This is a genomic window from Xenorhabdus sp. PR6a, assembly GCF_028599065.1.
Lineage (GTDB): Bacteria > Pseudomonadota > Gammaproteobacteria > Enterobacterales > Enterobacteriaceae > Xenorhabdus > Xenorhabdus doucetiae.
This window is the reverse complement of record NZ_JAQRFJ010000012.1, coordinates 1-57,671: the sequence shown is the minus strand read 5'-3', so window position 1 is coordinate 57,671 and position 57,671 is coordinate 1. Positions and strand designations below refer to the sequence as shown.

Below are 57,671 nucleotides of genomic sequence, written 5' to 3'. Positions count from 1 at the left end.
CCACGTGTGATGGATACCCGCATCGTGCCACCGGGCAGCGATAAGCTGCCTGATAACGTCGAGTGCCACACCGGCAGCCTGAATCAACAGTGGCTGATGGAGGCTGATTTAATTGTTGTCAGCCCCGGCGTTGCACTGGCAACGCCTGAATTGCAGGCGGCGGCAGAGGCGGGTATTGAAATTGTCGGCGATATTGAGCTGTTTTGCCGTGAAGCCACTGCGCCGATTGTGGCCATTACGGGGTCAAATGGTAAAAGCACCGTGACTACGTTGGTTGGCGAAATGGCGAAAGTAGCGGGCTGGCAGGTCGGCGTGGGGGGCAATATTGGTGTCCCTGCGCTGGCGTTGCTGAAACAGCCTTGTCAGCTTTATGTGCTGGAATTGTCCAGCTTCCAACTTGAAACCACACATAGTTTGCAAGCAGTGGCGGCGACGGTACTGAATGTGACTGAAGACCACATGGTTCGCTATCCGCAAGGATTGCCACAGTATCGTACAGCGAAGTTGCGCATTTATGATCAGGCAAAAGTTTGCGTAGTTAATGAACAGGATGCCCTGACATTTCCAGAAACAGGCAAAGATAGCCGTTGTATCAGCTTTGGTGTGGATAGCGGTGATTATCAGCTTGATAGTGAACATCAACAACTGTTGGTCAATCAACAGCCTGTGTTGGGAATACAGGAGATGCAGTTGTCAGGGCTTCATAACTACACCAACGGATTAGCCGCGTTAGCACTGGCAGATGCGGTAGGTATTCCCCGGACAGACAGCCTTCAGGCTTTACGCACCTGTGCCGGGCTGGAACACCGTTTTCAGGTCATTCACATGAGGAAGGGGGTTCGTTGGGTGAACGACTCCAAGGCAACGAATGTTGGCAGCACCCAAGCGGCACTCAGTGGATTAAAACTGGCAGGAACACTCTATCTTCTATTGGGCGGAGACGGGAAAGCGGCGGACTTTACCCCATTGAAACCCTATATATCGGGGGATCGTCTCCGCCTTTACTGTTTTGGCCGTGATGGGGAACAGTTAGCCCAATTGCGCCCTGACATTTCAACACTGACAGAAACAATGGAACAGGCGATAAAAGAAATTGCACCCAAGCTGGTTTCTGGCGACATGGTATTACTGTCACCCGCTTGTGCGAGCTTCGATCAGTTCAACAGCTTTGAACATCGTGGTCATGAATTTGCCCGTTTGGCAGAGGAGTTAGGCTAATGACCCTTCCAGGCCTTGGTAAATTTAAAATTTGGTTGGCGGGAAATGTGGACACTGATGCCACAAATACCGTTATGTATGATCGTACCCTGGTCTGGATGATATTAGGGTTGGCTGTGATTGGCTTTATCATGGTAACGTCAGCATCAATGCCCGTTGGTCAGCGTCTTGCCCAGGATCCCTTTATCTTTGCCCGCCGTGATGCCATTTACTTGTCGCTGTGCTTTTTCTTATCCCTTATTACGCTGCGTATTCCGATGGACTTCTGGCTGCGTTATAGCAACGTCATGTTATTAGTAACCATCATGATGCTGGTTGTCGTGCTGTTTGTGGGGAGTTCAGTCAATGGCGCCTCACGTTGGGTCGCGATTGGCCCACTACGTGTTCAACCGGCAGAATTGTCGAAATTGTCACTCTTTTGTTATCTCTCAAGCTATCTGGTCAGAAAAGTTGAGGAAGTAAGAAACAATTTCTGGGGATTTTGCAAACCGATGGGGGTCATGATTGCATTAGCGATTCTGTTGCTGGCGCAGCCCGATTTGGGAACCGTGATCGTGTTGTTTGTGACAACCTTGGCTTTGCTGTTTATGGCGGGCGCAAAATTGTGGCAATTCCTTGCCATTATTGGCTGCGGAATCTTTGCCGTGTGCGTCCTGATTGTGGCTGAACCTTACCGCATACGCAGGGTCACCTCGTTCCTCAATCCGTGGGAAGATCCTTTTGGTAGCGGTTATCAGTTAACTCAATCACTGATGGCATTTGGCCGCGGCAACTTCTTTGGGCAGGGACTGGGGAATTCCGTCCAGAAACTTGAATATTTGCCGGAAGCCCATACTGACTTTATTTTCTCCATTCTGGCCGAAGAGCTGGGGTATTTCGGTGTGGTTTTCGTGTTGGCAATGGTATTCTTCGTCGCTTTCCGCGCAATGATGATCGGCCGCCGGGCGCTGCAACTTAATCAACGGTTTTCTGGTTTTTTGGCGTGTGCAATCGGCGTATGGTTCAGCTTTCAGGCCTTCATCAACGTTGGCGCGGCGGCAGGTATGCTGCCAACGAAGGGATTGACATTACCTTTAGTCAGCTACGGTGGTTCGAGTTTGATCGTGATGTCAACGGCCATCGTCATGTTATTGCGAATTGATTATGAAGTCCGTCTGGCAAAAGCACAGGCGTTTGTAAGGAGCCCTAAATGAGTGGCAAAAATCGGCGCTTAATGGTGATGGCAGGGGGGACGGGCGGTCATGTATTTCCCGGACTGGCCGTTGCCCACCATTTAAAAAAGCAAGGGTGGGATATTCGCTGGTTGGGAACGGCGGATCGTATGGAAGCGGATTTAGTGCCGAAACATGGCATTGAGATTGAATTTATTCAGATTTCAGGTTTGCGGGGCAAGGGAATCAAAGCACTGTTCACTGCCCCCATCAGAATTTTTAAAGCTATTCGTCAGGCAAAAGCGATTATGCGCCACTATCAGCCAGATGTTGTGCTGGGTATGGGGGGCTATGTCTCTGGGCCGGGTGGAATCGCGGCCTGGTTGTGCGGTATTCCGGTTGTACTGCATGAGCAAAATGGCATTGCGGGACTCACTAATCGTTGGTTAGCCAAAATTGCCAAAACGGTTTTACAGGCATTTCCGGGCGCCTTCCCGACAGCGCCGGTTGTTGGCAACCCCGTCAGAGAAGACGTATTGGCATTGCCGGAACCCATGCTGCGTTTGGCTGGGCGTGAAGGGCCGATTCGAGTGCTTGTGGTTGGCGGCAGTCAGGGAGCAAGGGTGCTGAACCAAACGATGCCAGCGGTGGCGGCTCGCTTGGGCGATAAAATCACCTTATGGCATCAGGCAGGAAAGGGAGCCAGAGAAGAAACGCAGAAAAAATATGAAAATTCCGTTCAGTCTGAATTCAAAGTAACTGAATTTATTGACGATATGGCGCAGGCTTATGCGTGGGCAGATATTGTCATCTGCCGTTCTGGTGCACTCACGGTCAGTGAAGTTTCCGCCGCAGGTTTACCGGCGATTTTTATTCCTTTCCAGCATAAAGATCGTCAGCAATATTGGAATGCCTTGCCTTTGGAAAAAGCAGGCGCCGCAAAGATACTTGAACAGCCCGAATTTACGGTTGATGCAGTCGTCGAGTTATTAACACAGTGGCAACGCCCACAATTGCTGGAAATGGCAAGAAAAGCCCGCTCAGTCGCCATTATCAATGCCACTGAGCGTGTCGCCGCAGCGTTGAGCGACGCAGTAGAAAATTATTCAGGCCGTTCCAAGTAGAACGGTGATGTAAACATAACGAGTGAAGATTAAAACGTGAATACACAACAGTTGGCGAAATTAAGAGCTTCAGTGCCTGAAATGAGAAAAGTCAGGCATATCCACTTTGTTGGCATTGGGGGTGCTGGCATGGGTGGTATCGCCGAAGTGTTGGCTAATGAAGGTTATCAGATAAGTGGTTCTGATCTGGCACCCAATTCTGTCACACAACAGCTGATCGCATTGGGAGCAACAATTTATTTTAATCACCGTCCAGAAAATGTGCGGGATGCCAGCGTCGTTGTGGCATCTACGGCTATTTCAGCGGAAAACCCAGAAATAGTGGCTGCGCGTGAAGCGAGAATTCCGGTCATCCGTCGTGCGGAAATGCTGGCAGAGCTGATGCGTTACCGCCACGGTATTGCGATTGCGGGAACGCATGGAAAAACCACAACGACGGCAATGATTACAGGCATTTATGCGCAGGCGGGTCTTGATCCCACGTTTGTGAATGGCGGGTTGGTGAAAGCAGCAGGCACTCATGCTCGTTTAGGTAGCAGCCGCTATTTGATCGCAGAAGCCGATGAAAGTGATGCGTCATTCTTGCATTTGCAGCCCATGATGGCGGTTGTCACCAATATTGAAGCCGACCACATGGATACCTATCAGGGGGATTTCGAAAACCTGAAACAAACATTCGTTAACTTCCTGCATAACCTGCCCTTTTATGGACGTGCTGTGATGTGTATTGACGATCCTGTTGTGAAAGCGCTGATCCCTCGGATTGGGCGTTATATCACGACTTATGGTTTCAGTGAGGAAGCCGATGTCCGTATTACCCATTATGAACAAAAAGGGGCCCAGGGATTTTTCACCGTCAGCCGATCTGATTTGCCTGATCTGCATGTGGTACTCAATGCCCCCGGACGCCACAATGCGCTGAATGCAGCGGCGGCGGTCGCTAGTGCGACAGAAGAAGGTATTGATGATACTGCGATTCTTGCATCGCTGGCAGAGTTTCAGGGAACGGGACGCCGCTTCGATTTTCTGGGGGATTTTCCTCTCAAACATATCAATGGCAAACAAGGTAGCGTGATGTTGGTCGATGATTATGGTCATCATCCAACAGAAGTTGACGCCACGATTAAAGCTGCACGAGCAGGTTGGGGGGATAAACGTATTGTTATGGTATTCCAGCCACACCGTTATACAAGAACTCGTGATTTATATGATGATTTTGCCAATGTCTTGAGTCAGGTAGACGTTCTATTAATGTTGGATGTGTATGCCGCAGGTGAAACGCCGATCCCAGGCGCGGACAGCCGTTCTTTATGCCGTACTATCCGCAGTCGTGGCAAATTGGATCCGATTTTTGTATCAGATGCTGATCAAATTTCAGTCGCTCTGTCACAGGTGATAGAAAACAACGACTTAGTCTTGGTACAGGGTGCCGGTAATATCGGTAAAATAGCGCGCAATTTGGCTGAAACAAAATTACAGCCATCTTTTTATGAGGGAGAACATCATGGTTGATAAAATTGCTGTTCTGTTGGGCGGAACGTCTGCTGAACGAGAAGTTTCATTGCAATCAGGACATGCGGTTGTGGCGGGTCTGAAGGAAGCGGGAATTAATGCTTATTCAGTTGATACAAAAGACTTTGATGTGACTAAACTCAAAGAAGAAGGATTTAATAAAGTCTTTATCGCACTGCATGGTCGCGGCGGTGAAGATGGTACGTTGCAGGGCTTGCTGGAGTTTTTGCAAATTCCTTATACCGGCAGCGGAGTGATGGCATCTGCCTTGTCAATGGATAAATTGCGTACAAAACAGTTATGGCAGGGAGCAAAACTGCCTGTTTCACCTTATGTCGTCATTAATTCTCAAAAATTTGAACAAGTTAATGATTTTCAACTCAAAGAGTATGTTCAAGAGTTAGGTCTACCATTAATGGTCAAACCGAATCTGGAAGGCTCCAGTGTTGGGATGACCAAGGTAAATGAATATGCTGAATTGCGTGGCGCATTGGCGCTGGCATTTAAATACGATACTGATGTGTTGGTTGAAAAATGGCTGTTTGGCCCCGAATATACTGTAGGATTTTTGGGGAATGAAGCACTTCCTTCTATCCGTATTCAGGCTCCGGACGTGTTTTATGATTACGATGCGAAATATATTTCCAACCAAACGCAATATTTTTGTCCAAGTGGCTTGAGTGAGGAAAAAGAGCAAGCGCTGTTAGATATCGCATCAAAGGCCTATAAGGCGTTGGGATGCCGCGGTTGGGGGCGGGTCGATATCATGGATGATGGTAATGGTAACTTCTACTTGTTGGAGGTTAACACATCCCCTGGCATGACTAGCCATAGTCTTGTACCCATTGCTGCGCGTCAGGCTGGACTCAGTTTTTCTCAACTCGTCGCGAGAATTTTGGAGTTGGCTGGTTAATATGTCGCAGGCAGCCTGGAATAGCCGGGAGCGGGGGAATGAAGCCCAGGGATATCGTCCCAGTAACGGTTACTATCTGGCAGGGATTCTCTTCTTCTTGATGGTGGTTGGCACCATCATATGGGGAGGCTGGATGACACTGGACTGGATGAAAGATCCTAACCGATTGCCGCTCTCAAAGCTGGTGTTGACGGGTGAACGCCATTACACCACAAATGATGATGTAAGGCAGGCTATTTTGTCCTTGGGATCTCCTGAAACATTTATGACTCAGGATGTCAATGTCATTCAGGAAAAGATTGAACAATTGCCATGGATTCGGCAAGTCACTGTACGTAAACAATGGCCTGATGAACTTAAAATACATCTGGTAGAATACGTGCCTTATGCGCGCTGGAATGATACCCAACTATTAGATGCTGAAGGGCGGGTATTCAGCTTACCTATGGAGCGTAGTGCACATGGGCAATATCCGATGTTATATGGGCCAGAAGGCACAGAAAAAGACGTATTGAGTGAATATCACAAGATGGCGGATTTTCTTAAAAAAAACCAGATAAAACTAAAAGCAGTGATTATGACAGCACGTCGTTCCTGGCAACTCATATTGGATAACGATATCCGTTTAGAGCTAGGAAATCGAGTTGAAACAGAACGAATGAGACGTTTTATTGAACTTTATCCTGTATTGCTGAAAAACACTGAAAAACGTGTGGCTTATGTTGACTTACGTTATGACAGCGGTGCGGCGGTAGGTTGGGCTCCTTTATTAACTGATACGCCGGTTTTAATGAACGGGCAAGAAAACAAACAGTGACGGATAATAATACAGAGACAGGCAGAATAGCGATGATCAAATCAACGGACAGAAAATTGGTAGTTGGCCTTGAAATCGGTACAGCAAAGGTATCTGCCCTGGTTGGTGAAATTCTGCCCGATGGTATGGTTAATATTATCGGAGTAGGAAGTTGCCCATCCCGCGGCATGGACAAAGGCGGTGTCAACGATCTTGAATCGGTCGTCAAATGCGTACAGCGTGCTATTGATCAGGCTGAACTCATGGCGGATTGCCAGATTTCGTCAGTCTATCTGGCACTTTCCGGCAAACATATTAGTTGCCAGAACGAAATAGGCATGGTGCCGGTTTCAGAAGAAGAAGTCACACAAGATGATGTAGACAGTGTTGTCCATACCGCGAAGTCAGTTCGTGTTCGTGATGAACACCGTATTTTGCATGTGATCCCACAGGAATACGCAATTGACTATCAAGAGGGGATCAAAAATCCGGTTGGACTCTCAGGTGTGCGTATGCAGGCGAAAGTCCACTTGATTACCTGCCATAACGACATGGCGAAAAATATTGTAAAAGCTGTCGAACGTTGTGGTTTGAAAGTTGATCAACTTATTTTTGCAGGACTGGCTGCAAGTTATGCTGTGTTAACCGAAGATGAACGTGAATTGGGGGTCTGTGTCGTTGATATCGGCGGCGGGACGATGGATATCGCTGTATATACCGGAGGCGCATTGCGTCATACCAAGGTTATTCCTTATGCGGGCAATGTCGTCACCAGTGATATCGCCTACGCGTTTGGGACTCCCCCAAGTGATGCTGAAACCATCAAGGTTCGTCATGGCTGCGCATTGGGTTCGATAGTGAGTAAGGATGAAAATGTAGAAGTTCCAAGTGTGGGAGGGCGTCCTCCTCGTAGCTTGCAACGCCAGACACTGGCTGAAGTTATCGAACCCCGTTATACCGAACTGCTGAATTTAGTGAATGATGAGATTTTACGATTGCAGGAGCAATTGCGACAGCAGGGAGTGAAACACCACCTGGCGGCAGGGATTGTCCTGACAGGGGGAGGAGCCCAGATTGATGGTCTGGCCGAGTGTGCTCAACGGGTATTCCATACCCAGGTTCGCATTGGCCGTCCTCTGAACATCACTGGACTGACAGATTATGTGCAGGAGCCTTGCTACTCAACAGCAGTTGGGCTTCTGCATTATGGCAAAGAATCCCACCTTGGCGGAGACTCTGATGCCGATAAAAGAACGTCAGTGAGCGGCTGGTTTAAGAGAATCAGCAACTGGCTGAAAAAAGAATTTTGATTTTTTATACAGAAGCCGCGACAACCATGTCGCTGGCCTCGATATAAAGGCATAAAACGGAGAGAAATTATGTTTGAACCACTGGAATTAACCAATGACGCGGTGATTAAAGTCATCGGCGTCGGCGGCGGCGGCGGTAATGCTGTGGAGCACATGGTGCGTGAGCGTATTGAAGGCGTTGACTTCTTTGCGGTTAACACGGATGCTCAGGCACTGCGTAAGTCGGCTGTTGGTCAGACTATCCAGATTGGCAACGGCATTACAAAAGGATTAGGCGCAGGTGCAAACCCTGAGGTTGGCCGTACTGCCGCGGAAGAAGACCGTGAATCACTGCGTACCGCACTGGAAGGTGCAGACATGGTATTTATTGCCGCAGGGATGGGGGGAGGTACGGGAACGGGTGCAGCACCTGTTGTGGCTGAAATTGCCAAAGAACTTGGCGTTCTGACCGTTGCTGTTGTCACTAAGCCATTTAATTTCGAAGGTAAAAAACGGATGGCCTTCGCGGAACAAGGGATCACTGAACTGTCCAAACATGTGGACTCATTGATCACGATTCCGAATGACAAGTTATTGAAAGTCCTGGGACGCGGCATTTCCCTGTTGGATGCCTTCGGTGCAGCCAACGATGTTCTGAAAGGCGCAGTTCAGGGGATTGCTGAACTGATTACTCGCCCTGGTCTTATGAACGTTGACTTCGCTGACGTTCGTACCGTGATGTCAGAAATGGGTTATGCCATGATGGGATCAGGTATCGCTCAAGGTGAAGATCGTGCGGAAGAAGCAGCAGAAATGGCGATTTCCAGCCCATTGCTGGAAGATATTGATCTTTCTGGTGCGCGCGGCGTTCTGGTTAATATTACTGCGGGCTTTGACCTGCGTTTGGATGAATTTGAAACGGTTGGTAATACAATTCGTGCATTTGCTTCTGATAATGCTACGGTGGTTATCGGTACGTCACTGGATCCAGAAATGAATGATGAGCTGCGGGTGACCGTTGTGGCAACCGGTATTGGCATGGACAAACGTCCAGAGATTACGCTGGTAACCAATAACAAGGCGCCTCAGACAAACACGATTGATCGCCGTTATCAGCAGATGCCGGGCGGAATCTCTTCATTGTCTGATGAGAGCAAAACAGCAGCAAAAGTTGTCAATGATCAAAATGCACATCCAAGCAAAGAGCCAGATTATCTGGACATTCCTGCCTTTTTGCGTAAGCAGGCTGATTGATTGCTAAAAAATTGGCTTCTCCGCTTTTTGTGCTACACTATCCTGCCAGTCATACCTTATAGTGATTGGCGGGATAAGTAACATTGCGAGATATAAATGATGATCAAACAAAGGACACTAAAACGTATTGTTCAAGCGACCGGCGTCGGTTTGCACACCGGTAAAAAAGTCACGCTGACAATGCGTCCAGCGCCGGCTAATACCGGGGTCATCTATCGTCGTACTGACTTGAATCCTCCGGTTGATTTTCCGGCGAATGCCAAATCCGTGCGTGATACTATGCTCTGTACTTGTCTGGTGAATGAGCATAATGTGCGTATTTCAACCGTCGAGCATTTGAATGCAGCGCTGGCAGGATTAGGGATCGATAATATTGTTATTGAAGTCGATGCACCAGAAATCCCGATTATGGATGGCAGCGCCAGCCCGTTTGTTTTCCTGTTATTGGATGCGGGGATTGAAGAGCTGAATGTCGCGAAGAAATTCGTGCGCATGAAAGAAAGCGTTCGTGTGGAAGACGGTGATAAATGGGCTGAATTGGCACCTTATCATGGTTTCAGTCTGGATTTTACCATTGATTTTAATCACCCTGCGATTGATGCCAGCTCACAACGTTATAGTCTGGATTTTTCAGCAGATGCATTTGTTCGCCAGATTAGTCGTGCGCGTACTTTTGGATTTATGCGTGATATTGAGTACTTACAATCCAAAGGCTTGTGCCTTGGAGGCAGCTTTGATTGCGCGATTGTCGTTGATGACTACCGTGTACTCAATGAAGATGGCTTGCGTTTTGAAGATGAATTCGTTCGTCATAAGATGCTGGACGCCATCGGCGATCTGTTCATGTGTGGCTATAATATTATTGGCGCCTTTACTGCGTTCAAATCAGGCCATGCACTGAACAACAAATTGCTGCAAACCGTCTTAGCGCATGAAAGCGCCTGGGAATTTGTCACATTTGAAGATGAAGCTGAAATGCCATTGGCTTTCCGTGCTCCATCACTGGTATTGGCATGATACACCCGTGGGTGATGTTATCTATTACGCTCCTATCGCTGAGCTTTTTCATTCAGCGTTAGCGTTTCTTTTTGGCTGTACTGGTACCCTCTCCGGCCAGCGCAGCCAACCGCTCCAGTTTCCTTTTCAATTTTTCAGGACTGTTTTCGGCCAGCATCATTAATGTTTTTGCACTTTCATAAGTGAGCTGACGCTTTGGTAATTCCTGATTATCATTACTGAATACTTTTGTTGACGATGTTGAGAAGCCTTGTTCATTATTATCACTCTTAACCATTAATGATGGGTTAATCCTGATGTCGATTGAGGATAAAGATGGTAGAATTTCGCTTCTCAATGTAGACAGCAAAACAGGAATTTCATACCGGAGCCGAGTCATCCAACTGGCATTTCCTGCTTCCAGTACCAGAATTTGTTTGCGATAATTGGCAACTCTGCACCACGGGTGCAATTGTGCAGGAAGCAAACTGAGAACAGCACGGTTGAGTTTCAATAATGCGATGGTATGTTGTTGAATGACTTGAAGTGGGCTTTTTCCGACAGTTGCCGCATCTTCAAACAGCTTATCCAGTGATTGTGGGCGGCTATCTCGCATAATAGAGGCAGTTCCAGTATTTATTAATGAAGGATTAATGAGTATTTTAAATCTTTGGCGACAATTTGGTAGGCGTTATTTTTGGTCTCACCTTTTGCTGGGCATGGTTGCCACAGGAATCGGTGCCCCTACTGTTTTCGCTGGAGTGGCAGAAAATCTGCATCATACCAATACTTCTTCTGCCCAAGGAAGCCGTACTCAAGCACTTTCTTCTTTTGAACACCTATTTAAATTACATTTGCTGCAATTAAAAAGTGTCCAGCGTCAACCCGCTAATTATTTAAATTACTGGCAGCAACATGCCGTTCGTAATGTGATCCGTCAACTTTCTTTTGTTTTTTCGGTTGCAGAGCCCGTCAGGAACGAAGGCGCAAACGAAAGTCATCGGGTTTCTTCCCCATCCATGCAACAACTGATGCTGGATACGTTGCATGCCATACTGACACAAGCACCAGCACCCTTTGGAGAAATTATCCCGGATATTGCGGTGGTGGTTTTTGTGCTTCCTGATATCCATACTCCGGCTCTCTGGGTCGCCAAAGTTCAGGGAATTAGGGCTGGGCCAACGAACGCTTAATCATTTATTTTTGCTTTAATACTGCTGTCTTATTCATTCTAAGTTGAATATACCCGATAAACTTCAAGTTGCAGCTCACAAAATAAATGCCTCTTGAAGTGTGACGAGTATAGTTGAATAAGGCAATTTTGAAGAATGATTGATTGGCTACAACCATAGCCCTGTCTGAGATGCACTAATTATGCTGATTAAATTACTAACAAAAATTTTTGGTAGCCGTAATGACCGTACCTTGCGCCGTTTGCGCAAAATGGTTGATGTGATCAACCACATGGAACCGGATTTTGAAAAACTCTCTGATGAAGAGCTGAAAGCGAAAACGGCGCAATTTCATGCCCGTTTAAAAGAGGGGGAGTCACTGGATAAAATTCTGCCAGAAGCGTTTGCCACTGTGCGTGAGGCCAGTAAACGTGTATTTGGTATGCGTCACTTTGATGTGCAGTTACTGGGCGGGATGGTATTGAATGAACGCTGTATCGCAGAGATGCGCACAGGTGAAGGTAAAACACTGACCGCAACATTGCCGGCTTATCTGAACGCGTTAAGTGGGAAAGGTGTTCATGTCGTTACTGTGAATGATTATCTGGCACAGCGCGATGCGGAAAATAACCGTCCACTGTTTGAATTCCTTGGCTTGAGTGTCGGCATTAACTTACCGGGTATGCCAGCACCGGCAAAGCGTGAAGCCTATGCTGCGGATATCACTTACGGTACTAATAATGAATTTGGTTTTGACTATCTGCGTGACAATATGGCATTTAGTCCAGAAGAACGTGTTCAACGCAAGCTGCACTATGCGCTGGTGGATGAGGTTGACTCTATTCTGATCGATGAAGCGCGTACCCCATTGATTATTTCAGGGCCGGCGGAAGACAGTTCTGAGCTTTATATCAAAGTAGATAAGCTGATCCCGAATCTGGTTCGTCAGGAAAAAGAGGATTCGGATACCTTCCAGGGAGAAGGGCATTTCTCTGTTGATGAAAAATCACGTCAAGTCAACTTGACAGAGCGTGGTCTGGTACTGATTGAAGAGTTATTGGTGGATGCCAAATTGATGGATGAAGGCGAATCCTTGTATTCACCGACCAATATCATGCTGATGCACCATGTGACCGCCGCTTTGCGTGCCCATGCCCTGTTTACCCGTGATGTTGATTATATTGTTAAAGACGGTGAAGTTATCATCGTTGATGAACATACCGGGCGTACCATGCAAGGGCGCCGTTGGTCCGATGGCCTGCACCAAGCCGTGGAAGCTAAAGAAGGTGTCGAAATTCAGAATGAAAACCAGACACTGGCTTCAATCACCTTCCAGAACTATTTCCGTTTATACGAAAAACTGGCAGGGATGACGGGCACAGCCGACACGGAAGCCTTTGAATTCAGTTCCATTTATAAACTAGATACCATCGTCATTCCAACCAATCGTCCCATGATCCGCGAGGACTTATCGGATCTGGTCTACATGACAGAAGCGGAAAAAATTGAGGCGATTATTGAAGATATCAAAGAGCGGACAAGCGCTGGCCAGCCTGTTTTGGTGGGGACCATCTCGATTGAGAAATCAGAACTTGTGTCCAAGGCATTGACTAAAGCTGGCATTAACCACAACGTACTGAACGCAAAATTCCATGCTATGGAAGCTGACATCATCGCGCAGGCGGGTCAGTCTGGCACCGTGACGATTGCAACCAACATGGCGGGACGTGGTACAGATATCATGTTGGGAGGAAGCTGGCAGGCGGAAATCGCTAAACTGGAAGAACCAACTGACGCGCAAATCGAGAAAATCAAGGCCGAGTGGCAAGAGCGCCATGACGCAGTGTTGGCAGCGGGCGGCTTACATATTGTCGGTACAGAGCGTCATGAATCACGCCGTATTGATAACCAGTTACGTGGTCGTGCGGGACGTCAGGGGGATGCGGGATCTTCACGCTTTTACCTCTCAATGGAAGACGCCTTGATGCGCATTTTTGCTTCCGATCGTGTGACGGGCATGATGCGTAAACTGGGTATGCAGCCGGGAGAAGCAATTGAACACCCGTGGGTGACTAAAGCGATTGCTAATGCCCAACGTAAAGTTGAGAGCCGTAACTTTGATATCCGTAAACAATTACTTGAATATGATGATGTTGCGAACGATCAGCGCCGCGCGATTTATGCTCAACGTAACGACTTGCTGGATGTCAGCGATGTCAGCGAAACCATCACCAGTATCCGCGAAGATGTCTTCAAGGTCACTATTGATGCTTATATTCCACCGCAATCATTGGAAGAAATGTGGGATGTTGAAGGCTTACAGGAGCGTTTAGTCAACGAGTTTGATTTGGATCTGCCGATTAAAGAGTGGCTGGATAAAGAGCCTCAATTACACGAAGAAACGTTGCGTGAACGTATTCTTGAAAAAGCGATCGAAATCTATCAGCAGAAAGAAGAGATCGTCGGTGCAGAAATGATGCGTAGTTTTGAAAAAGGCATCATGTTGCAAACCTTGGACACATTGTGGAAAGAGCATTTGGCGGCAATGGATTACCTGCGCCAAGGCATTCATCTGCGCGGTTATGCACAGAAAGATCCAAAACAGGAATACAAGCGTGAATCTTTTGCCATGTTTGCCAACATGCTGGAATCACTGAAATATGAAGTGATCAGTACTTTGAGCAAAGTCCAGGTTAGAATGCCGGAAGAAGTCGAGGCGCTTGAGCAACAGCGTCGTGAAGAGGCTGAACGTTTGGCAAGACAGCAACATTTGAGCCATGAAGTTGAACAAGGTGCGTTGATGTCACAAGCAGAAGCTCAAATGTCAACGGGAGAGCGTAAAGTTGGACGCAATGATCCTTGCCCATGTGGTTCTGGCAAAAAATATAAGCATTGCCATGGTCGCTTATAAGTAAAGTGAGTCACGCCAATAATGAGTAAATAATCAGTAGTGTCAATGCATTGACAGCTCCAGCCACCATTGGCACTGCTTGATTGAATACAAATTTGCGGCTTAAACAGATTCTAATGTAATCTGCAAGAGATAGTCACTCACCTTGAGTAATAACTGCAAGAAAAACGATTATGGAAAAAAAACATCTGCATATTGCAGCAGGTATCATTAGAAATAGCGATAATAAAATTTTTATCACTCAGCGTAGCATTGATTCACATATGGGCGGCTTTTGGGAGTTCCCCGGAGGAAAACTTGAACAGGGAGAAACACCTGAACAAGCATTGATTCGAGAATTAAAGGAAGAAGTTGGGATCACGGTAATGCACTGTGAGTTAATTGACACCATCAAACATGATTTTCCTGATAGAAGTATCTCGCTTGATTTTTTTCTGGTTGATAAATGGAAAGACGAGCCATTTGGTAAAGAAGGACAACCTTCCCGTTGGGTTTTACAATCAGAGTTAGTTGCTGATGAATTTCCTCCGGCAAACCGTAGCATTGTAAATTTTCTGACCCAAAATGGTTCCTGTTAAAACGTCTTGAATATATGCACCGTTTTGATCATTCCATATACCGCGGCGCCAAATAAGCGCCGCTATAATATCCGTTATATAATATGACCAATATTATTTAGGCTCTTCGCTCCAGTTATCATTTTCTGAACTGTCGCTTTGGCTTGGTATTATTTTTTCCTCATTGGCCCATTCACCCAAATCGATTAACTGGCAACGTTTGCTGCAAAATGGGCGATATGGGCTAATTTCTCCCCATATTACTGTGTTGCCGCACGTTGGACATTCGACAATCAATACTTCAGACATATTACTTTCTCCCACTTAATTTGAAGGCCACACCTTCCCCCCTCACGTTGCAGCGTTGTTAGCCGAGCTCACTATTCAACAGAGAAATCAACAGGGAAATCCAGTGACTTCGTTCATGGAATGAGCCATGCCACGGAAAAGCGTTCCCATGCTGTCGTGCTGCAACTTAAAATTTATTGGGTATATGTTAACAGCAGGCCAATTCAAATGACAAATGGGCAGGCACAACACCATGCTCACTATCCATTGGTAAGAAACGGATGGCGAAACGTGTTTTATAGCCGGAGATTTGTGGGTAAACCAATGCACTTGGCACAACGTCCAATTTTAATCTCAGCAAATCGGCCTCATCTGCATTCCCTTGATAAAATCCATTGTGGCTGACTTTAGGGGTGAAGATGGCAGAATGGCGTATAAGTTCCAGAATGCTTTCCAAGGCTTGCTGTAATGGATGAAGGCTATCTAGCCAGGTTTTGATGGATTCATCCCTGACGGATTGAGGTAAATGCAGCCACAGATGCAATGTTGGTAAGTCAAAACTACAACATCCTCCCGGGATGCTAAGTCGTTGGCGTACCATGCTAATCATACGATCTTCTTTAATATACTGACTAAGACGAGGGGCTTGGTTTAAGGCAATACTGCGTTCTTTAAGCTGCTCGGTCAAACGATGAATCATCGCGGTATCAGCATTTGGTGCGCTGACCCATTGTTTTAATTTTGTCTGCTGGCGATCCAGCTCTTTCAATAGCTCAGAACGAACTTCACCGCGTTCTAGGATCTCAATTAATTCGGCAATGGTGCGGAAAAACGCGAGACTATTTGCCTGAGAATTCAGGTGACGATGTTTTCCCAACTGTTGCAGTGAAGACTCAATCCTCAGCCATGAACGCATTTTTTCATTGAGTGGATGTTCAAAAATAATCGTAGAAGTTGCATCACTCATTACGGTTTTCCTGTCTGACTGATTGTGCTTGTTTTAAATACTGTTGATGTAATTCGGCCACACGAGGGGGAATGTCCTGTTCATTATTGTGGTTAACGATGACATCATCTGCCTTTTCCAGTCTGTCCTGACGGCTGGCCTGTGCAGCCAGAATATTTTCGACTTGCTCACGGCTCACGCCATCACGAGCCATTGTTCGGTTAATCTGTAATTCAGTTGGGACATCGACAACTAAAATACGATCTGCCAAGTGCATTAAGTTGTTTTCAATGAGTAGAGGAACCACCCATATGGCGTAGGGGGCTGTCACTTGGTTCAATTGCCGCTGTGTTTCTCTTTGGATCAGGGGATGTAACAGGGCATTGAGCCACTGTTTTTCTTCCGGGGCAGCAAAAATTTTTTGGCGTAACATGGTGCGATTAAGGCTGCCATCGGGTAATAATATGTCGGACCCAAAGTGCTCTGTGATTGCTTGTAATGCGGGGGTGCCAGATGCGACAGCTTCTCTGGCAATAATATCTGCATCAACAAGCGGGACACCCAGGGATGAAAATACATTAGAGATAGTCGTTTTACCGCTACCGATTCCACCTGTAAGTGCAACAATATAAGTCATTCTATCCCTTTAAATATCTCTGATAGCATAACCAAATTGTAACCCAAGGGAAGCTGATGGGCTATAAACAAACACCTACAATTCCTGTTATTGCGGCCTTAAGAGAAAATAGCGAAACATGTAAATATCTTGTTACGTTAATATTGCGCCTAATTGAAAAATAGGCAGGTACATCGCCAGTAATAATAAACCAACAATCAAAGCCATTATCAGCATCAACAAAGGCTCCAGGAATTGAACCAAACTATCAGCAAGGTTGATTGATTTTTCTTGATACCATTGTGCAAGATTGAATAGAAATAATTCTAATTCTCCTGACTCTTCACCTATCGTGACAAATTGTTGGCATAGTGAAGGGAAATAGGCTGTTTGTTTTAATGCCTCACTCATTGAAATGCCTTGTTGAATTTGCTTGTGCAGGCTTTTCACGCCAGCAATAAAAACAGGATGCTGAGTTGCATTTAGAGCACATTCAAGCCCTGTCATGAGTGTCAATCCCGCTTTTTGTGTCATAAACAGGATATGAAATATTTGATTGGTCTGTTGATAAATAGTGAGTTGCTTAAAAATGGGAAGTCTCAGAAAAAGCATTTTTTCTTTTACTTTAAAAATGGGAAAACGGTGGCGTAGCCATAGGTAACTCATTAACGATATCAGTATTATTAACAGGAGTAATATCCCATGATGGATCAATAAATCAGAAGTGGATAGAACCCACTGAGTTAACAGAGGCAGAGTGGCATTTAACGAAGAATAGACTTGTCGAAATTCTGGCAGAACGAAAATCAACATCAAAATAATCACCAAAAGGCTCACACAAGCAACTATCAAGGGATAGTGATACGCTTTCTGAATTTTCTTCTTCAACGTATTCTGCTGTTCCAATCGATTAATGATTAATTGGCAGCAATTTTCAAGCTGACCAGTTTGCTCGCCTACTGCGATAAGTTGGCAGAACAAGGGAGAAAATAACTTTGGGTACTGTTCCAGCGTTGCGGAAAATGATTCTCCCTGACGAATTTTCTGAATCATGTCCGCCAAGACACATCGCCAGAGAGCATGTTTACACTCTTGTAAGAGAATAGACAGTCCCTTGAGTAAAGGGATGCCTGACGTCAGTAATGTGCTTAACTGATGAATAAAATGTAGGCAATATGCCATTTCCTTTTTGCTGTAATAAATGATTTTTTTACATTTAATAGTATAGGGTTGAAGATCGAGATGGCTGAGGTGCTGGAACACACTTCTTTTGCTGTGACCAATACACTCTCCTTTTATCGCTTTGCCGTTCTGGTTAATTGCCTGCCATTGGTAAATATATTCTATTTTCATACGGTTTCATGGCCTGTAATCTGGTAAATCTCTTCAAGAGTCGTTATTCCTTTCTCCACCAATGTCAGCCCCGCTGAAAAAAGCGTTGCATTCTGCTGAGAAGCAAGTAAATGTGAAAAGCTGGTGTTAGAACACTCAGACAGAGTTTGCTGGAGTTCAGGTTTGACTTCGAGAAATTCATAGATGGCAGCTCTGCCGTAGTAGCCAGAAAAACAGTGATCACAACCTACGGCATGCCATTTTTTTATTGAGAGCGGTTGTTTTATAGAACCCGATCTGGCAGAGACAGCTTCCTTTGTTGAGTAAATATTCTCTGAATGAACAGTATCAGGGATCACGGTAGGGATATTGTCTTGTTGTCGGCAATGGGGGCAGAGCTTACGCACCAGCCGTTGTGCGATGATTAATTTCACACATGAGGCTGTGGTATAGCCAGAGATCCCCAGATTACGCAGACGAGATAACGTATCAATAGTGGAATTGGTATGCAGTGTTGATAAAACCAAGTGCCCTGTTTGTGCTGCTTTCATTGATATTTCGGCGGTTTCGTTGTCACGGATCTCACCAACCATAATAATATCGGGATCTTGCCGTAATAATGCCCTGAGAACTTTAGCAAAATCGAGACCAATCTTGTTATTAACCGGTGTTTGGTTGATGCCATCCAAGGGAATTTCAACAGGATCTTCGACGCTACAAATATTCTTTTTAGCCTGGTTTAAATATTGCAGACAGCTATACAATGTGACCGTTTTCCCGCTGCCGGTTGGTCCCGTTACTAAAATCATTCCTTGTGGTAAATGGAGTTTCTGTTTTAAAAGTTGTAATTGTGATTCAGGCAAACCTAATTGTTCTAAGGATAATTGGTGTATGGTATTTAAAATACGCAGGACTATTTTTTCTCCATGTAGTGTAGGGAGTGTTGATATCCGTATCGCATAACTGTTTTTGTTGTCACTCCAGTCAAATTGCCCATCTTGTGGCTGACGTTTTTCAGCAATGTTGAGTTTTGCCATGATTTTTAAGCGGGCAGGAATACCGGTATTCATTTGAGGAGGAGGTGCCTGCATGGAATGCAATGCACCATCAACTCGAATACGTATCTGATAGCCACGTTGAGAAGGCTCAAGGTGAATATCTGAAGCCCTTTTTTGTATTGCAGTTAAGATCGTCTGGTTAATTAGCTGAATAACCGGAGTGTCTATTTCCTCATCATGGAGATCATTTGTTTGCATTAGATTATGATGACGGGAATGATTGCTATCAAGGTGCTCTATGCGATACGGTTCCTCTTCATCACTTTCTGAACAGTAATTCTTTGCTGATATTAATGAATTTTCTTGTGTCAGCATGGATTCTATTTTTGCTTGTGGCCAAATATCGACATTAACGATTAAACCTGAAATAAATCTCAGTGCAGCAATAAAATCCTCATTAGGTGATTGGCTACAGGCAATGGTGATCGTGTGGAGATCTTTTTTTATAATAATCGCCTGATGCCGTTGGCATAGTTCTTTTATTTCTTTTTCCATCAAGAGATGATCCTTATTTATCATGATCTTTATTCCTTTGATATTGGTGTGACTTAATAATTTCTCTTCAATTTAAAGCTGATTAGCTGTGAAAAGTGATGCTTAAAATTTCAAAGTTTCCTGACATTTTATTTTTAACGATTCATTTTCAGACTCACAAATCGCTTTCCATTGGGTAAGGCCAGTTTTCGTATCTTGGCTGGGTCTCAATGTGGCATGAAGTCCATTGAGATTCTGTTGTCCCAATACTGTTATTTCTCCCTCTTTCACTGAGATGGTGTTGATATAACGGCTATTGTGACCTGATGGAATCGAGGGATGGCCAGAGTGGCAATCTTTGTAATTTTCAGCTTCGAAGCGACACAGTTCCACACCGGATTTATAAGGCACAATAGCTTGTAGCATATCGGTTAATGCCGCTTTTTGGATATATCCCTGATAACTGGGAATGGCAATGGCACCGAGAATAGATACGATAGCCATAACAACCATCACTTCAATTAATGTAAATCCTTGTTGTTTCATTTTTTCTCCTTTATGCGTATTTGGACAGTTTGCTAGGTTCAATAGCAGATATCCCCTTCATCTTTTCAGTTGCAAACTATTGGGTCTGACTGTGGGTGCCAATAAGCATGAAGAAAAATAAGAGAAATAAAATATCGTTAGTAAAATTTATGAAGCCGACTCGAAAAAATAACCTTATGTTGCATTTTTTTGCAAAAATTTTTCGAGTTCACTCATAAATAAAAAAACGTCAGAAATATTGGCTGGCTGATTGAAGGTGCTAACATGCTAAGCTGTTACACTTTAAGGGGGAGTAAAAGAATGAAGCTACATGAAGGATGGATTGAGGGAGTAAAAAAAGTTATTTCTCCACATTGTGATCTTCGCCCAGAGGGAGAGATGCCATCATTATTGGTCATTCATAATATCAGCTTACCTCCCGGTAAGTTTGGTGGCCCTTATATTGATCAATTATTTATGGGAACACTGGACCCTAAAGATGATCCTTTTTTTGATGAGATCAAGCACTTGTGTGTTTCTGCTCACTGCTTAATTCGGCGTGATGGAGAGATTGTGCAATATGTTCCTTTTAATAAAAGAGCTTGGCATGCTGGCGTTTCTTGCTACTGTGATCGTGATACATGTAATGATTTTTCGATAGGCATCGAACTGGAAGGCACAGATTATGAGGAGTTTACTGAAATTCAGTACACTAAATTAACCGAAGTTACTGAGCTACTTATTAGTCAATATCCTGATATTCTTAACAATATTACCGGGCACAGTGATATCGCGCCAGGCAGGAAAACTGATCCTGGGCCTTATTTTTACTGGGAACATTACCGTCAATTATTGAAGGAGCGAGTTGGATGACTCTCTTTATTCTATTATTAATACTGGCATGGGAACGTGTTTTTAAGTTGGGAGATCACTGGCAACTGGGACGCTATTTAGCACCGTTTTTTGTCAGACTCAGGTCACATTCACTATGGGGCAGTCTGGGTATGACCTTGCTGGTCGCCTTATTAACGTGGAAACTGATTGATATTTTCAGCGCTGTTGCTTTTGGCATTCCCGCCATTGTGCTAGGTATTATTATCAGTTTGTTATGTATTGGTGCAGGTGGGCTGCGTCATGATTACCGTGGATATCTCCAGGCTGTGCGTCAAGCTGATCTTGAACAGCAGAATAACTATCTTGCCCGTCTGACGAGGATTCAGGGAATGTTACCTGATACCACAAAAGAGGAGCGGTTGCGCGAGATACAGAATTCATTGATCTGGACAAATTTTCGTTATTATCTTGCTCCTATTTTTTGGTTGGCTGTGTTGGGTAAATGGGGGCCGGCTATTTTGATGGGGTATGGCTGCCTTAGCGCTTACCAAGGGTGGTTGGCACAGCATGCCACCGCAGTGCAGAGAGCACAATCGGGCGTTGATGGCATATTGCATTGGCTGGATTGGCTTCCGGCACGTTTGGCGGGTATTACCTATGCTTTATTAGGGCATGGTGAGAAAGCTTTACCCGCTTGGATTGCATCACTTACTGATTTTCGCTCATCGCAATACAAGGTAGTTAGCCAATTGGCACAATTCGCCTTAAGTAAAGAACCTCATCTTAATCCGGTAGAAACGCCTGTTGCTGCGGTAACATTAGCAAAAAAGGCGACTTTTACGATTGTGATTATTGTTGCATTGTTAACGATTTATGGCGCATTAGTTTAACAATGAAAGGATCGGGAGCTGGTGTTAGCAATCATCTGTTCCCTATCTTTGTTATTTTATTTACACATGATTGTGCAGAATAATTTCAGTTTTTCATTTGTTGATTATTGTTGAATAATATATTTTCTTTTTTTATCTTTATGTTATTTCGTTATTCCGAGTGTTGGGTGTTGTTAGTTATTTTGTTAATATAATGGGGTTTTATTATATAAGTAAAATTTTTTATTAAGTTATCACTGAACGTTTTTTATTTTAAGTGATATTTTGACATTCTGTGGAAATGTACTAATTTAAAGATAAGGAAGTTATCATTTTTATTTGAGGGTAAAATTATGAAAGATTATAATGTGCAATATTATTATTGTGATGATGAGGTTATTACAATTAAAAATTATACTGAACATTCATTTAAACTAATAGAGGCAAAATTGAATTCAGGGTATTGGAACAAGTACCCGCAACATCTTATTCCTTCTCAAAAAAAGTAACATGTTGTTGGGGTAAGTATGTTTTTAAGGGAGTATCAGGAAAGATAAAGTATAAATTCATCGATAAATTTGATGGCAAGATTCATTTTCCACAATATATAGATATAAATTTTGGTTCACCTTATATTGGTCAACCTGTTTGTAATGTTTATTGTTATTTACAGTATGGTGATCAACAATACCCACTTGGGAAATACGATCTATTGTATTCTATGAATTTTCCAATATCTGGTGTGTTCAAGGCTATAATTATATTGGCGCCACCAGGTACTACTGATATGGATAATTTTCCTGATTTGCCAGAGTATAATGAATAATAAAGTAATAGTTATTTAGAACAGAAAATTGATATTTACTTTAGTTTCCCATTTTCTATCTTTGATAAAAATCATTGTGAAGTTTCATTTTATGGGCTACCTGAATTTGGATTTTAGAGTTTATAATAATTCCGGATATTTTCCCGATCTTACACTTGTAATGGCAAAAAAAGATACTAATTTTGATGATATTCCTGATTTGCCATTATATACGGGGCAATAATTTTTAGATTATATATAAATAATTATCATTAAAATTTATGATTAACATTGTATTTTTAACAGTTAGAGCATGAAGATTGAACTTATCATTAACATTAATAAACTACAATTTATGAGTGGCTAATTCCCGGTTATGGCAATGAAATGCTGTTATCGGGAATTTTTTTATGGCGTTAATAAGCAGCTTTCATCTTGAAAGCTGTAACTTGAAGTTGATGGGGGTTATATTTTTAAAATGGTTACTGATTGATTTTTCTCATCTATGCGTTATACGAACGTTAAATACCATCAGATTGCCCGCCTAAAAAGTACTCTCCGGTTATAATTTTCTGATAAAATTTAAAATAGTTTGTTAAAATTTGCAGATTTTTATGATTTAGCTCAAGGTCTTTATAGACAGCTAGTGAATACTTTGTTACTTTAAGACCCTGTACTCTAAATTGGTATTACCAATTGACTTTGGCCCATTAGCCAGAGTTTAGTGACTGACGCTTAGTTGAGTAGAGTATATAGCCCGAAGCAACATTGACTCATTGAATGGCTTACAGCAGATATGGCCTATAGCAAGATTCGCCAACCAAAGTTATCAGATGTGATTGAGCAGCGTCTTGAACAGCTCATTCTCGAAGGCTCGCTACGCCCGGGAGAAAAACTGCTGCCTGAGCGTGAGCTGGCAAAGCAGTTTGAAGTATCACGTCCTTCATTGCGCGAAGCCATTCAAAAATTGGAAGCCAAAGGCTTTCTTTTCCGTCGTCAAGGGGGAGGAACTTTCGTACAGAACAATCTGTGGCAGAGTTTCAGCGACCCGCTTGCCCAACTTATTGCAGAAAATCAAGAATCCCAGTTCGATCTCCTTGAAGCACGCCATGCATTAGAGGGGATTGCGGCTTATTATGCCGCCCTTAGGGGAACCGATGAGGATTTCAAACGCATTGAGCAAAGCCATCTCGCGATTCAAGTCGCACAGCAAAGTGGTGATGTGAATGCGGAATCTGATGCTGTCCTGCAATATCAGCTTGTTGTCACGGAAGCTGCCCATAACGTGGTATTGCTGCATTTATTGCGTTGTATGATCCCTATGTTAGAACAAAATATCAGGCGCAATTTTGATGTCATCTATACCCGTAAAGAAATGCTGGCGGCCGTCAGTGACCATAGGGCTGAGATTTTTCACTCTATCATGGCGAGAGAACCGGAAAAAGCCCGTGAGGCTTCGCATCGCCATTTGGCCTTTATTGAAGAAGTTTTATTGGATCTGACTCGTGAACATACTCGACGTGAGCGTTCATTGAGGCGGCTCCAGCAACATCAGGAATAAGAGCCTGTCCCTTGGGGCGTCATAGACAAATCAAATTCCCGAATGGGAGAGGTTCTAAACTTGACTGTACAGATCCTGACTGCTGCGTTTGTACAGTTCGTCGACTCTTTATCCAAGAGTTTTAGCGGCAATATACAGCAGGGCCTATCTTCCGGTCATAACAAGCAATTTCGTCAAAAGGTATGACCAGAAGATAGGCTCCAATAACCATTAGAAATAGATAACAGATAAGGAATACACCATGTCAGATATTTTGAAAAATGACGTGGATCCGATCGAAACTCGCGATTGGTTACAGGCGATCGAATCGGTCATCCGTGAAGAAGGTATTGAGCGTGCTCAGTTCCTGATTGATCAGGTATTGAATGAAGCTCGTAAAGGCGGTGTTAGCGTTGCCGCAGGTGCTGCAAGCCGCGATTACATCAACACGATTCCTGTTGAGGATGAGCCTGCTTACCCTGGCAACATGGATTTAGAGCGTCGTATCCGCTCTGCTATCCGCTGGAATGCCGTGATGACCGTTCTGCGTGCATCCAAAAAAGATCTGGAACTGGGTGGCCACATGGCTTCATTCCAGTCTTCCGCTACTGTTTATGAAGTTTGCTTTAACCACTTCTTCCGCGCTCGTAATGAGAATGATGGTGGTGACTTGGTATACTTCCAGGGCCACATTTCTCCGGGCGTTTACGCACGTGCATTCCTTGAAGGTCGTCTGACTGAAGAGCAGATGAATAATTTCCGTCAGGAAATCGGTGGTCATGGTCTGTCTTCTTACCCGCATCCAAAACTGATGCCTGACTTCTGGCAGTTCCCAACTGTTTCAATGGGTCTGGGTCCAATCTCCGCGATTTATCAGGCTAAGTTCCTGAAATATCTGGAGCATCGTGGCCTGAAAGATACGTCTAAACAAACCGTTTACGCTTTCCTGGGCGACGGTGAAATGGATGAACCAGAATCTAAAGGTGCGATCACTATCGCAACCCGCGAAAAATTGGATAATCTGGTATTCATCATCAACTGTAACTTGCAGCGTCTGGATGGCCCAGTAACTGGTAACGGCAAAATTGTTAACGAACTGGAAGGCATCTTCGCAGGTGCTGGTTGGCAGGTACTGAAAGTCCTGTGGGGTGAACGTTGGGACGCTCTGCTGCGTAAAGACACCAGCGGTAAACTGGTTCAATTGATGAACGAAACCCTGGATGGCGACTACCAGACATTTAAGTCCAAAGATGGCGCTTATGTCCGTGAACACTTCTTCGGCCGTTACCCAGAAACAGCGGCATTGGTCAAAGACATGACTGATGACGAAATTTGGGCACTGAACCGTGGTGGTCATGATCCGAAGAAAGTTTATGCTGCACTGAATAAAGCACAGAATACTACGGGTCAACCAACGGTCATCCTGGCTCAGACCATCAAAGGTTACGGCATGGGTGATACCGCTGAAGGTAAAAATATTGCCCATCAGGTCAAGAAAATGAACATGGAAGGCGTTCGCCACTTCCGCGATCGTTTCAATGTGCCTGTCTCTGACGAGCAGATCGACAGCCTGCCATACGTGACTTTCGATAAAGATTCTGAAGAATCTAAATACCTGCATGAGCGCCGTAATGCACTGGGTGGTTACCTGCCAAGCCGTCGCGTGAACTTCGACGAGAAACTGGAAATCCCAGCGCTGGAAGAATTCAGCTCTCTGCTGGAAGAACAATCCAAAGAAATTTCTACCACTATCGCTTTCGTTCGTGCGCTGAATGTCATGTTGAAGAACAAGTCGATCAAAGATCGTCTGGTTCCAATCATTGCTGACGAAGCACGTACCTTCGGTATGGAAGGCCTGTTCCGTCAAATCGGTATCTACAGCCCGAACGGTCAGCAGTATACGCCGCAAGACCGTGAGCAGGTTGCATACTATAAAGAAGATGCAAAAGGTCAGATCCTGCAAGAAGGTATCAACGAACTGGGTGCGGCTTCATCTTGGCTGGCGGCGGCAACGTCTTACAGCACCAATAACCTGCCAATGATCCCGTTCTATATCTACTACTCCATGTTCGGATTCCAGCGTATCGGTGATCTGTGCTGGGCAGCGGGTGACCAACAAGCTCGCGGCTTCCTGGTGGGTGGGACTTCTGGCCGTACCACGCTGAACGGTGAAGGTTTGCAGCACGAAGATGGCCACAGCCACATTCAGTCCCTGACTATTCCTAACTGTATCTCTTATGACCCTGCATTCGCTTATGAAGTGGCTGTTATCATGCATGATGGTCTGGAGCGTATGTATGGTGAGAAACAAGAGAATATCTACTACTACATCACCACTCTGAACGAAAACTACCACATGCCAGCTATGCCGCAAGGGGCTGAAGAAGGTATCCGTAAAGGTATCTACAAGCTGGAAAGCCTGGAAGGCGAGAAAGGTAAAGTGCAGTTGCTGGGTTCTGGTTCTATCCTGCGTCATGTTCGTGAAGCAGCGAAGATCCTGTCTGCGGAATACGGCGTTGGCTCAGACGTCTACAGCGTAACTTCCTTCACTGAACTGGCTCGTGATGGTCAGGATTGTGAGCGTTGGAACATGTTGCACCCATCAGAAGAACCTCGCGTTCCTTATATTGCTCAGATCATGAATGAAGCGCCAGCGGTTGCTTCCACTGACTACATGAAACTGTTTGCAGAACAAGTGCGTAACTTTGTTCCTTCAAGCGAGTTCCGTGTACTGGGTACTGACGGTTTCGGTCGTTCTGACAGCCGTGAGAACCTGCGTCATCACTTTGAAGTTGATGCTTCTTATGTGGTTGTTGCAGCGCTGGGTGAATTGGCTAAACGTGGCGAAGTTGATGTGAAAGTCGTTGAAGAAGCCATCAAGAAATACAACATCAACCCAGAAAAAGTTAACCCACGTCTGGCATAAGAGGTAAAGATTCATGTCTATCGAAATTAATGTGCCTGATATTGGGGCAGATGAAGTTGAAGTGACCGAGATTCTGGTGAAAGTCGGTGACACAGTAGAAGCAGAACAGTCACTGATCACCGTTGAAGGTGACAAGGCTTCCATGGAAGTCCCATCCCCACAGGCGGGTGTGGTGAAAGAAATCAAAGTTGCAGTTGGCGATAAAGTTGAAACCGGCAAACTGATTATGATTTTTGAATCCGCAAACGGTGCAGCAGAAGCTGCGCCTGCACAGCAAGCAGCGGCAGCGCCAGTAGCGGCACCGGCAGCAGTGGGAAGCAAAGAAGTCAATGTACCAGATATTGGTGGTGATGAAGTTGAAGTAACCGAAATCATGGTCAAAGTGGGTGATACGGTGACTGAAGAGCAGTCACTGATCACCGTTGAAGGTGACAAGGCTTCGATGGAAGTGCCTGCACCATTCGCGGGTACGGTGAAAGAGATCAAAATCGCGACCGGCGATAAAGTAAAAACCGGTTCTCTGATCATGGTATTCGAAGTCGCAGGTTCTGGCGCAGCACCAGTAGCAGTGGCAGCGGCTCCGGCAGCAGCGCCTGCGGCATCTGCGGCAAAAGAAGTCAACGTACCGGATATCGGTGGTGACGAAGTTGAAGTGACCGAAATCATGGTCAAAGTGGGTGATACCATTGCCGAAGAACAGTCACTGATCACGGTTGAAGGTGACAAGGCTTCAATGGAAGTCCCTGCGCCATTCGCGGGTACGGTGAAAGAGATCAAGATCGCGACCGGCGATAAAGTGAAAACTGGTTCTCTGATCATGGTGTTCGAAGTGGCGGGTGCAGCACCTGCGGCAGCGCCAGCAGCGGCTCCAGCGCCTGCGGCTGAACCGGCGAAAGCCGCCTCAGCACCGGCAGCAAGCAAACCAGCAGAAGGTAAAAATGAATTTGCCGAAAATGACGCTTACGTTCATGCCACGCCGGTTATCCGTCGTCTGGCGCGTGAATTCGGCGTCAATCTGGCGAAAGTAAAAGGCACTGGCCGTAAGGGTCGCATCCTGCGTGAAGACGTTCAGGCTTACGTGAAAGAGGCGATTAAACGTGCGGAAGCTGCACCTGCGGCTGCGGGCGGTGGTTTGCCGGGTATGCTGCCTTGGCCAAAAGTTGATTTCAGCAAGTTCGGTGAAATCGAAGAAGTTGAAATGAGCCGTATCCAGAAAATTTCTGGTGCTAACCTCAGCCGCAACTGGGTCATGATCCCTCACGTTAATCTGTTCGATGAAGCGGATATCACTGAAGTTGAAGAGTTCCGTAAACAGCAGAACAAAGAAGCTGAGAAGAAACAGCTTGGCGTGAAGATCACACCGCTGGTATTCGTCATGAAAGCAGCAGCGAAAGCACTGGAAGCCATGCCACGCTTTAACAGCTCTATTTCTGAAGATGGCCAGAAGCTGATCCTGAAAAAATATGTCAACATCGGTATTGCGGTTGATACACCTAACGGTCTGGTTGTTCCTGTATTCAAGGATGTCAACAAGAAAGGCATCATGGAACTGTCCAGAGAATTGGCTGAAGTTTCCAAGAAAGCTCGTGCTGGTAAGCTGACTGCTTCCGACATGCAGGGTGGCTGCTTCACCATCTCAAGTCTCGGTGGTATCGGTACTACCGGCTTTGCACCTATTGTGAATGCGCCAGAAGTGGCAATCATGGGGCTGTCCCGCTCTTCCATGAAACCTGTCTGGAATGGCAAAGAATTCGTTCCGCGCCTGATTCTGCCGATGTCTCTGTCTTTCGACCACCGTGTGATCGACGGGGCAGATGGTGCACGCTTCATCACTTATATTAATCAATTGATGAGCGACATCCGCCGTTTGGTGATGTAATGCAAAGGCCGGTAAATATACCGGCCTAATGATGACTAGCGTGATAGATATTTTCACCTTGCATCTGGCAGGTTGGGATTTCTGTCACGTTAACGCGCTTTTCAGGTTATTTACAATTCTGTAAACTGCTCGCGGTGTGTACGTCCCGGGAGAATATGGTTTTTTTTCGTCTGACTCGCCGGACAAACAATTAAGAGGTCATGATGAGTACTGAAATTAAAGCCCAGGTAGTGGTGCTTGGAGCAGGCCCTGCGGGGTATTCTGCTGCTTTCCGTTGTGCAGACTTAGGTTTAGATACTGTTTTGGTTGAGCGCTACTCGACTTTGGGTGGTGTGTGTCTTAATGTGGGTTGTATCCCATCCAAGGCGCTGCTTCATGTAGCAAAAGTGATTGAAGAAGCAAAAGCTTTGGCACAACACGGTATCGTGTTTGGTGAGCCACAAACTGATATCGATAAGATCCGTCTCTGGAAAGAAAAAGTTATTTCTCAGTTGACAGGCGGTCTGGGCGGCATGGCTAAAGGCCGTAAAGTTAATGTTGTTAATGGCGTGGGTAAATTTACCGGTGCTAACACTCTGGTAGTTGAAGGCGAGAACGGCGCAACAACGATTAATTTTGATAATGCCATTATCGCAGCGGGTTCACGCCCAATTCAATTGCCATTCATTCCACATGAGGATCCTCGCGTATGGGATTCTACCGATGCGTTGGAGCTGAAAACCGTTCCGGGACGCCTGTTGGTCATGGGTGGCGGTATTATCGGTCTGGAAATGGGAACGGTTTACCACGCTCTGGGTTCTCAGATCGACGTGGTAGAAATGTTCGATCAGGTTATTCCTGCTGCGGACAAAGACATTGTTAAAGTGTTCACTAAGCGCGTCAGCAAGAAGTTCAATCTGATGCTGGAAACGAAAGTGACCGCAGTAGAAGCTAAAGAAGATGGCATCTACGTAACAATGGAGGGCAAAAAAGCACCAGCAGAGCCACAGCGTTATGATGCCGTTCTGGTTGCTATCGGCCGTGTACCAAACGGTAAATCTCTGGATGCGGGCAAAGCGGGTGTTGAAGTTGATGAGCGCGGCTTTATCCACGTGGATAAACAAATGCGCACTAACGTGCCTCACATCTTTGCTATCGGTGATATCGTTGGTCAGCCAATGCTGGCACACAAAGGTGTTCACGAAGGTCACGTTGCCGCTGAAGTGATTTCTGGTAAGAAACATTACTTCGATCCAAAAGTCATTCCATCTATTGCTTACACTGAGCCAGAAGTCGCATGGGTTGGCTTGACAGAGAAAGAAGCGAAAGAAAAAGGCATCAGCTACGAGACTGCGACTTTCCCATGGGCAGCTTCCGGTCGTGCAATTGCATCTGATTGTTCAGATGGTATGACCAAACTGATTTTCGATAAAGAAACAAACCGCATTATCGGTGGTGCTGTTGTCGGTACTAACGGCGGCGAACTGCTGGGTGAAATCGGTCTGGCTATCGAGATGGGCTGTGATGCAGAAGATATCGCTCTGACTATCCATGCTCACCCAACGTTGTACGAATCAATCGGTATGGCTGCGGAAATTTACGAAGGCAGCATTACTGACTTGCCAAACCCTAAGGCAAAGAAAAAGAAATAATGCTTTAGCTTTTGCAGTGGTGAAAACGGCTTCTATTATGGAAGCCGTTTTACGTGCAACGGATTATTTCAAGCTTCCCCATAAAAAACTCCATTGAATCTACAGTATATGACATTGCCAATTTGAATTACGTGGACGAGGGGTTCTTTTAAGTTGATATTTCCCATTGAGTTGATGCCATTTACTGTTACCAGTTGGAGTTAACCTCATACGTTTTAGACCAAGAAAGTCACTAATAGTGACAAAGCCTAATTTTTGGTAAAAAATTTCGGCATCAGGTTCTGCTTTAACTTCTAATATACCTTGATGGCCTAAGGTGTGGGATATATTGACCACATGTTGAACGAGCAAGCCCCCGTAACCATAACCGTTAGGATAGGTTGCTATGAATGCTATTTGATCCGCATCATCAGGTTCATTAGGTTTAGCAAGCCTTAATATAATAATTCCAACGGTTGTACCTGACGCGGAACAGACAAAATGTCGGCAATTATCTAAACCGCTGGTCACATATTCAGGATTAAAGGTATTTCTTATGGAGCGGCAGGTTTTGTTAAAGGTACTATGGTGTCCATCTCCCAATATTGTTTCTTTTATAGATTCATACCAGTAACGGGATTCATTTAGCTGGAGTTCTCCAAGTGCAGATAGCATGGCATTTTGATTCACTTCCTTAATTTTCGCCTGATATTCAGGGTAAATTTTTTCTTCCATAATCACTGGAGAATGATAACTTGTGCTTGCTATAGCGTTATCTCTTTCTCTATTAGGCATGATGATATCCTTTTAAACGAGGTTGATATCCGCTTTTTTACAGTGGGTAGAAAGTAAGGTATTTTCAGTCTGAAATAGCAACATATAGCATTTAAAACTTTAATACACTCTTCAAGTTTATTTATCCAGAATTTTATCATGGTTCAATGTTGATTTTATGTGAATGAATTAACATGCTATTCAAATTTTGGTATGCTAAACGCCCGAAGCTGGGCATAATCCTGATGTTATGCGAGCAAAATCCTCTGACCTGGCACCCATGATGATTGTCTTAGCTGATTGTTCTTTGATAATCGTTACCGGGTGCTGACAGCCGGGTAGATAAAATGACAATGAGAGCGAGGAGAAAGTCGTGCTAGAAGAATACCGCAAGCACGTAGCCGAGCGTGCAGCGCAAGGCATCGTCCCTAAGCCGTTAGACGCAGCTCAAGCAGCAGCGCTGGTTGAATTACTGAAGAACCCACCTAAAGGTGAAGAAGATTTCCTGCTAGATCTACTGACCCATCGTGTTCCCCCTGGTGTAGATGAAGCGGCTTATGTTAAAGCGGGTTTCCTGGCTGCCGTTGCTAAAGGGGAGGCGGCTTCTCCTTTGGTGACACAGGAAAAAGCCATTGAATTATTGGGAACCATGCAGGGTGGGTATAATATCCACGCGTTAATTGATGCCCTTGATGATGAAAAGCTGGCTCCGATTGCGGCGAAAGCACTTTCTCATACGTTGCTGATGTTCGACAGTTTCTATGATGTGGAAGAAAAAGCCAAAGCGGGTAATGTCCACGCCAAACAGATTATTCAGTCATGGGCTGATGCAGAATGGTTTCTTGGGCGTCCAGAATTAGCGGAAAAAATCACCATTACTGTCTTTAAGGTCACGGGTGAAACCAATACCGATGATCTTTCCCCTGCGCCTGATGCGTGGTCACGTCCTGATATTCCCCTACATGCTCTGGCAATGCTCAAGAATGCCCGTGAAGGTATTGAGCCTGATCAAGCAGGTGCCGTAGGTCCGATTAAGCAAATCGAAGCCCTGAGCAAGAAAGGTTACCCGTTGGCCTACGTGGGTGATGTGGTGGGAACCGGCTCCTCCCGTAAATCGGCAACGAACTCCGTATTGTGGTTTATGGGAGAAGATATCCCGTTTGTGCCAAATAAACGCGGTGCTGGTGTGGTACTGGGCGGAAAAATCGCGCCGATTTTCTTCAATACCATGGAAGATGCCGGTGCATTGCCCATCGAGGTCGACGTTTCTAAGCTGAATATGGGAGATGTCATTGATATCTACCCCTATAAAGGTGAAATCCGCCATCACGAAACCCATGAACTGCTGGCGACTTTTGCACTGAAAACGGATGTGCTGATCGATGAAGTGCGTGCCGGTGGTCGTATCCCCTTGATTATCGGTCGCGGTTTGACGGGCAAAGCACGTGAATCATTGGGTCTGCCACACAGCGATGTCTTCCGTCAGGCGAAAGCGGTTGCGAAAAGCGATCGCGGTTTCTCATTGGCACAGAAAATGGTTGGCCGTGCCTGCGGTACAGCGGGGATTCGTCCCGGAGAATATTGTGAGCCTAAGATGACGTCTGTGGGGTCTCAGGATACGACCGGCCCAATGACACGGGATGAATTGAAAGATTTGGCGTGTCTGGGCTTTTCTGCGGATCTGGTCATGCAATCATTCTGCCATACTGCTGCCTATCCAAAACCAGTGGATGTGACCACCCACCATACTCTGCCCGATTTCATTATGAACCGCGGCGGGGTATCGTTGCGTCCGGGAGATGGCATTATCCACTCATGGTTAAACCGCATGTTGTTGCCCGATACGGTGGGTACCGGCGGAGATTCCCATACTCGTTTCCCGATTGGCATTTCTTTCCCGGCGGGTTCCGGGCTGGTGGCATTTGCGGCGGCAACGGGCGTTATGCCGTTGGATATGCCAGAATCCGTACTGGTTCGTTTTAAAGGAAAAATGCAGCCCGGCATCACCTTGCGTGATCTGGTTCATGCCATTCCTTATTATGCGATTCAACAAGGTTTGCTGACTGTCGAGAAAAAAGGCAAGAAGAACATCTTCTCCGGCCGTATTCTTGAGATTGAAGGGTTACCGGAACTCAAGGTCGAACAGGCATTTGAGTTGGCGGATGCGTCTGCGGAACGTTCCGCAGCAGGATGTACCATTAAACTGGATAAAGCGCCGATCATTGAATACCTGCAATCGAACATTGTATTGCTGAAATGGATGATTGCGGAAGGTTATGGTGATCGCCGGACATTGGAACGCCGGATCATAGGCATGGAAAACTGGCTGAAAGATCCCCAGTTGTTGGAAGCGGATACCGATGCGGAATACGCCGCCGTGATTGAAATCGATCTGGCAGAGATTAAAGAGCCTATTTTATGTGCGCCGAATGATCCTGATGATGCACGCCTGTTATCTGACGTTGCCAACAGCAAAATTGACGAAGTTTTCATTGGCTCTTGCATGACGAATATTGGTCATTTCCGTGCAGCGGGCAAGTTGCTGGATCAGCATAAAGGCCAGATACCCACTCGCTTGTGGATTGCGCCTCCGACGAAGATGGATGCCGCCCAATTAACCGAAGAAGGTTATTACAGCGTCTTTGGTAAGAGTGGGGCACGCATTGAGATCCCGGGTTGCTCATTGTGCATGGGGAATCAGGCTCGTGTGGCAGATGGGGCAACCGTGGTATCCACTTCCACCCGTAACTTCCCTAACCGCCTGGGTTCTGGTGCCAATGTTTACCTTGCTTCTGCGGAGCTGGCGGCTGTGGCTTCACTGTTGGGTCGCTTGCCAACACCAGAAGAGTATTTGCAGTTCATGGATAAAGTGGATGAAACCGCCGCAGATACTTATCGCTACCTCAATTTTGATCAATTGAATCAATACACAGAAAAAGCGGATGATGTGATCTTCCAAACCGCAGTATAAAAAAGATTATTGCAATAAATGGGGGGGCAAATGCCTCCCCTTTTTTGTGCCTGTTGTTTTATGATGATTTCGCAGTATCTTGTATCAGTTTGTCATAATAAAAAAATAGTGGAGGTGCGTGATGGAATATGAATTTATGCAGGATCTTACCGGTCAGGTCACATCATCCTTTTCAATGGATCATGAAGCTATCGGTCATTGGTTGAATGAAGAAGTCAAAGGCGATTTGCGTGTATTGGATAAAATCACCGCAGCCTTGCAAGAAATTAAAGGCAGTGAACGTCAATGGCAGTTGGCGGGTCATGAATATACGCTATTGATGAGTGAAGGTGAGATCATGATCAGGGCTAATCAACTGGAGCTTGACACAGAAGTGATAGAAGAGGGCATGAGTTACTACGATAACGAGAGTCTGGCTTTTTGTGGGACAGACGATTTTATCGATATGCTGGCCCATTACAGAGGGTTTGTTTTGCAAAAAAACAAAACATAAGTATGAGCTTTCAATCAATAAAGGCTTTCTGCCATAATCTATGTTCTATCACCCAAAAATCACGGTGGACTTTGTATGGAACAGATCGATCTGTCACATGAGATTGATAAAGCGGCAAGCTGGTTTACCCATAATCAGGATCTCCTGATTCAGTATGCGGTAAACGTGGTATCTGCCATTTTGATCCTGATCGTTGGCTTATTCATTGCTAAGTTGGTGAATAAAGCCGTTAAGCGTGTGATGTCACTGCGTGGCATTGACACGACCATTTCTGATTTTTTATCTGCGATTATTCGTTACGCCATCATCGCGTTTACGATTATCGCCGTGCTTGGGAAATTGGGCATCCAGACTGCATCTGTGATTGCCGTCATCGGTGCCGCAGGTTTGGCGGTCGGTCTGGCATTGCAAGGCTCGCTGTCTAATTTTGCTGCCGGTGTTTTATTGGTGATTTTCCGTCCACTTCGTACCGGCGAATATGTCAGTATTGGTGCGGTGGAAGGTACTGTCATGCAGGTTCAGATTTTCTCAACCACATTGCGCACCGCAGATGATCGCATCATTGTGATCCCCAACGGTAAGATCATTGCAGATAATATTATCAATACCAGCCGTGAACCGAACCGCCGTACCCAAATCATGGTGGGCGTTGCGTACAACGCGGATATTGATGAAGTGAAAAGGGTGTTGGGTGATGTGATTAAACAAGATAAGCGCATTCAACATGAAAAAAGCGTCACGATCCGCTTGCATGAAATGGCACCTTCCTCATTGAATTTTATTGTGCGGGTATGGACAACCAATGGTGATGCCTGGAATGTCTATTGGGATTTGATGGAAAACTTTAAGCGTACGTTGGATAAGCACAATATCGGCATCCCATTCCCACAAATGGATGTTTATCTGCATCAGCAAAATACGGCCTTACAGAAGAAGGCTGACGAATAATCAAAATATCCCGGTGTGAGAATAACGATTTCTCACACCAAATTCTCACCCCAAATTTGAATAAAACCACCATTACCATTCCTAATGATGTATTAGAATGATTCATTTTTACTCATGCACAATCTTGCTTAATATGCATGGTTATCGTAACTCATTGAATAATGATTAGGGATCTGTGCATGTTTTCAACATTAATTCAGGGTTTTTTTCTCAGTGCGGCGATGATCTTGCCGCTTGGGCCGCAAAATGTCTTTGTCATGCAGCAAGGGAGCCGGAAACAGTTCCATTTAATGAGTGCAACATTATGCTCCATCAGCGATGCGCTTTTCATCATGGCGGGAATATTCGGTGGAAGTGCCTTGCTGGGACAATCGACACTGTTGTTGCACGCCGTGACATGGGGAGGCGCTGCATTTTTACTGTGGTATGGGTGGGGCGCTTTGCGCACGGCATTATCGGCAGACGTTGAACTTTCCCGTACAGAAAAAACGGTCCAAAGCCGTTGGCGAGTGGTAGTCACACTGTTCGCTGTGACATGGCTGAATCCCCATGTGTATTTGGATACCTTTGTCGTATTGGGAAGCATAGGAGGACAATTGTCTGCCGAGCTTAGGCCGTGGTTTACCACTGGGGCGGTAATGGCATCGATCAGTTGGTTTTTTGCCTTGTCATTGTTGTCTGCATGGTTTGCGCCTGTACTGAATCAGCCCAGAGCGCAACGCATCATCAATATTTTTGTTGCCTGTGTGATGTGGTATATCGCCTGGAGCCTCATCAGGAAAGGGATACAGATTTTTTATTGATGGCAATACTTTTCTATAGATCGTCTATAGATTGTGCTAATGTTTCTGAAAGCACCTTACTAACCTAATCTTGCTGTATTTAAGGAGGTTTTGTGAAACGTAAATCACTGGTATTGGCCGCGATAATGGCTCTGGGAAGCGTCTCCTGCATGACGGCTTCCGCTGCTGACTTGCTCTCTATCCCACATATTTCCACTTCTGGCAACGCGGTAGTTAAAGCAACGCCGGATATGGCGACATTGATAATCCATGTGAGCGAAACTCAAAAGAGTGCGGCAGAAGCAAAGAAAAACGTCGATCAACGTGTGGCGAAATATTTTGATTTTCTGAAAAACAGTGGCATCGACAAGAAAGATATTGATGCCGCCAACTTACGCACTCAACCAGAATATCAATATGAACAAAAGACGGGGAAATCCAGTATTACCGGTTATCGGGCGTCACGTTCAGTTGAAGTGAAAGTTCACAAGCTGGAACAACTGAACACGTTACTGGATGGTGCCCTGAAAGCCGGATTGAATGAGATTAACTCGGTTCAGTTTAGTGTTAATAATCCGCAACGCTATCGTGATGAAGCCAGACAAAAAGCTATCGAGAATGCTATCCAACAAGCGACGGTATTGGCCAAGGGATTCAACGGTAAGTTAGGCCCGGTATATAGCATTAACTATCGTGCGCCTGATGCTGTGCCTGAACCCATGAGCCGTCTGAAATACCAGACAGCCCTGTTGTCATCACCCGCTGCTGACTCAGCCAGTGAAACTTACGCACCACAGAATATTGAGTTTTCTGATCACGTTGATGCCGTTTTTGAATTACAGCGTTAATTAATTTCATCTTCCTGCCGTAACATCTGGCGCCCTAATTTTAGCAGGGCGTCAGTAACTTTTCTCATCGCTCCGCTTTCAGGTGCAAAACGATGCCAATAAAGCATACGGCGTTGGTACAATCCTGGCGTGAGATCGACTAATTTACCGGCTTTCAATTCCTTGTCGATTTGCAAGTGTGGGATCATACAGCAAGTTGAACCTTGTTTTGCCAGTTGGACAAATGCTTCGGAAGAATTCACGATATGGCAGGGCACACTTCCCGGCGATAAATCAAAATTCTGTTGCAAGAATGCCTGATGCATATCATCTAAATGGTCGAATGCCACAGCCGGTGCTTTCAGCAATGCTGAACGTGTAACGCCATTCGGGAAAAAACGGTTTGCAAACGCGGGAGAGGCAACAAACAGATAATCCAGAGCACCTAATTTATCAACCAAACAGCTTGGCAGCGGTTGCGGCTGAATACTGATCGCTCCGACCACTTCACCACGCCGCAAACGCTCTTGGGTTCGGGTTTCATCTTCCACTTGAATATTGAGCCGAATAGGTAAATCGGACAAAACCGGATGGAGAGCCGGTAAAAGCCACGTCGCCAGACTGTCTGCATTGACCGCAAGGGAAAGCAGTAACGGGATCTGATCACCATTTTCATCGCCAAGCCATTGCGCTTCCAGCAGTTCTACCTGATGTAACAGCGCAAGCAGCTTTTGCCCTTGTTCGGTGGGGTGGGGAGGCACAGTGCGTACCAATAGCGGCTGACCAAACATATTTTCCAACTGCTTGATCCTCTGTGATACCGCTGATTGGGTGATACAAAGTTTTTGCGCTGCTCGCTCGAAGCCACGTTCTTTGATCACAGCATCTAACGCTTGCAGTGATCGGTAATCAGGACGTTTCATTAAAAATAAGATTCTCCGCGTTTGCTCTTCTGGGGTTATGGCTCAATATTAAAACCATTATGTGGCCTAACTAGCATTATGCCACTAGAACTATGCCATATTTTTTCATGGGATGAGCCAATATTGTTTATACTAGCCGTCAGATTTTTCCTTGTAACTGATTATAGGCTGTGATCAATATGACTCAGGACGAACTGAAAAAAGCAGTAGGTTGGGCGGCATTAGAATACGTTAAATCAGGCACTATTGTCGGTGTGGGTACAGGTTCTACAGCAGCGCATTTTATTGATGCGTTAGGCACTATCAAAGACAAAATTGAAGGTGCGGTATCGAGTTCAGAAGCATCGACTGAGAAACTGAAAAGTCTCGGCATTCCTGTGTTTGATTGCAATGAAGTTGATACCCTGGATATTTATGTTGATGGTGCTGATGAAATTAATGGTCAAATGCAGATGATCAAAGGTGGCGGCGCAGCATTGACCCGGGAAAAAATCATTGCGGCGGTTGCGAAGACATTTATCTGCATTATTGATGCGTCCAAGCAAGTTGATGTGTTAGGCAAATTCCCCCTGCCGGTTGAAGTTATCCCAATGGCACGCGCTTATGTGGCACGTGAGCTGGTGAAATTGGGGGGGACACCGGTTTATCGTGAAAACGTCGTGACCGATAATGGCAATCATATTCTGGATGTTCACAATCTCTCTATTGTTGATGCCGTTGATCTGGAAAATAAAATCAATGGCATTACTGGCGTGGTCACTGTAGGTCTTTTTGCTAATCGTGGCGCGAACGTGGTACTGGTCGGTACGGCGGATGGCGTTAAGACGCTCACCGAATAATCACTTATTGAGGGCAGAATAGTCTGCCCTCAAAATATTTTTGTATTTATTCAAAACAGAAAATTTGGTGAGATATATCACATTTTCTCCCAAAAAAACCTCAATATCCTTTCGATATCCCATAACGAATTATTTTACTTTGCATAACAACTTATTTACTGTTGCTTATTCTGTAATATAAGCAAACGATTGTATTGCTGTTGCCGTTTTTTTTGTTATTTTGGTGCAATCGATATGCGTTATGAAAGTTAACAACGAGTAGGGCGGGAAAATGGTTAAGGTATCGTTAGAAAAGGACAAAATTAAATTTCTGCTACTGGAGGGGGTTCATCAAAGCACAGTAGACAGCTTAAAAGCAGCAGGGTACAGCAATATTGAGTATCACAAAGGAGCATTAGAGCCTGAAGCGTTGAAAGAAGCGATTCGTGATGCCCGATTTGTCGGCGTTCGTTCCCGTACCCAATTGACCGAAGAAATTTTTGCCGCAGCGGAAAAGCTGGTTGCCGTCGGGTGTTTCTGCATTGGTACGAATCAGGTTGACCTGAAAGCCGCTGCAAAGCGCGGTATCCCGGTATTTAATGCGCCTTTTTCCAATACCCGTTCAGTCGCTGAAATGGTATTGGGTGAGCTGTTGCTGCTGTTGCGTCGTATTCCTGAAGCGAATGCAAAAGCACACAATGGGATATGGGATAAGCAGGCAAAAGGCTGCTATGAAGCGCGTGGGAAAAAATTAGGCATTATCGGTTACGGGCATATTGGTACACAGCTTGGCATTTTGGCTGAAAATATTGGCCTGAATGTCTATTTCTATGATATTGAAAATAAATTGCCATTGGGTAACGCACAGCAAGTTCATCATTTATCTGAATTATTGAATATGAGTGATGTTGTAAGCTTGCATGTTCCTGAAACGGCTTCAACCAAGGATATGATTGGGGCGGCAGAATTAGAGTTGATGAAGCCGGGTTCCATTTTGATCAACGCATCACGGGGTACGGTCGTCGATCTTCCTGCACTTAGCGAAGCACTGGAAACCGGGCATCTTTCTGGCGCAGCGATTGACGTTTTTCCTCATGAACCCGCAACCAACAATGATCCTTTCATCTCTCCATTAAGTAAGTTTGATAATGTACTGTTGACTCCCCATATTGGCGGGTCGACGCAAGAAGCCCAACAAAATATCGGTTATGAAGTTGCAGGTAAACTGGTCAAATATTCTGACAATGGTTCGACATTATCAGCGGTTAATTTCCCGGAAGTCTCACTCCCTGTTCATGCCAAAGATACGAACCGATTACTGCATATCCATGAAAATCGGCCGGGTATCTTAACCAGCATTAACCAGGTATTCACGGAGCAAGCGATCAATATTGATGCGCAATATTTGCGGACTGACAGCGATATTGGTTATGTGGTGATTGATATCACGACGCAAAATTCAGCCCAGGCTGAATTGGTCTTGCAGAAACTGAAAGCCCTGCCGGGCACGATCCGTTCCCGCTTGCTTTACTAAGATTTAACCAACCGGGGCGATTAAAGACAAATGGCCCCGGTTAATCCTTCAGCGGTTCATATCCATCGCCAGACTTTTTCTGGTGTAATGATCTCCGGCAGGGGGATATCCCAACTCGAGCTGGGTAATTTTTCAACTAACTGAAAATTGTGTGCCAATCCAATCGGGTAAAAATGCTGTTGTTGCCACTTTGCGAGCGTTCTGTCGTAGAAACCGCCTCCCATCCCCAAACGCTGGCCTGTACCATCGAAAGCGACCAGTGGAATAAACATGATATCAAGTTCAGAGATCGGTAAAACCTGCCGGACATCCAACTGAGGCTCTTCTATATTAAAGCGGTTACGAACAAGGGGCGTGTCGGGGCAATAACGGAGAAACAGCAGGTGATTCCGGCTGAAAGGGTGCAATATTGGCAAGTAGACTTGTTTATTTTGCTGCCAAAGCTTTTGGATAAGCGGACGTGTGTCTAATTCCCCATCAAAAGAGAGATAGAGAGCAATGTTATCAGCTTGCTGGATTTTAGGGTGAGCCATGACCTGTTTAACGGCTTGCCGGGCAAATTGCTGTTGTTGTTCGCGGGACAGGCTTTGACGTCGTTGGCGATTTTTTTTTCTAATGGATTGGCGGAGAGAAAGGAAACAATCTGATTGCATGATACCTGCCTGTTAATGAATGCAGAAAAGGATACAAAACAGATAAAAAGGGAGGTTCTCCAAGATGCCGTTGCAGGTGGTAACCCTTGAACCCTTGGTTCAAGGTGAACGCAGAGTCGTTGCTATTAGGCTTCTTGGTCTAGCCAAGCTTGCTCACAAGAAACGGAGCACCACATTCTATAGATATGAAATATCGGCTCAGGGGACTGACCTGCTGACGAACACCTCAGAGAAAATTTTTTGCTGCTTAAACTACCTAAATAGGCTCTAAGCAATGCTATGAAGCCTATTGTATGGAACTAAATGAAGAAAGCAACTGCTTATATTAATCTATAGTGACTACTGCCTGATTTATCAACAAAATTGGACGGGTAAGGCGTATCAGGTAATCTTACCTTGCTCTAACAGTGCCTTTTCGATGCTCTGCTGGAGCATTTTTATTTTTTGTTCCATATTGTAAGCATAATCACGGGTTTTCATCTTCTCCTGTGCCAACTCGTGACAGACATTCAGTGCCACAATAAAAACCAGTTGCTCGGTGTTAGTGACTCTGGTGCGTTCTTTGAGGTTATTCAAACGCTGATCAAGTTCCTCCGCCGCAGCTTGCAATGCTTCAATCTGCTCTGGTGGACAATTGACACGTAATGACCGCCCAAAAATCTGAATATCTACTGGTTGTGCAGACATGACACCTTCCTGATTTATTACTGTGCTGATACCTTGATGTTGACATATATCCCTTATCTTGCAAATTGCGGCTTGGTTAGTCCTGTTGCAATTTGAAATCGATTGGGCATAAAGTAAATTATGGTATAAAACAAGGCCGACACCAATCATTACCGTACAATACCAAAAGCTTTCCTTTTCCTTCCCTTCATTTTTCAACTTGCCGTTTTTAGGTCATGTCCACTTACCCCAGTCAATGAGTTATAGATACAAAGTAATCTATGTCCCTGGGGATGGTGCCCTTGCCATCACGTTGCAACTCGAAATCTATTGGGGATATATCGGTGTGTGCTGTCTGGTATAGCGACTCCCCTTGATGGTAGCATAGCATGAACTTATATCGCCAACGATGATCAATATACATGTCTATACAAAACTCATTACCTAATTATCAATCATTTGATGAAATTTTGCATCAACAGTCCGTTGCGCTGACAGCCGCAGAAATGCATGGCTTAATCAGTGGATTACTATGTAGTGGAAAACATGGTAGTGGAAATCATGGCGGTCATCATGACAGTAGCTGGCAGGCGTTGGTGCATGATCTTGCTAATGATGGTCTGGCATTTTCTCAGGTTTTGGCTCTGCCGCTTAGGGAATTGTACGAAACGACGTTTGAATTGCTGGATGACAATAATTTCGTATTTAATCTGTTGCTCCCTGATGAAGAGGCTGGGGTTTTTGCCTGCGCAGACGCATTGGCGGGATGGGTGAACCACTTTTTGCTTGGGCTGGGCGTAGCCAATCCCAAATTGACAAAACAACCAGAAATTAAAGAAATTATCACCGACTTACGTGACATTGGCATGTTGGGCTATGATGAAAGCGAAGATCAGGAAGAACTTTCTCAAGCCCTTGAAGAAGTACTGGAATATGTCCGTGTTGCGGTTCAACTCTGCTATATCGCGTTAGCGACACCGAAAACCGCAGACAGTGCAAAAAGTGAAAAACCGACGTTGCATTGATTGACGATATTCACCCGACATTCACCCAACTAATGATAATGGAATTGCAGGAGAGGGTATGACTAAACAAGAATATTTATCCCATCGTCAGGCATTATTGTCAAAAATGGCTCCGGCCAGTGCGGCCATTATTTTTTCAGCTTTGCCTGCGACACGTAATTCAGATAGTGAGTATCCCTACCGTCAGCACAGTGACTTTCTGTATCTGACTGGGTTCAGTGAGCCGCAAGCGGTTCTGATACTGATCAAAAGCGATGAAACTCACAATCATAGCGTGTTGTTTAATCGTGTTCGCGATTTGAGTGCGGAAATTTGGTTTGGTCGCCGTCTTGGGCAAGAAGCTGCATTGGAAACATTGGGGGTGGATCGTGCCCTGCCATTTGATGATCTCGATGAACAACTCCATTTGTTATTGAATGGCTTGGAAGTGGTTTATCACGCTCAAGGAGAATTTGAATACGCTGATAACATTGTATTTCGTGCCTTGGATAAATTGCGTAAAAATAACCGCCGTAACTTCCGTGCGCCAACGGTCATGGCAGATTGGCGTCCGTGGCTGCATGAAATGCGTCTGTTTAAATCAGAAGCTGAATTAGACATCATCCGCAAAGCCGGGGAAATTAGCGCCCAAGCACATACCAGAGCCATGCAGGCTTGTCATCCGGGTATGTTTGAATATCAGCTTGAAGCCGAAATTCACCATGAATTCACCCGTCAGGGGGCACGTTACCCGGCTTATAACACCATTGTTGGGGCGGGAGAAAACGCCTGTATCCTGCATTACACTGAAAATGATCGCTGTATGAAAGAGGGCGATCTCGTGTTGATCGATGCGGGATGTGAATATGCGGGCTATGCCGGCGACATTACGCGGACATTTCCGGTTAATGGCAAATTTACGCGCCCTCAACGTGAAATCTATGACATTGTTCTGGAAGCCATCAACCTTTCCCTTGATTTGTACCAACCCGGCACCAGCATCAGCGAGGTCACAGGGCAAGTTGTGCGTGTCATGGTGAAGGGGTTGGTAAAATTGGGAATTATGCACGGTGAAGTCGAACAATTGATCGAAACCAATGCTTATCGTCAATTTTTCATGCATGGTTTGAGTCACTGGTTGGGGCTGGATGTCCATGATGTCGGCTATTACGGCCTCGATCGCGATCGGATTCTGGAACCCGGCATGGTGTTGACGGTCGAGCCGGGGCTTTACATTGCCCCAGATGCTGATGTCCCGCCGGAATACCGTGGTATCGGTATCCGTATTGAAGATGACATTGTGATAACGGAAACCGGAAACGAAAACCTGACGGAGTCTGTCGTCAAAGATCCGGATGAGATAGAAGCTTTGATGGCACAGGCAAAACAGGGTTAAGGATACAGGGTTAAGGATAAAGTAATCAGGAAGTGATAATGAACGTGATTATTGTGGGCGGAGGAATGACAGGCGCGACATTGGCGCTGGCCATTGCTGCGTTGAGTCGGGGGCAAGTACAAGTCTCCTTGATTGAAGCGGCAGAACCGACTAAGGAACACCCAGGTTTTGATGCAAGGGCGATTGCCTTGGCTTATGGCACATGCCAGCGCTTGAATCAGCTCGGTATCTGGCCTGCGCTGCAACATTGTGTGACCCCAATCACTCACGTCCATGTCAGCGACCGTGGTAGCAGCGGTTTCGTCAACATCTGCGCTGATGATTATGCTATTCCGGCATTGGGCCATGTGATTGAATTGCATGATGCCGGTATCCATCTTTTTGATTTATTAAAACAGTCTCCCAATATTACGCTTTACTGCCCGGCCAGAGTGAGTTCCGTTGAACGTTTGGAAAACTCGGTGAAAGTTTTGCTGGATAATGGCGAAAAACTGACCGGGGAGTTGTTGGTTGCGGCGGATGGCAGCCATTCGGCGATAGCCCAAACGTGCAACATCCCCTTCCAGCAGCACTCTTATGGGCAGACCGCCATTATTGCCAATGTACTGACTTCCGAACATCCGCAAGGCAGGGCATTCGAGCGTTTCACCGAACATGGCCCATTAGCGCTGTTGCCCATGTCGGAAGGGCGCAGTTCGCTGGTATGGTGTCAGCCACTGGAAAAACAGGCAGAAATCAATCACTGGAGCCAGCATGAATTCCTGCAACACCTGCAAAAAGCCTTTGGCTGGCGTTTGGGAAAAATGCGGGAAAGCGGTCAACGGCACAGTTATCCCTTGGCTTTATCGACAGCCGGCAGGCAAATTAGCCACCGTCTGGCGCTGGTCGGTAATGCTTCCCAAACTTTGCATCCGATTGCCGGGCAGGGCTTTAACTTAGGAATGCGTGATGTTATGGCGCTGGCGCAAGTCATTTCAGCCGCGGCGGTTTCAGGGCGGGACATTGGTGCCTATCACGTGCTGGCACAATACCAGCAACAGCGTCAGGCCGATCGTGAAACCACCATTGGGATCACGGATGGATTGGTCAGGTTATTCGCCAATGACTACTTACCGTTAAAAATGGGGCGTAATTTGGGCTTGATGGCAATGGAAAGATTATCCCCGCTGCGGGATCAATTTGCCCGTCAGACATTAGGTTGGGTTGCACCGTCATCGTTGGCAGATTAAGAGGAAAGAAAAAATGCAATCATTTGATGTGGTGATCGCAGGGGGCGGAATGGTTGGCCTTGCGCTGGCCTGTGGTTTGCAAGGTAGCGGTTTGCGCATCGCGATTGTAGAAGAGCACCCACCAGCCAAGCCATTTGATGCCAATGATGAATATGCGTTGCGGGTTTCGGCCATCAATGCCGCCAGTGAACGATTACTCACCCATCTCGGTGTCTGGCAGGATATTCTTGCGATGCGAGCCAGCGCTTATCAGGGCATGGAAGTGTGGGATCAGGATAGTTTCGGGCGCATTCAGTTCAGTGCGGCAGAAAATGGTTTGACACACCTGGGTCATATCATCGAAAACTCAGTGATCCGCCAAGCGCTCTGGCAACGTGCGGAAAATCTGCCGGATGTGACGATATTCACTCCATCTTCCCTGAAGAATGTGGCTTGGGGAGAAAACGAAGCCTTCATCACGTTATCTGATGGAACCATGCTCACGTCTCGTCTTGTCGTGGGTGCAGACGGTGCTCACTCTTGGTTGCGTCAACACGCCGATATTCCGTTGACTTTTTGGGATTATGAACACCATGCGCTGGTCGCCACCATTCGTACTGAAGAGCCTCACGGCGGCGTTGCGCGTCAGGTTTTCCACGGTGATGGCATACTGGCTTTCCTGCCACTGCCGGATGCTCACCTGTGTTCAATAGTTTGGTCACTGCCGACTGAATCCGCGCAACAGCGTAAATCAATGGCGCCAGCGCAATTTAATCGACAATTGAGCGCGACATTCAATCTGCGCCTTGGTCAATGTGAACTCATCAGTGATCGGCAAACCCTTCCACTGACAGGACGTTATGCCCGCAATTTTGCTGCCCATCGATTAGCGCTATTGGGTGATGCGGCACACACGATCCACCCGCTGGCGGGGCAGGGGGTTAATCTCGGATTTATGGATGTGGCCGAGCTGATAGGTGAATTGAATCGCTTAAATCAGCAAGGCAAAGACATCGGTCAGTACCTCTATTTGGGGCGTTATGAACGTCGCCGCAAACACAGTGCTGCGCTCATGCTCGCAGGAATGCAGGGTTTCCGTCAGCTATTTGATGGCAATAACCCGGCTAAAAAAGTATTACGGGGGATTGGATTAACATTGGCTGATCACTTACCGGGCATGAAACCGCAATTGCTTCGCCATGCCATGGGATTGAATGACCTTCCTGACTGGCTGAGTTCTCAACCCCCTTCGCTTGAAAAAATCTAATTCAGCCTGTTATTTAGAATTAGTTTTTCTCATATCAGACGAAAGTGTGTTAAGACGATTTACTTCACACTTTCGTCTTTTTTTAATCAAAAAAGCGTGTTTTTTGCACATCATTAAAAATAATGCGCATTCTGAAGCCATAAATCAGACAAAAATTCTGCATGTCGGTGAGCACTTTTTCGGGTTACCACGGTCATGCGGCTAATTTATTTTATGGTTCATTTCCTGTTTCAGTGATAACGTCTGACACCCAAGGTATCGTTTGCGTGATTAACCGCTTCTTTGCTTCATGATCCAACATCTGCCGGTTAATGCGCCGTATTTTTTCAGGTCACGAATGTTTTCATGTCAAGAACGTCAAAGAGGGAAATAATGTCAAAACACACCCCACTATATGATCAACATCTGGCATGCGGGGCACGCATGGTCGATTTTCATGGCTGGATGATGCCGCTGCATTATGGTTCACAAATCGACGAGCATCATACCGTGCGTACTGATGCCGGTATGTTCGACGTTTCCCACATGACCATTGTGGATCTGCACGGTACAGGTTGCCGTGATTTTCTCCGTTACCTTCTGGCGAATGACATTGCCAAGCTCACCGAACACGGCAAGGCCCTGTATACCGGCATGTTAACGGCTTCTGGTGGTGTCATTGATGACCTGATTGTTTATTTCTTCACTGATCACTTTTATCGCATGGTGGTTAACTCGGCGACCCGTGAGAAAGACTTGGCATGGATTAACCAACATGCTGAGAAATATGACGTTGAGATCACGGTGCGCGATGATTTGGCGCTGATTGCGGTTCAGGGGCCAAATGCGCAAGCCAAAGTCCAATCCCTGCTAAGTGATGAGCAGAAACAAGCAGTCATTAGCATGAAACCCTTCTTTGGCGTTCAGTCGGGAAATTTATTTATTGCCACGACCGGTTATACCGGTGAAGCCGGTTACGAAATTGCCTTGCCCAAAGAACAAGCGGCAGATTTCTGGCAGCAGTTGCTGGCCGTCGGCGTGAAACCTGCCGGATTAGGGGCGCGTGACACCTTGCGCCTTGAGGCGGGCATGAACCTGTATGGGCAAGAAATGGATGAAACCGTTTCACCACTGGCTGCCAACATGGGATGGACCATAGCCTGGAAACCGGAAGATCGGCAGTTTATCGGCCGTGAGGCGCTGGAGAGACAACGTAAAACCGGTAGTGAACAATTGGTTGGCTTGGTGATGCGTGAAAAAGGCGTATTGCGCGGCGGCTTAACGGTCAGCTTTACTGATGGCGCCGGTGAAGTGCGTTCTGGCGTGATTACCAGTGGAACATTCTCCCCAACGTTAGGATTTAGCATAGCCCTTGCGCGTGTTCCGCAAGGTATTGGTGAACAAGCGGTTGTCCAGATCCGCAATCGCGAAATGCCCGTTCAGGTTGTTAAGCCGGGCTTTGTGCGAATGGGCAAGCCACTTGTAGATAAATAAAAAAGGAGAAGGCAACGATGAGCCATGTACCAACAGAATTAAAATACACAGAATCACATGAATGGGTTCGTTCGGAAGGCAATGGTGAATATACCGTCGGTATTACCGAACATGCGCAGAATTTATTGGGCGATATGGTCTTTGTTGATTTGCCTGACATAGGCACAGAAGTCAATAGTGGTGATGATTGCGCCGTTGTCGAATCAGTGAAAGCGGCTTCTGATATTTACGCGCCACTGAGCGGTCACATTATCGCGATTAACCCTGAGCTGGAAAGTTCTCCCGAATTAGTGAACAGTGAACCCTATAACGAAGGTTGGCTGTTCCGCATTAAAGCCACTGATGAGAGTGAATTGGCGCATTTGCTTGATGCCGAAAGCTACCAGTCACTCTTGGAAGAAGACGAGTAATGACTTTTGAATCGCCCCATATCACTGTGTGAATGGGGCATTTTTTTGCATAAAAGGCTAGCGAGTTTCAGGAAATTATCATCAATGACTCAGACACTCATCCAACTTGAAAATCAAGGTGAATTCATTCGTCGTCACATTGGTTCTTCTGCTGAACAGCAAACCGAGATGCTGGCGATAGTCGGTACACATTCTCTTGATGAACTGACCAATAACATCGTTCCCCGTGATATCGCATTATCCGAGCCTCCGGCGGTCGGTGAAGGCGCGACGGAACAACAGGCATTGGCCGAATTGAAAGCAATGGCGAGCCAGAACCAGCGCTATCAATCGTATATTGGAATGGGGTATTCACCTGCAATCCTTCCCCCCGTTATTTTGCGTAATTTGCTGGAAAATCCCGGCTGGTATACGGCATATACCCCTTATCAACCGGAAGTTTCCCAAGGCCGGTTAGAGGCGTTACTGAACTTCCAGCAAGTCACCATTGACCTGACGGGATTAGAACTGGCTTCTGCTTCCCTGCTGGATGAAGCAACAGCCGCCGCAGAAGCGATGGCAATGGCAAAACGGATCAGCAAACTGAAAGGGGCTGAACGTTTCTTTGTGGCCGATGATATTCATCCACAGACCTTGGATGTGGTGCGTACCCGCGCCGAAACCTTTGGATTTGACGTCATTGTTGATAAAGCAGAAAAAGTACTGGAACTGGAAGGTATCTTTGGTGTCCTGCTGCAACAAGTCGGCACCACAGGGGAAGTTCACGACTACCGCGATCTGATTGCAACACTGAAAGCGCGTAAGATCATTGTCAGTGTTGCCGCGGATTTCATGGCTCTGGTCATCCTGACCGCGCCGGGTCAACAAGGGGCTGACATTGTATTCGGTTCCGCCCAGCGTTTCGGTGTGCCGATGGGATATGGCGGCCCTCATGCGGCTTTCTTTGCTTGCAGGGATGAATTCAAACGTTCCATGCCGGGTCGTATTATCGGTGTTTCTCGTGATGCCGCGGGTAACCGGGCATTGCGTATGGCGATGCAAACCCGCGAGCAGCATATTCGCCGTGAAAAAGCGAACTCCAATATCTGTACTTCCCAAGTCTTGCTGGCGAATATCGCAGGCATGTACGCCGTTTATCATGGCTCAAAAGGCTTGCAACGCATTGCCAACCGTATCCACCGGTTGACCGATATTCTGGCTGCTGGACTGCAAAAGGCGGGTATCACACTGCGTCATCAAACCTGGTTTGATACGCTGGCCATTGAAGTGTCAGATAAAGCGCAGGTACTGGCAAGAGCGGCGAAAGCACAGATTAACTTGCGTACCGATATTCTTGGTGCTGTTGGCGTATCTTTGAGCGAAAAGACCCGCAGGGATGATTTGATCACGCTGTTCCAAGTGATAACGGGTTCTGATGCAATACTGGATATTGATACGCTGGATCGTGAAGCCGCGGCCGGCAGCCAGTCTATTCCAGCCGCTATGCTGCGTAATGACGAAATATTGGCTCATGAAAATTTCCGCCGTTACCACAGCGAAACCGACATGATGCGCTATATGCACAGTCTGGAGCGTAAAGATCTGGCATTAAACCAAGCTATGATCCCGCTGGGCTCATGCACCATGAAACTGAACGCAGCGGCGGAAATCATGCCGATTACCTGGCCTGAATTTACCGATATGCACCCTTTCTGCCCGCCGGAACAAGCGCAGGGTTATCACCAACTGATCGGCCAGCTTTCCCATTGGCTGGTGCTCTTGACAGGCTATGATGCAGTTTGTATGCAGCCGAACTCCGGCGCACAAGGGGAATATGCGGGGCTATTGGCCATTCGTCGCTACTATGCCAGCCGCGGCGAGCAACATCGCCATGTTTGCCTGATCCCAAGCTCTGCCCACGGCACCAATCCGGCTTCTGCGCATATGGCGGGCATGACCGTGGTTGTCGTCAGTTGCGATAAAGAAGGCAACATCGATCTGGCAGATTTGCGTGAAAAAGCGGAAAAACACCGAGACTCTCTGGCTTGTATCATGGTGACTTATCCTTCCACTCACGGCGTGTATGAAGAAACCATCCGTGAAATTTGTGAAGTGGTTCATCAACATGGTGGTCAGGTTTACCTTGATGGCGCCAACATGAACGCTCAAGTAGGGATTACCACACCGGGATTTATTGGTGCTGATGTCTCGCACCTGAACCTGCACAAAACCTTCTGTATTCCACATGGCGGCGGTGGCCCAGGCATGGGACCGATTGGCGTGAAAAAACACCTTGCCCCCTTTGTGCCCGGTCATTCCGTAGTTGAAATGGATGGCGTCACGACATTAGGTGCCGTATCCGCTGCGCCATTCGGCAGTGCCTCCATTCTGCCAATTAGCTGGATGTATATCCGCATGATGGGGGCAAAAGGGCTGAAACAAGCCAGCCAAGTGGCGATCCTGAACGCAAACTATATTGCCGCCCGCCTGAAAGGGGTGTATGAGATCCTCTATACCGGGCGTGATGGATACGTTGCCCACGAATGTATTTTGGACATTCGCCCATTGAAAGAAGAGTTTGGCATCAGTGAGATGGATATCGCCAAGCGTCTGATTGACTATGGTTTCCACGCACCAACCATGTCCTTCCCGGTTGCGGGCACCTTGATGGTTGAGCCAACGGAATCAGAAAGTAAAATTGAAATCGATCGCTTTATTGACGCCATGCTGGCGATTCGGGAAGAGATCCGCCAAGTCGCCAGCGGAGAATGGCCTTTGGAAGATAACCCACTGGTTAATGCGCCACACGTTCAGGTTGAATTGGTTTCTGACTGGAACCACGCATACAGCCGTGAAATTGCCGTTTTCCCGACGGCGGAAACCAAAGCCAACAAATACTGGCCGGCGGTTAAACGCCTTGATGATGTTTACGGTGACCGCAATTTGCATTGTTCTTGTGCACCGATTGAAGATTATCGTTAATCATAAGTCAATTAGCGAAACTTAACGAAAGCAGCAGCGTTAGAAACTATTTCTAATGCTGCTTTTTTTATCTGCCCGACACGAACTCAGTGACAGAAGCCCGATATAACGAGGTTGTCGCCGTAATATACAATTGGTCACGATTAATTCCGCCCAACGTACAATTGGAGACACATTCAGGCACCGGGATCTTATCTATTTCTCTGCCATCTCGGTCAAAAATTAAAACGCCATCGGCACAGCTACAATAAACATGATGAGATTTATCAATACAAAACCCGTCCGGGAATCCGGGAGAAACTGTCACAAAACGTTTCCCAAACCCCAAAGTTTTACCCTGCACGGGATAAACGCGAAGTTCTCGTCTGCCATGCGAAGGGAAATCGAGAATCGACATATCGGCGACATAAAGCCATTTTTCATCGGGAGAGAAAGCAAGCCCATTTGGGCGCTGGACATCAAGGGTGGCGATAGAGAGAGTGTCATCACTGGGATCGTAGCAATAGACATAGCAACCAATGACCTGACTTTCTGATTTATATCCCTCGTCATCGCTGATGATCCCATAAGGGGGATCAGTAAACCAAATTGTTCCGTCAGAGTGCACCACAACATCATTAGGTGAATTGAATCTTTTACCGTCGATGCTATCCACCAGCAGGGTGACACGACCGTTTTTTTCTGTCCGGGAAATGCCTCGCCGGCCATGTTCACAGCTAATCAGCCGCCCTTCATTATCCAACGCATTGCCATTCGCATAATGAGAATATTCCCGCCATACGCTGACACCCTGATCCTCTGACCAGCGGAACATCCTATTGCCTTTAACATCACTGAAAATAATCGCATTGTCATTTGGCAGCCAAACCGGGCCTTCTGCCCAAATAGCCGGAGAACACAGTTTTTCTAAATGTATTTTCATCGTTACACCTATTATTTTTCGGGAATAATATTATTTTCCGGTTCTAAATATTCTCTCACTGGTGCCGGGCTTGCCCTTTTCTTTATTAATCGATACGAAATTTCTTTCATTGCGCGGCGATCAATTTTCAGTAATTTCACTGCCATTGCCGTGAATAAATAACCTAATGCCGGAACAACCGTAAACAGCAGAGCAATCGATAATTGAGCGTGAGCACTCTGTGATGATTGACTGGCATCATAACCCACAAGCGCCAATATTCCGCTGACTAATGAACCAGAAAGCGCCAGCCCTAATTTAAGCGCCAGAAAGTTGCAGGAAAAGTTAATACCGGTTAAACGTTTGCCCGATTTATATTCACCATAGTCATCAATATCCGCCATGATTGACCAATTAATGGGTTGGGCAATCTGATGGACAATATTTAAAATAAAATATCCGAATAACATCAAATAATGTCTATCGGCCGGAATAAAATAGATAAGCAAGGAAAGGAGCGTCATCAATAAACTCACCCAATAAAATATTTTCAGCTTACAAAAATAATCGCTCAGGGGTTTAGCTAAGGCACTCCCTAACGTCATACCCATCACGCCAACACTTAAAAATAGGGTGGTGAATATTTCACTGGCATGGATCACCCATGTCAGAAAATACATGACAGAGGCCATGCGGATAAAACCGGGTAACACATTGAGAAATGTGACAAACAATAAACGGGACCATTGATCATTTTTCAGCATATCACCGTAATCTTTGACGATGGAATCTTTTGTCGGCGTGACGGGACGGACACGTTCACGAACCAAAGAGAAACAGAGTACAAACATCACTAACCCGACAGAAGTCAGCAGAATAATGGCGTTATGGTAACCTTTGGCTTTATCGCCATGACCTAATAAATTAACCAAAGGTAATAACGATAATGTCAGAATAAGCGTCGCCATGCCGACACCCATAAACCGGAAACTTTGGCAGGAAACACGCTCACTATTATCGCTGCTAATCACACTCCCTAATGAACAATAGGGAATATTAATCAATGAATAGGTGACTGACATCATCAGATAAGTAATGAATGCGTAAATGGCTTTACCGGTATAATCCAGATCTGGCACCGTAAACATTAAGACTGAAAATAAAGCATAGGGAAATGCACAAAAAAGAATATAGGGTCTGAATTTACCCCAGCGTGTTTGTGTTCTGTCAGCAATATAACCAATCAAAGGATCTGATATGGCTTCAATCACCCTGACACCCAGCCAAATAGCTGCCACGGTGGCCGCATTGAGGCCATAAATATCGGTATAATAAAAATTCAAAAACAGGAAAACAGCGCCGCCAACAATATTACAGCCCGCATCGCCAAACCCATATCCCATCTTTTCCAGAATAGATATTTTTTCATTCATGAGTTATTTCTGACCATAATAGGCATTAGCGCCATGTTTGCGTAAATAATGTGTATCCAATAATTCCTGTTGGATGAAGGTTATTTCAGCATTTAATTGTTGTGAAAACAAACTCATATAAGCGCACTCTTCAAGTGCGACTGCATTGTGGACCGCATCAGCGGCATTGGCTCCCCATGTGAAAGAGCCGTGGGAATGCACTAAAACGGCGGGGATCTTCATGGGGTCGAGTTGTTGTTCTGCAAATGTTTGAACGATAACGTTTCCTGTTTGTAATTCGTAATCATCATTGATTTCTTGTTGGGTCATTAATCGGGTACAAGGCACAGCACCGTAAAAATGATCAGCATGGGTTGTACCGTGAGGAGGCAAAAATCGCCCAGCCTGTGCCCAAATAGTGGCATGGCGGGAATGGGTATGAACAATTCCCCCGATATCCCGGAAGTGGCGATATAACACGAGATGCGTTGGTGTATCAGACGACGGTCTTTTGCTCCCTTCCACAATTGTACCGCTCGCGATATCAACCACGACCATGTCATCAATTTGCATGTCGCCATATTCGACACCGGAGGGTTTAATCACCATTAACCCGCTTGATTTATCAATCGCGCTGACATTTCCCCACGTGAGTGTCACTAAATGATGTTTTGGCAGTGCCTGATTTGCAGCCAGTACATCGGCTTTCAGTTGCTCTAACATGCAAAACCTCCTTCCTGCATACGCGCTTCGATCCAGCGACGTGCTTGTATGATTTCAAGGACCGGTTCTTCGGCGTTCTCTGTCCACATTTCTATCAAGAATGTCCCTCGGTAGTTCAACTCATGCAGTGTTCTGAATAGGCCGACAAAATCGACACATCCCTGCCCGAACGGGACATCACGGAATTGCCCTGCGTGGGTTGGCGTGACGGGATAAGTATCTTTGAGATGAATGGCTGAGATGCGGTTTATGCCAAGTTTGAGTTCTGCTGAAACACCATTTCCCCAGGCAGCTAAATTACCGATATCGGGATAAACACTAAACCAAGGCGAAGCCAGCATTTCATCCCACACTTTCCATTTGGTGATTGAGTTGATGAAAGCGGTATCCATGATTTCCATCGCCAGCATGACCTGTGCGCCGGCCGCTTGCTGAACGGCCCACGCCATCCCTTCGGCAAAACGTTGTTCCGTTTCTTGGTCATGTTGTTCGTAATACACGTCATAACCGGCCAGTTGGATGGTTCTGATCCCAAGATCTTGGGCTAACTTAATGGCCTTTGACATAATGTCATACGCTCTGCGCCGTACTGTTTCATCATGGCTGCCAAAGGGATAACGCCGATGCGCAGATAAGCACATGGAGGGAATGCGAATGCCGGTTTCCAACGTATTTTTGACCAGTTCAAGGCGGGTGTTTATATCCCAGTCCAGTCGTGACAAACGTTCATCTGTTTCGTCTACCGACATTTCAACAAAATCGAAACCGCAGCTTTTTGCCAAACATAAACGTTCTGCCCATGTCAGATTTTTCGGCAAGGCTTTTTCATAGATACCCAAAGGATGGATGCGCATTAGGCTACCCCCAGATCGCAGTAATTTGAGTGTGAAACGCTTGGGCGGCTTGCTTTGGGTGAGTTGCGCCGGATAACGCCCGACCGACAATAAAAGCCTGTACAGAAATGTCTTTAAATCGGGGAAGGTCGGCAGGCACAAGGCCACCGGTAATGGAAACCGCGAATCCGATATCGGAAAGTTTTTTCAGGCAGGAGATATCTTCTTCACCCCATATTTGCCCATCGGCTTGTGCATCACGCCCGCGATGATAGATCACTTGGCGAACACCAATAGCATGCCAATTTCTGGCATCTGAGAATGTCCAATTGCCAAACAATTCAATTTGGATCTCTGCCTTTCTCTGACTTGCCAAATGATGGGCTTTTTCGATGGTTGCCAGTGGCGCAGCACAAATTACCGTCATCCAGTCTGCACCGGCATCAAAAGCCTGCGCTGCCAAAATTTCGCCGGCATCCGCGACTTTCCAGTCTGCAACAATAATTTTGTCCGGGCAGCGGCGACGCAGTTGATGAATGGCGTTATTTCCTGCACAAAGACACAGGATTGTCCCCGCTTCAACAATATCAACCTCGTCGCGCAATAACTCAGCATCCCGTAATGCCGAATCCAGACACGTATGATCCAAGGCCAGTTGCAGTAATGGGCGGTTCATATTCTTCTTTCCCCTCGAGTATTCAGCGACTTGCATTGGGAATGAAAGTTGTAAAACGATTCATTAAGTAGCTGATATTTAATTGCTTTATTGAGGTAAGCGGGATATGAATCGCGATCCGGTTCAAGGGTCTCGACGGGGTAATCTAAATTTTGCTGGGCTTCAGTAAAATCCTTGTAGCTCCCTGTGCCAACCAACGCGGCCAATGCGGCACCCAGACAACCGGTTTCTTTCACCTGAGGCAGTTCCACGGGCAGGTTGCTGATATCGGCAAACATTTGCATCCAGACTTTGGAGTGAGCCGGCCTGCCCATGACCCGTATCGCCTGCGTTCTGGTGAAACGCGCTAACATGCGTTTCAGGTGGGTCATATGGCTGAAGATAACGCCTTCATAGACGGCTTGCAGTAAATGACCGCGATGATGGCTGGACTGTAAGCCATAAAATCCCGCTGTCATTTCCAGCCCGGCATTGCTGCCATACAGAAAGGGAAGAAAAAAAATCTCACTGGACGCTTTGGGAAGCTGGTTCACGGCAGCATTAATTTCTGCAAAAGGCATGTTTCCCCAGAGCGTGGAAAACCATTCGAGATTACCTGACGACGTGGGGCTGGCCTCATGCACAATATACTGCCCCACATTGGCATAACGGCCATAAATATAAGGGTATGGCTCATGTGTGCGCAGTTGATCCGTGATACCGCTGGTGACTGACCACGTTCCCATCACGGCATTCAAGGTATATTCGTCTTGAAGGCCCGCGCAAAGTGCGGTAGAAACCACATCAAACAGTCCCCCTACCACGGGCGTGCCTGCAACCAATCCCGTTAATTCAGCGGCTTGTGGTGTGATTTCGCCACAAATCTCAGTTGAACCCACGATGCGGGAAAGTGCGCTGTTAATTTCACTGATATTCAACAGTGTGGAAAGGGCAGGATCATACGTTCCCGTATTCATGTTGTAGAGGTTAGACTCAGAGATATTGCTCTCTTCACAGCCCTTTTCGCCCGTGAGGCACCAGCGGAGATAATCGTGTGCCATCATCAGGGTATCAATGCGGTCATAACGTTCAGGCTGGTTATCTTTGATCCAGTGCAACAGAGAGACGGGATGGCCGGTCCAAAGCGTCTGGCGCGTATGGGGATACAATTTTTCCAACATCCCTTGTTGCTGCCATTGGCTCACTATTTCTGTCGCCCGCCGATCAGAGGAAAGGAACCCGTTACCCAGCGGCTCGTTATTTTTATCCAAAAGAAACAAACCCTTGCCTTGAGCTGAAATACCCACGCCTTTAATCTGTTGACCCTGGACACCACTGTTTTTCAGTAATTTACTGACCGTCGCGATTAACGCATGCCACAACGCGTTGAGATCCCTTTCTGCATATCCCGGCTGAGGACTGATGGTTTTCAGGGGCGTGCGCT

50 protein-coding genes and 1 other RNA gene (1 of these 51 running past the window's edge) are annotated in these 57,671 nt (G+C 46.1%); 33 read left to right on the top strand and 18 right to left on the bottom strand.

The genetic code is table 11. From position 1 onward, the window contains the following. The 9 genes from murD to lpxC form a co-directional block, all read left to right on the top strand. A protein-coding gene (gene murD, locus PSI15_RS05310) for a UDP-N-acetylmuramoyl-L-alanine--D-glutamate ligase (protein WP_273582628.1) crosses the window boundary here: on the top strand, nt 1-1,218 show its 3' portion. It extends 93 nt beyond the left edge of the window; 1,218 of the gene's 1,311 nt are visible here — the last part of the coding sequence; its start codon lies off the left edge, out of view; it ends in the stop codon at nt 1,216-1,218. Beyond that, nucleotides 1,218-2,411 carry a cell division protein FtsW gene (gene ftsW, locus PSI15_RS05305; RefSeq protein ID WP_273582611.1) on the top strand — a complete coding sequence of 398 codons (1,194 nt, stop codon included), beginning with the start codon at nt 1,218-1,220 and terminating at the stop codon, nt 2,409-2,411. Before murD ends, ftsW begins: the two co-directional genes overlap by 1 nt. Then, nucleotides 2,408-3,493, top strand: a complete 1,086-nt coding sequence (gene murG, locus PSI15_RS05300; RefSeq protein ID WP_273582610.1) for an undecaprenyldiphospho-muramoylpentapeptide beta-N-acetylglucosaminyltransferase — start codon at nt 2,408-2,410, stop codon at nt 3,491-3,493. The genes ftsW and murG overlap by 4 nt, the downstream gene beginning before the upstream one ends. A 36-nt stretch (nt 3,494-3,529) precedes the next feature. After that, complete coding sequence (murC, locus tag PSI15_RS05295) at nt 3,530-5,005, top strand: UDP-N-acetylmuramate--L-alanine ligase (protein WP_273582609.1); 1,476 nt, start codon at nt 3,530-3,532, stop codon at nt 5,003-5,005. Further along, nucleotides 4,998-5,918: a D-alanine--D-alanine ligase gene (locus PSI15_RS05290; RefSeq protein ID WP_273582608.1), complete on the top strand. Its 921-nt coding sequence runs from the start codon at nt 4,998-5,000 to the stop codon at nt 5,916-5,918. Before murC ends, PSI15_RS05290 begins: the two co-directional genes overlap by 8 nt. A gap of 1 nt (nt 5,919) precedes the next feature. Further along, nucleotides 5,920-6,735: a cell division protein FtsQ gene (ftsQ, locus tag PSI15_RS05285; protein ID WP_273582607.1), complete on the top strand. Its 816-nt coding sequence runs from the start codon at nt 5,920-5,922 to the stop codon at nt 6,733-6,735. Between the two features lie 32 nt (nt 6,736-6,767). Then, nucleotides 6,768-8,024 (top strand): cell division protein FtsA, encoded by a 1,257-nt coding sequence (gene ftsA / locus PSI15_RS05280; protein ID WP_273582627.1) that lies wholly within the window; start codon nt 6,768-6,770, stop codon nt 8,022-8,024. Nucleotides 8,025-8,093: 69 nt separating this feature from the next. Beyond that, the gene (gene ftsZ / locus PSI15_RS05275) at nt 8,094-9,257 is read left to right on the top strand and encodes a cell division protein FtsZ (protein ID WP_273582606.1); all 1,164 of its coding nucleotides are present in this window, start codon (nt 8,094-8,096) and stop codon (nt 9,255-9,257) included. A gap of 99 nt (nt 9,258-9,356) precedes the next feature. Beyond that, nucleotides 9,357-10,274: a UDP-3-O-acyl-N-acetylglucosamine deacetylase gene (gene lpxC, locus PSI15_RS05270; RefSeq protein WP_273582626.1), complete on the top strand. Its 918-nt coding sequence runs from the start codon at nt 9,357-9,359 to the stop codon at nt 10,272-10,274. A gap of 58 nt (nt 10,275-10,332) precedes the next feature. On the opposite strand, the gene PSI15_RS05265 is transcribed toward lpxC, so the two are convergent. Further along, nucleotides 10,333-10,869 carry a DUF721 domain-containing protein gene (locus PSI15_RS05265; RefSeq protein WP_273582605.1) on the bottom strand — a complete coding sequence of 179 codons (537 nt, stop codon included), beginning with the start codon at nt 10,867-10,869 and terminating at the stop codon, nt 10,333-10,335. 37 nt (nt 10,870-10,906) lie between these two features. Between PSI15_RS05265 and secM the strand changes: the two genes are divergently transcribed. The 3 genes from secM to mutT all read left to right on the top strand — a co-directional run bounded on the left by secM (nt 10,907) and on the right by mutT (nt 14,914). Then, the gene (gene secM, locus PSI15_RS05260; RefSeq protein ID WP_273582604.1) at nt 10,907-11,446 is read left to right on the top strand and encodes a secA translation cis-regulator SecM; all 540 of its coding nucleotides are present in this window, start codon (nt 10,907-10,909) and stop codon (nt 11,444-11,446) included. A gap of 181 nt (nt 11,447-11,627) precedes the next feature. Next, nucleotides 11,628-14,336, top strand: a complete 2,709-nt coding sequence (secA, locus tag PSI15_RS05255) for a preprotein translocase subunit SecA (RefSeq protein WP_273582603.1) — start codon at nt 11,628-11,630, stop codon at nt 14,334-14,336. Between the two features lie 173 nt (nt 14,337-14,509). Further along, nucleotides 14,510-14,914, top strand: coding sequence for an 8-oxo-dGTP diphosphatase MutT (mutT, locus tag PSI15_RS05250; protein ID WP_273582602.1), 405 nt, complete (start codon nt 14,510-14,512; stop codon nt 14,912-14,914). Between the two features lie 93 nt (nt 14,915-15,007). Here the strand turns inward: mutT and yacG are convergent, their stop codons facing one another. From yacG to ppdD, 6 genes are all read right to left on the bottom strand, one after another. Next, complete coding sequence (yacG, locus tag PSI15_RS05245; protein ID WP_273582601.1) at nt 15,008-15,202, bottom strand: DNA gyrase inhibitor YacG; 195 nt, start codon at nt 15,200-15,202, stop codon at nt 15,008-15,010. 187 nt (nt 15,203-15,389) lie between these two features. After that, complete coding sequence (gene zapD, locus PSI15_RS05240) at nt 15,390-16,148, bottom strand: cell division protein ZapD (RefSeq protein WP_273582600.1); 759 nt, start codon at nt 16,146-16,148, stop codon at nt 15,390-15,392. Then, complete coding sequence (gene coaE / locus PSI15_RS05235) at nt 16,141-16,764, bottom strand: dephospho-CoA kinase (RefSeq protein ID WP_273582599.1); 624 nt, start codon at nt 16,762-16,764, stop codon at nt 16,141-16,143. The genes zapD and coaE overlap by 8 nt, the downstream gene beginning before the upstream one ends. 132 nt (nt 16,765-16,896) lie before the next feature. Further along, entirely contained in the window at nt 16,897-18,096 is a 1,200-nt protein-coding gene (hofC, locus tag PSI15_RS05230) for a protein transport protein HofC (protein ID WP_273582598.1), read from the bottom strand. Continuing rightward, nucleotides 18,093-19,652, bottom strand: a complete 1,560-nt coding sequence (gspE, locus tag PSI15_RS05225; protein WP_273582597.1) for a type II secretion system protein GspE — start codon at nt 19,650-19,652, stop codon at nt 18,093-18,095. The genes hofC and gspE overlap by 4 nt, the downstream gene beginning before the upstream one ends. A gap of 78 nt (nt 19,653-19,730) precedes the next feature. Further along, the gene (gene ppdD, locus PSI15_RS05220) at nt 19,731-20,153 is read right to left on the bottom strand and encodes a prepilin peptidase-dependent pilin (protein WP_045972064.1); all 423 of its coding nucleotides are present in this window, start codon (nt 20,151-20,153) and stop codon (nt 19,731-19,733) included. A 300-nt stretch (nt 20,154-20,453) separates the two neighbouring features. Between ppdD and ampD the strand changes: the two genes are divergently transcribed. The 7 genes from ampD to lpdA all read left to right on the top strand — a co-directional run bounded on the left by ampD (nt 20,454) and on the right by lpdA (nt 30,616). After that, nucleotides 20,454-21,005: a 1,6-anhydro-N-acetylmuramyl-L-alanine amidase AmpD gene (gene ampD / locus PSI15_RS05215; protein WP_273582596.1), complete on the top strand. Its 552-nt coding sequence runs from the start codon at nt 20,454-20,456 to the stop codon at nt 21,003-21,005. Continuing rightward, on the top strand, nt 21,002-21,856 hold the full coding sequence (gene ampE, locus PSI15_RS05210; RefSeq protein ID WP_273582595.1) for a beta-lactamase regulator AmpE: 855 nt from the start codon (nt 21,002-21,004) through the stop codon (nt 21,854-21,856). Before ampD ends, ampE begins: the two co-directional genes overlap by 4 nt. 442 nt (nt 21,857-22,298) lie before the next feature. After that, a complete protein-coding gene (locus PSI15_RS05205) occupies nt 22,299-22,661 on the top strand; it encodes a hypothetical protein (protein WP_273582594.1) in 363 nt (120 codons plus the stop codon). 775 nt (nt 22,662-23,436) lie between these two features. Continuing rightward, a complete protein-coding gene (gene pdhR, locus PSI15_RS05200) occupies nt 23,437-24,201 on the top strand; it encodes a pyruvate dehydrogenase complex transcriptional repressor PdhR (protein WP_273582593.1) in 765 nt (254 codons plus the stop codon). 241 nt (nt 24,202-24,442) lie between these two features. Further along, nucleotides 24,443-27,106, top strand: coding sequence for a pyruvate dehydrogenase (acetyl-transferring), homodimeric type (gene aceE, locus PSI15_RS05195; protein ID WP_273582592.1), 2,664 nt, complete (start codon nt 24,443-24,445; stop codon nt 27,104-27,106). Between the two features lie 13 nt (nt 27,107-27,119). Continuing rightward, entirely contained in the window at nt 27,120-28,985 is a 1,866-nt protein-coding gene (gene aceF, locus PSI15_RS05190) for a pyruvate dehydrogenase complex dihydrolipoyllysine-residue acetyltransferase (protein ID WP_273582591.1), read from the top strand. Nucleotides 28,986-29,188: 203 nt separating this feature from the next. Continuing rightward, on the top strand, nt 29,189-30,616 hold the full coding sequence (gene lpdA / locus PSI15_RS05185) for a dihydrolipoyl dehydrogenase (protein WP_273582590.1): 1,428 nt from the start codon (nt 29,189-29,191) through the stop codon (nt 30,614-30,616). Between the two features lie 99 nt (nt 30,617-30,715). Here lpdA and PSI15_RS05180 read toward each other — a convergent pair whose 3' ends face one another. Continuing rightward, on the bottom strand, nt 30,716-31,390 hold the full coding sequence (locus PSI15_RS05180; protein ID WP_273582589.1) for a GNAT family N-acetyltransferase: 675 nt from the start codon (nt 31,388-31,390) through the stop codon (nt 30,716-30,718). 352 nt (nt 31,391-31,742) lie between these two features. On the opposite strand from PSI15_RS05180, the gene acnB reads away from it, so the two are divergent. From acnB to PSI15_RS05155, 5 genes are all read left to right on the top strand, one after another. Continuing rightward, entirely contained in the window at nt 31,743-34,340 is a 2,598-nt protein-coding gene (gene acnB / locus PSI15_RS05175) for a bifunctional aconitate hydratase 2/2-methylisocitrate dehydratase (RefSeq protein WP_273582588.1), read from the top strand. Between the two features lie 121 nt (nt 34,341-34,461). After that, nucleotides 34,462-34,833 (top strand): YacL family protein, encoded by a 372-nt coding sequence (locus tag PSI15_RS05170; RefSeq protein WP_273582587.1) that lies wholly within the window; start codon nt 34,462-34,464, stop codon nt 34,831-34,833. 75 nt (nt 34,834-34,908) lie between these two features. Further along, the gene (mscS, locus tag PSI15_RS05165) at nt 34,909-35,781 is read left to right on the top strand and encodes a small-conductance mechanosensitive channel MscS (protein ID WP_273582586.1); all 873 of its coding nucleotides are present in this window, start codon (nt 34,909-34,911) and stop codon (nt 35,779-35,781) included. Nucleotides 35,782-35,960: 179 nt separating this feature from the next. Next, nucleotides 35,961-36,584, top strand: a complete 624-nt coding sequence (gene argO, locus PSI15_RS05160; protein WP_273582585.1) for an arginine exporter ArgO — start codon at nt 35,961-35,963, stop codon at nt 36,582-36,584. Between the two features lie 92 nt (nt 36,585-36,676). Then, on the top strand, nt 36,677-37,411 hold the full coding sequence (locus PSI15_RS05155) for an oxidative stress defense protein (protein ID WP_045972036.1): 735 nt from the start codon (nt 36,677-36,679) through the stop codon (nt 37,409-37,411). Here PSI15_RS05155 and PSI15_RS05150 read toward each other — a convergent pair. Continuing rightward, nucleotides 37,408-38,313 (bottom strand): LysR family transcriptional regulator ArgP, encoded by a 906-nt coding sequence (locus tag PSI15_RS05150; protein WP_273582584.1) that lies wholly within the window; start codon nt 38,311-38,313, stop codon nt 37,408-37,410. The two genes, PSI15_RS05155 and PSI15_RS05150, sit on opposite strands and share 4 nt — an antisense overlap. Before the next feature lie 179 nt (nt 38,314-38,492). Between PSI15_RS05150 and rpiA the strand changes: the two genes are divergently transcribed. Both rpiA and serA read left to right on the top strand, forming a co-directional pair. After that, a complete protein-coding gene (gene rpiA, locus PSI15_RS05145; RefSeq protein WP_273582583.1) occupies nt 38,493-39,152 on the top strand; it encodes a ribose-5-phosphate isomerase RpiA in 660 nt (219 codons plus the stop codon). Between the two features lie 271 nt (nt 39,153-39,423). Further along, nucleotides 39,424-40,665 (top strand): phosphoglycerate dehydrogenase, encoded by a 1,242-nt coding sequence (gene serA, locus PSI15_RS05140; protein ID WP_273582582.1) that lies wholly within the window; start codon nt 39,424-39,426, stop codon nt 40,663-40,665. Nucleotides 40,666-40,721: 56 nt separating this feature from the next. Here the strand turns inward: serA and PSI15_RS05135 are convergent, their stop codons facing one another. From PSI15_RS05135 to zapA, 3 genes are all read right to left on the bottom strand, one after another. Next, nucleotides 40,722-41,318 (bottom strand): 5-formyltetrahydrofolate cyclo-ligase, encoded by a 597-nt coding sequence (locus PSI15_RS05135; RefSeq protein ID WP_273582581.1) that lies wholly within the window; start codon nt 41,316-41,318, stop codon nt 40,722-40,724. A gap of 52 nt (nt 41,319-41,370) precedes the next feature. Further along, nucleotides 41,371-41,554: non-coding RNA, 6S RNA (gene ssrS / locus PSI15_RS05130), on the bottom strand. Nucleotides 41,555-41,699: 145 nt separating this feature from the next. Next, nucleotides 41,700-42,005, bottom strand: coding sequence for a cell division protein ZapA (gene zapA, locus PSI15_RS05125; protein WP_045972026.1), 306 nt, complete (start codon nt 42,003-42,005; stop codon nt 41,700-41,702). 401 nt (nt 42,006-42,406) lie between these two features. On the opposite strand from zapA, the gene PSI15_RS05120 reads away from it, so the two are divergent. From PSI15_RS05120 to gcvP, 7 genes are all read left to right on the top strand, one after another. Further along, on the top strand, nt 42,407-43,009 hold the full coding sequence (locus PSI15_RS05120; RefSeq protein WP_273582580.1) for a YecA/YgfB family protein: 603 nt from the start codon (nt 42,407-42,409) through the stop codon (nt 43,007-43,009). A 58-nt stretch (nt 43,010-43,067) separates the two neighbouring features. Continuing rightward, nucleotides 43,068-44,384 (top strand): Xaa-Pro aminopeptidase, encoded by a 1,317-nt coding sequence (gene pepP, locus PSI15_RS05115; RefSeq protein ID WP_273582579.1) that lies wholly within the window; start codon nt 43,068-43,070, stop codon nt 44,382-44,384. Nucleotides 44,385-44,422: 38 nt separating this feature from the next. After that, complete coding sequence (gene ubiH, locus PSI15_RS05110; protein ID WP_273582578.1) at nt 44,423-45,613, top strand: 2-octaprenyl-6-methoxyphenyl hydroxylase; 1,191 nt, start codon at nt 44,423-44,425, stop codon at nt 45,611-45,613. A 13-nt stretch (nt 45,614-45,626) separates the two neighbouring features. Further along, complete coding sequence (gene ubiI / locus PSI15_RS05105) at nt 45,627-46,859, top strand: FAD-dependent 2-octaprenylphenol hydroxylase (RefSeq protein ID WP_273582577.1); 1,233 nt, start codon at nt 45,627-45,629, stop codon at nt 46,857-46,859. Between the two features lie 372 nt (nt 46,860-47,231). Next, nucleotides 47,232-48,332, top strand: a complete 1,101-nt coding sequence (gcvT, locus tag PSI15_RS05100; protein ID WP_273582576.1) for a glycine cleavage system aminomethyltransferase GcvT — start codon at nt 47,232-47,234, stop codon at nt 48,330-48,332. A gap of 17 nt (nt 48,333-48,349) precedes the next feature. Then, a complete protein-coding gene (gcvH, locus tag PSI15_RS05095) occupies nt 48,350-48,742 on the top strand; it encodes a glycine cleavage system protein GcvH (protein ID WP_273582575.1) in 393 nt (130 codons plus the stop codon). An 84-nt stretch (nt 48,743-48,826) separates the two neighbouring features. Continuing rightward, nucleotides 48,827-51,703, top strand: coding sequence for an aminomethyl-transferring glycine dehydrogenase (gene gcvP / locus PSI15_RS05090; RefSeq protein ID WP_273582574.1), 2,877 nt, complete (start codon nt 48,827-48,829; stop codon nt 51,701-51,703). Between the two features lie 67 nt (nt 51,704-51,770). Here the strand turns inward: gcvP and PSI15_RS05085 are convergent, their stop codons facing one another. The 6 genes from PSI15_RS05085 to PSI15_RS05060 form a co-directional block, all read right to left on the bottom strand. Next, complete coding sequence (locus PSI15_RS05085; RefSeq protein WP_273582573.1) at nt 51,771-52,625, bottom strand: SMP-30/gluconolactonase/LRE family protein; 855 nt, start codon at nt 52,623-52,625, stop codon at nt 51,771-51,773. A gap of 11 nt (nt 52,626-52,636) precedes the next feature. Continuing rightward, nucleotides 52,637-54,037, bottom strand: coding sequence for a glycoside-pentoside-hexuronide (GPH):cation symporter (locus PSI15_RS05080; RefSeq protein ID WP_273582572.1), 1,401 nt, complete (start codon nt 54,035-54,037; stop codon nt 52,637-52,639). A 3-nt stretch (nt 54,038-54,040) separates the two neighbouring features. Then, nucleotides 54,041-54,739 (bottom strand): L-ribulose-5-phosphate 4-epimerase, encoded by a 699-nt coding sequence (araD, locus tag PSI15_RS05075; RefSeq protein ID WP_273582571.1) that lies wholly within the window; start codon nt 54,737-54,739, stop codon nt 54,041-54,043. After that, nucleotides 54,733-55,593 (bottom strand): L-ribulose-5-phosphate 3-epimerase, encoded by an 861-nt coding sequence (locus PSI15_RS05070; RefSeq protein ID WP_273582570.1) that lies wholly within the window; start codon nt 55,591-55,593, stop codon nt 54,733-54,735. The genes araD and PSI15_RS05070 overlap by 7 nt, the downstream gene beginning before the upstream one ends. Nucleotides 55,594-55,597: 4 nt before the next feature. Beyond that, nucleotides 55,598-56,248: a 3-keto-L-gulonate-6-phosphate decarboxylase UlaD gene (gene ulaD, locus PSI15_RS05065; RefSeq protein WP_273582569.1), complete on the bottom strand. Its 651-nt coding sequence runs from the start codon at nt 56,246-56,248 to the stop codon at nt 55,598-55,600. Beyond that, nucleotides 56,245-57,671: FGGY-family carbohydrate kinase (locus PSI15_RS05060; protein WP_273582568.1), on the bottom strand; the 1,427-nt coding region annotated here is incomplete at its 5' end. The genes PSI15_RS05060 and ulaD, both read right to left, overlap by 4 nt.

Excerpts from the sequence above, each read along its gene's own strand:
- ulaD (WP_273582569.1), bottom strand. The coding sequence starts at position 56,248 with ATGAACCGCCCATTACTGCAACTGGCCTTGGATCATACGTGTCTGGAT.
- PSI15_RS05120 (WP_273582580.1), top strand. The coding sequence starts at position 42,407 with ATGTCTATACAAAACTCATTACCTAATTATCAATCATTTGATGAAATT.
- ampD (WP_273582596.1), top strand. The coding sequence starts at position 20,454 with ATGAAGCTACATGAAGGATGGATTGAGGGAGTAAAAAAAGTTATTTCT.
- ampE (WP_273582595.1), top strand. The coding sequence starts at position 21,002 with ATGACTCTCTTTATTCTATTATTAATACTGGCATGGGAACGTGTTTTT.
- PSI15_RS05085 (WP_273582573.1), bottom strand. The coding sequence starts at position 52,625 with ATGAAAATACATTTAGAAAAACTGTGTTCTCCGGCTATTTGGGCAGAA.
- gspE (WP_273582597.1), bottom strand. The coding sequence starts at position 19,652 with ATGATAAATAAGGATCATCTCTTGATGGAAAAAGAAATAAAAGAACTA.
- mutT (WP_273582602.1), top strand. The coding sequence starts at position 14,510 with ATGGAAAAAAAACATCTGCATATTGCAGCAGGTATCATTAGAAATAGC.
- gcvP (WP_273582574.1), top strand. The coding sequence starts at position 48,827 with ATGACTCAGACACTCATCCAACTTGAAAATCAAGGTGAATTCATTCGT.
- araD (WP_273582571.1), bottom strand. The coding sequence starts at position 54,739 with ATGTTAGAGCAACTGAAAGCCGATGTACTGGCTGCAAATCAGGCACTG.
- PSI15_RS05150 (WP_273582584.1), bottom strand. The coding sequence starts at position 38,313 with ATGAAACGTCCTGATTACCGATCACTGCAAGCGTTAGATGCTGTGATC.
- argO (WP_273582585.1), top strand. The coding sequence starts at position 35,961 with ATGTTTTCAACATTAATTCAGGGTTTTTTTCTCAGTGCGGCGATGATC.
- ubiH (WP_273582578.1), top strand. The coding sequence starts at position 44,423 with ATGAACGTGATTATTGTGGGCGGAGGAATGACAGGCGCGACATTGGCG.
- ftsQ (WP_273582607.1), top strand. The coding sequence starts at position 5,920 with ATGTCGCAGGCAGCCTGGAATAGCCGGGAGCGGGGGAATGAAGCCCAG.
- secA (WP_273582603.1), top strand. The coding sequence starts at position 11,628 with ATGCTGATTAAATTACTAACAAAAATTTTTGGTAGCCGTAATGACCGT.
- PSI15_RS05180 (WP_273582589.1), bottom strand. The coding sequence starts at position 31,390 with ATGCCTAATAGAGAAAGAGATAACGCTATAGCAAGCACAAGTTATCAT.
- PSI15_RS05170 (WP_273582587.1), top strand. The coding sequence starts at position 34,462 with ATGGAATATGAATTTATGCAGGATCTTACCGGTCAGGTCACATCATCC.
- ubiI (WP_273582577.1), top strand. The coding sequence starts at position 45,627 with ATGCAATCATTTGATGTGGTGATCGCAGGGGGCGGAATGGTTGGCCTT.
- ftsW (WP_273582611.1), top strand. The coding sequence starts at position 1,218 with ATGACCCTTCCAGGCCTTGGTAAATTTAAAATTTGGTTGGCGGGAAAT.
- rpiA (WP_273582583.1), top strand. The coding sequence starts at position 38,493 with ATGACTCAGGACGAACTGAAAAAAGCAGTAGGTTGGGCGGCATTAGAA.
- murG (WP_273582610.1), top strand. The coding sequence starts at position 2,408 with ATGAGTGGCAAAAATCGGCGCTTAATGGTGATGGCAGGGGGGACGGGC.
- ftsA (WP_273582627.1), top strand. The coding sequence starts at position 6,768 with ATGATCAAATCAACGGACAGAAAATTGGTAGTTGGCCTTGAAATCGGT.
- gcvT (WP_273582576.1), top strand. The coding sequence starts at position 47,232 with ATGTCAAAACACACCCCACTATATGATCAACATCTGGCATGCGGGGCA.
- PSI15_RS05265 (WP_273582605.1), bottom strand. The coding sequence starts at position 10,869 with ATGCGAGATAGCCGCCCACAATCACTGGATAAGCTGTTTGAAGATGCG.
- coaE (WP_273582599.1), bottom strand. The coding sequence starts at position 16,764 with ATGACTTATATTGTTGCACTTACAGGTGGAATCGGTAGCGGTAAAACG.
- ftsZ (WP_273582606.1), top strand. The coding sequence starts at position 8,094 with ATGTTTGAACCACTGGAATTAACCAATGACGCGGTGATTAAAGTCATC.
- PSI15_RS05080 (WP_273582572.1), bottom strand. The coding sequence starts at position 54,037 with ATGAATGAAAAAATATCTATTCTGGAAAAGATGGGATATGGGTTTGGC.
- lpxC (WP_273582626.1), top strand. The coding sequence starts at position 9,357 with ATGATCAAACAAAGGACACTAAAACGTATTGTTCAAGCGACCGGCGTC.
- pdhR (WP_273582593.1), top strand. The coding sequence starts at position 23,437 with ATGGCCTATAGCAAGATTCGCCAACCAAAGTTATCAGATGTGATTGAG.
- mscS (WP_273582586.1), top strand. The coding sequence starts at position 34,909 with ATGGAACAGATCGATCTGTCACATGAGATTGATAAAGCGGCAAGCTGG.
- zapD (WP_273582600.1), bottom strand. The coding sequence starts at position 16,148 with ATGAGTGATGCAACTTCTACGATTATTTTTGAACATCCACTCAATGAA.
- PSI15_RS05135 (WP_273582581.1), bottom strand. The coding sequence starts at position 41,318 with ATGCAATCAGATTGTTTCCTTTCTCTCCGCCAATCCATTAGAAAAAAA.
- aceF (WP_273582591.1), top strand. The coding sequence starts at position 27,120 with ATGTCTATCGAAATTAATGTGCCTGATATTGGGGCAGATGAAGTTGAA.
- hofC (WP_273582598.1), bottom strand. The coding sequence starts at position 18,096 with ATGAAAATAGAATATATTTACCAATGGCAGGCAATTAACCAGAACGGC.
- PSI15_RS05290 (WP_273582608.1), top strand. The coding sequence starts at position 4,998 with ATGGTTGATAAAATTGCTGTTCTGTTGGGCGGAACGTCTGCTGAACGA.
- gcvH (WP_273582575.1), top strand. The coding sequence starts at position 48,350 with ATGAGCCATGTACCAACAGAATTAAAATACACAGAATCACATGAATGG.
- PSI15_RS05070 (WP_273582570.1), bottom strand. The coding sequence starts at position 55,593 with ATGCGCATCCATCCTTTGGGTATCTATGAAAAAGCCTTGCCGAAAAAT.
- secM (WP_273582604.1), top strand. The coding sequence starts at position 10,907 with ATGAGTATTTTAAATCTTTGGCGACAATTTGGTAGGCGTTATTTTTGG.
- ppdD (WP_045972064.1), bottom strand. The coding sequence starts at position 20,153 with ATGAAACAACAAGGATTTACATTAATTGAAGTGATGGTTGTTATGGCT.
- zapA (WP_045972026.1), bottom strand. The coding sequence starts at position 42,005 with ATGTCTGCACAACCAGTAGATATTCAGATTTTTGGGCGGTCATTACGT.
- pepP (WP_273582579.1), top strand. The coding sequence starts at position 43,068 with ATGACTAAACAAGAATATTTATCCCATCGTCAGGCATTATTGTCAAAA.
- serA (WP_273582582.1), top strand. The coding sequence starts at position 39,424 with ATGGTTAAGGTATCGTTAGAAAAGGACAAAATTAAATTTCTGCTACTG.
- lpdA (WP_273582590.1), top strand. The coding sequence starts at position 29,189 with ATGAGTACTGAAATTAAAGCCCAGGTAGTGGTGCTTGGAGCAGGCCCT.
- aceE (WP_273582592.1), top strand. The coding sequence starts at position 24,443 with ATGTCAGATATTTTGAAAAATGACGTGGATCCGATCGAAACTCGCGAT.
- yacG (WP_273582601.1), bottom strand. The coding sequence starts at position 15,202 with ATGTCTGAAGTATTGATTGTCGAATGTCCAACGTGCGGCAACACAGTA.